Origin of the sequence: Segetibacter aerophilus, from assembly GCF_007991655.1 — a bacterium.
In the GTDB taxonomy this organism is placed as follows: domain Bacteria; phylum Bacteroidota; class Bacteroidia; order Chitinophagales; family Chitinophagaceae; genus Segetibacter; species Segetibacter aerophilus.
In genome coordinates this window covers 230,686-288,356 of the sequence record NZ_BJYT01000005.1, presented here as the reverse complement: position 1 = coordinate 288,356, position 57,671 = coordinate 230,686, and the positions used below count along the sequence as shown (strand labels likewise).

Annotated in this window: 39 protein-coding genes (2 of these 39 only partly in view); 30 read left to right on the top strand and 9 right to left on the bottom strand. The window is 40.3% G+C overall.

Annotated features, from left to right (window positions below; genetic code table 11):
* From SAE01_RS08575 to SAE01_RS08515, 14 genes are all read left to right on the top strand, one after another.
* Positions 1-11, top strand: the 3' end of a protein-coding gene (locus SAE01_RS08575) for an ABC transporter permease (protein WP_147203335.1). It extends 2,350 nt beyond the left edge of the window; 11 of the gene's 2,361 nt are visible here — the last part of the coding sequence; its start codon lies beyond the left edge, outside the window; it ends in the stop codon at positions 9-11.
* A 486-nt stretch (positions 12-497) separates the two neighbouring features.
* Complete coding sequence (locus tag SAE01_RS08570; RefSeq protein ID WP_147203334.1) at positions 498-2,915, top strand: ABC transporter permease; 2,418 nt, start codon at positions 498-500, stop codon at positions 2,913-2,915.
* A gap of 307 nt (positions 2,916-3,222) precedes the next feature.
* Positions 3,223-5,571 (top strand): ABC transporter permease, encoded by a 2,349-nt coding sequence (locus SAE01_RS08565; protein WP_170234116.1) that lies wholly within the window; start codon positions 3,223-3,225, stop codon positions 5,569-5,571.
* A 113-nt stretch (positions 5,572-5,684) separates the two neighbouring features.
* Positions 5,685-5,816 (top strand): hypothetical protein, encoded by a 132-nt coding sequence (locus tag SAE01_RS25075; protein WP_262713363.1) that lies wholly within the window; start codon positions 5,685-5,687, stop codon positions 5,814-5,816.
* 35 nt (positions 5,817-5,851) lie between these two features.
* Positions 5,852-8,302, top strand: a complete 2,451-nt coding sequence (locus SAE01_RS08560) for an ABC transporter permease (protein WP_147203332.1) — start codon at positions 5,852-5,854, stop codon at positions 8,300-8,302.
* Positions 8,303-8,527: 225 nt separating this feature from the next.
* On the top strand, positions 8,528-10,915 hold the full coding sequence (locus SAE01_RS08555; RefSeq protein ID WP_147203331.1) for an ABC transporter permease: 2,388 nt from the start codon (positions 8,528-8,530) through the stop codon (positions 10,913-10,915).
* A gap of 203 nt (positions 10,916-11,118) precedes the next feature.
* Entirely contained in the window at positions 11,119-13,536 is a 2,418-nt protein-coding gene (locus SAE01_RS08550; RefSeq protein WP_170234115.1) for an ABC transporter permease, read from the top strand.
* A gap of 505 nt (positions 13,537-14,041) precedes the next feature.
* Positions 14,042-16,462: an ABC transporter permease gene (locus SAE01_RS08545; protein WP_147203329.1), complete on the top strand. Its 2,421-nt coding sequence runs from the start codon at positions 14,042-14,044 to the stop codon at positions 16,460-16,462.
* A gap of 482 nt (positions 16,463-16,944) precedes the next feature.
* Positions 16,945-17,979, top strand: a complete 1,035-nt coding sequence (locus tag SAE01_RS08540; RefSeq protein ID WP_147203328.1) for a DUF4097 family beta strand repeat-containing protein — start codon at positions 16,945-16,947, stop codon at positions 17,977-17,979.
* 329 nt (positions 17,980-18,308) lie between these two features.
* A complete protein-coding gene (locus tag SAE01_RS08535; protein ID WP_147203327.1) occupies positions 18,309-20,759 on the top strand; it encodes an ABC transporter permease in 2,451 nt (816 codons plus the stop codon).
* 334 nt (positions 20,760-21,093) lie between these two features.
* Positions 21,094-23,478: an ABC transporter permease gene (locus SAE01_RS08530; RefSeq protein WP_147203326.1), complete on the top strand. Its 2,385-nt coding sequence runs from the start codon at positions 21,094-21,096 to the stop codon at positions 23,476-23,478.
* A 35-nt stretch (positions 23,479-23,513) separates the two neighbouring features.
* Entirely contained in the window at positions 23,514-23,711 is a 198-nt protein-coding gene (locus tag SAE01_RS08525) for a hypothetical protein (protein WP_147203325.1), read from the top strand.
* A gap of 89 nt (positions 23,712-23,800) precedes the next feature.
* On the top strand, positions 23,801-26,251 hold the full coding sequence (locus tag SAE01_RS08520; protein ID WP_147203324.1) for an ABC transporter permease: 2,451 nt from the start codon (positions 23,801-23,803) through the stop codon (positions 26,249-26,251).
* A gap of 383 nt (positions 26,252-26,634) precedes the next feature.
* A complete protein-coding gene (locus SAE01_RS08515) occupies positions 26,635-29,037 on the top strand; it encodes an ABC transporter permease (RefSeq protein ID WP_147203323.1) in 2,403 nt (800 codons plus the stop codon).
* 91 nt (positions 29,038-29,128) lie between these two features.
* Here the strand turns inward: SAE01_RS08515 and SAE01_RS08510 are convergent, their stop codons facing one another.
* Entirely contained in the window at positions 29,129-29,350 is a 222-nt protein-coding gene (locus tag SAE01_RS08510) for a DUF2795 domain-containing protein (RefSeq protein ID WP_018611350.1), read from the bottom strand.
* A 165-nt stretch (positions 29,351-29,515) separates the two neighbouring features.
* Between SAE01_RS08510 and SAE01_RS08505 the strand changes: the two genes are divergently transcribed.
* Positions 29,516-30,196: an ABC transporter ATP-binding protein gene (locus tag SAE01_RS08505; protein WP_147203322.1), complete on the top strand. Its 681-nt coding sequence runs from the start codon at positions 29,516-29,518 to the stop codon at positions 30,194-30,196.
* A 39-nt stretch (positions 30,197-30,235) separates the two neighbouring features.
* Here SAE01_RS08505 and SAE01_RS08500 read toward each other — a convergent pair whose 3' ends face one another.
* The 3 genes from SAE01_RS08500 to gatC form a co-directional block, all read right to left on the bottom strand.
* Positions 30,236-30,796: a cob(I)yrinic acid a,c-diamide adenosyltransferase gene (locus tag SAE01_RS08500; RefSeq protein WP_174834607.1), complete on the bottom strand. Its 561-nt coding sequence runs from the start codon at positions 30,794-30,796 to the stop codon at positions 30,236-30,238.
* A gap of 127 nt (positions 30,797-30,923) precedes the next feature.
* The gene (locus tag SAE01_RS08495; protein WP_147203321.1) at positions 30,924-31,640 is read right to left on the bottom strand and encodes an ABC transporter ATP-binding protein; all 717 of its coding nucleotides are present in this window, start codon (positions 31,638-31,640) and stop codon (positions 30,924-30,926) included.
* Positions 31,641-31,857: 217 nt separating this feature from the next.
* A complete protein-coding gene (gene gatC, locus SAE01_RS08490; protein ID WP_147203320.1) occupies positions 31,858-32,148 on the bottom strand; it encodes an Asp-tRNA(Asn)/Glu-tRNA(Gln) amidotransferase subunit GatC in 291 nt (96 codons plus the stop codon).
* Positions 32,149-32,347: 199 nt separating this feature from the next.
* Here gatC and SAE01_RS08485 point away from each other — a divergent pair, with 199 nt between their 5' ends.
* From SAE01_RS08485 to SAE01_RS08470, 4 genes are all read left to right on the top strand, one after another.
* The gene (locus SAE01_RS08485) at positions 32,348-33,742 is read left to right on the top strand and encodes a sigma-54-dependent transcriptional regulator (RefSeq protein ID WP_147203319.1); all 1,395 of its coding nucleotides are present in this window, start codon (positions 32,348-32,350) and stop codon (positions 33,740-33,742) included.
* 22 nt (positions 33,743-33,764) lie between these two features.
* Entirely contained in the window at positions 33,765-34,598 is an 834-nt protein-coding gene (locus SAE01_RS08480) for a response regulator (protein ID WP_147203318.1), read from the top strand.
* Between the two features lie 131 nt (positions 34,599-34,729).
* Positions 34,730-34,933: a hypothetical protein gene (locus SAE01_RS08475; RefSeq protein WP_147203317.1), complete on the top strand. Its 204-nt coding sequence runs from the start codon at positions 34,730-34,732 to the stop codon at positions 34,931-34,933.
* A gap of 120 nt (positions 34,934-35,053) precedes the next feature.
* The gene (locus SAE01_RS08470) at positions 35,054-35,740 is read left to right on the top strand and encodes an SRPBCC family protein (RefSeq protein WP_147203316.1); all 687 of its coding nucleotides are present in this window, start codon (positions 35,054-35,056) and stop codon (positions 35,738-35,740) included.
* 191 nt (positions 35,741-35,931) lie between these two features.
* On the opposite strand, the gene SAE01_RS08465 is transcribed toward SAE01_RS08470, so the two are convergent.
* Positions 35,932-37,056 carry a DNA adenine methylase gene (locus SAE01_RS08465; RefSeq protein WP_147203315.1) on the bottom strand — a complete coding sequence of 375 codons (1,125 nt, stop codon included), beginning with the start codon at positions 37,054-37,056 and terminating at the stop codon, positions 35,932-35,934.
* Positions 37,057-37,202: 146 nt separating this feature from the next.
* On the opposite strand from SAE01_RS08465, the gene SAE01_RS08460 reads away from it, so the two are divergent.
* The gene (locus SAE01_RS08460) at positions 37,203-39,206 is read left to right on the top strand and encodes a PAS domain-containing sensor histidine kinase (RefSeq protein ID WP_147203314.1); all 2,004 of its coding nucleotides are present in this window, start codon (positions 37,203-37,205) and stop codon (positions 39,204-39,206) included.
* On the opposite strand, the gene SAE01_RS08455 is transcribed toward SAE01_RS08460, so the two are convergent.
* From SAE01_RS08455 to SAE01_RS08440, 4 genes are all read right to left on the bottom strand, one after another.
* Positions 39,187-40,020, bottom strand: coding sequence for a CvfB family protein (locus tag SAE01_RS08455; protein WP_147203313.1), 834 nt, complete (start codon positions 40,018-40,020; stop codon positions 39,187-39,189). The two genes, SAE01_RS08460 and SAE01_RS08455, sit on opposite strands and share 20 nt — an antisense overlap.
* Positions 40,021-40,115: 95 nt before the next feature.
* Entirely contained in the window at positions 40,116-41,180 is a 1,065-nt protein-coding gene (gene namA, locus SAE01_RS08450) for an NADPH dehydrogenase NamA (protein ID WP_147203312.1), read from the bottom strand.
* A 164-nt stretch (positions 41,181-41,344) separates the two neighbouring features.
* Positions 41,345-42,601, bottom strand: a complete 1,257-nt coding sequence (gene dctA, locus SAE01_RS08445; RefSeq protein WP_147203311.1) for a C4-dicarboxylate transporter DctA — start codon at positions 42,599-42,601, stop codon at positions 41,345-41,347.
* 368 nt (positions 42,602-42,969) lie between these two features.
* Positions 42,970-44,523, bottom strand: a complete 1,554-nt coding sequence (locus tag SAE01_RS08440) for a hypothetical protein (RefSeq protein WP_147203390.1) — start codon at positions 44,521-44,523, stop codon at positions 42,970-42,972.
* A gap of 211 nt (positions 44,524-44,734) precedes the next feature.
* On the opposite strand from SAE01_RS08440, the gene SAE01_RS08435 reads away from it, so the two are divergent.
* The 10 genes from SAE01_RS08435 to treZ form a co-directional block, all read left to right on the top strand.
* Positions 44,735-45,907, top strand: coding sequence for a 2-isopropylmalate synthase (locus tag SAE01_RS08435; protein ID WP_147203310.1), 1,173 nt, complete (start codon positions 44,735-44,737; stop codon positions 45,905-45,907).
* A 120-nt stretch (positions 45,908-46,027) separates the two neighbouring features.
* A complete protein-coding gene (gene leuB, locus SAE01_RS08430) occupies positions 46,028-47,143 on the top strand; it encodes a 3-isopropylmalate dehydrogenase (protein WP_147203309.1) in 1,116 nt (371 codons plus the stop codon).
* Positions 47,144-47,220: 77 nt separating this feature from the next.
* Complete coding sequence (gene ilvD, locus SAE01_RS08425) at positions 47,221-48,903, top strand: dihydroxy-acid dehydratase (RefSeq protein WP_147203308.1); 1,683 nt, start codon at positions 47,221-47,223, stop codon at positions 48,901-48,903.
* An 85-nt stretch (positions 48,904-48,988) separates the two neighbouring features.
* Complete coding sequence (gene ilvB, locus SAE01_RS08420; protein WP_147203307.1) at positions 48,989-50,764, top strand: biosynthetic-type acetolactate synthase large subunit; 1,776 nt, start codon at positions 48,989-48,991, stop codon at positions 50,762-50,764.
* Positions 50,765-50,797: 33 nt separating this feature from the next.
* Positions 50,798-51,187, top strand: a complete 390-nt coding sequence (locus SAE01_RS08415; protein WP_147203306.1) for a four helix bundle protein — start codon at positions 50,798-50,800, stop codon at positions 51,185-51,187.
* Positions 51,188-51,232: 45 nt separating this feature from the next.
* Positions 51,233-51,820: an acetolactate synthase small subunit gene (ilvN, locus tag SAE01_RS08410; RefSeq protein WP_147203305.1), complete on the top strand. Its 588-nt coding sequence runs from the start codon at positions 51,233-51,235 to the stop codon at positions 51,818-51,820.
* A 46-nt stretch (positions 51,821-51,866) separates the two neighbouring features.
* The gene (locus SAE01_RS08405; RefSeq protein ID WP_147203304.1) at positions 51,867-52,232 is read left to right on the top strand and encodes a glyoxalase superfamily protein; all 366 of its coding nucleotides are present in this window, start codon (positions 51,867-51,869) and stop codon (positions 52,230-52,232) included.
* A 147-nt stretch (positions 52,233-52,379) separates the two neighbouring features.
* Positions 52,380-53,474 (top strand): ketol-acid reductoisomerase, encoded by a 1,095-nt coding sequence (ilvC, locus tag SAE01_RS08400; protein WP_147203303.1) that lies wholly within the window; start codon positions 52,380-52,382, stop codon positions 53,472-53,474.
* A gap of 402 nt (positions 53,475-53,876) precedes the next feature.
* Positions 53,877-56,006 carry a glycogen debranching protein GlgX gene (gene glgX / locus SAE01_RS08395; RefSeq protein ID WP_147203302.1) on the top strand — a complete coding sequence of 710 codons (2,130 nt, stop codon included), beginning with the start codon at positions 53,877-53,879 and terminating at the stop codon, positions 56,004-56,006.
* Between the two features lie 237 nt (positions 56,007-56,243).
* Positions 56,244-57,671 carry the 5' portion of a malto-oligosyltrehalose trehalohydrolase gene (gene treZ / locus SAE01_RS08390; RefSeq protein ID WP_147203301.1) on the top strand. Its footprint extends 411 nt past the window's final position, so only the first 1,428 of its 1,839 coding nucleotides appear in the window; it begins with the start codon at positions 56,244-56,246; its stop codon lies beyond the right edge, outside the window.

Genomic DNA, 57,671 nt, shown 5'->3' with positions numbered 1-57,671 from the left:
GAACGGAATAAGTCTGAACCTGGATTTGGAAGGATTTTATGGATTGTGAGGAAAGACGAGATTTTTATGAGCTCAAGTTATTTGTTGGATTAACGCTCGGTAACATCTTGCACTATTAAAGAATTTTATACACTTCTAAAAATTCTCGGAATGCACGCATTGCCACAACTCTTAGTGAAACTTGGAGTCTTTGAGTCTTCGTGGTTCAAATCCTTAATCCTTCTAAGACAATTTATTGCCGCCTCATATAAAATCGTACAACAACTGTCCGTTTTCGTACATCCTAAAATCTTAGTCGAAAACGCAACCCACTAGAAATGAAAAGGTTAGGCGAATGGCATGTTGGTTGGTCTTTTACTGTTAACAACATTTACTTAGGCTGCGCTGGCTGAATAAAGAGTGAAAAGTACTAGTGAGTGACACAACAAAAGCTGACTACAGAAACAGTGCTTGCTACCAAAAAACTACACCTAAACCTATAAGACATAATTCTTCTTATGCTAAAAAATTACCTGAAAACAGCCATCAGAAACTTGCTTCGCTACAAAGGTTTTACAGTAATAAATATTGCGAGCCTTGCCATCGGAATTACAGGTTGCCTTGTCATCGGCCTTTTTGTTTGGGATGAACTGCAGTACGACAAGTTTATTAAGGGCGGTGAAAATATTTACAGAGTTTATAATGTAGGTACAAGTAACGATGTTACCCGCAACCTGGCAAATACACCGCCAATGTATGCAACACATCTTAAGCAAAATTACCCGGAAGTAGAAGGCGCGATGCGAATTTTGATGACTGGATCAAGGATGCTCTTAGAAACGGGAGACAAGTCTAACTATGAAGAGAAAGGAATGGTGGCTGAAGAAAATTTCTTCAGTTTTTTTCCATTAAAGTTTTTAAAGGGAGATATCAATACTGCATTAAAAAATCCTACCGATGTTGTGATAACAGAAGACATAGCTCAACGGTATTTTGGTTCGGTTGATATTATTGATAAGCCACTTTATATTGATAAAGATACTTTCCAGGTGAAGGGCGTGGTTGCGCAATTACCAAAACAATTTCATTTAGATTTTAACTACTTGCTACCTCTTGCCGCCGCTCACTTGCCAAAAGATAGAATGGAAAGATGGAGCTGGCAGCAGTTCTATACTTATGTAAAAGTGAAGCCCGGAACACAAATACAACAATTGGATAGCAAGTTTAAAAAAGCTGTCAATGAGGTGCGTGCTTCAGTTAAGAATGATGACTTTTCTTTTATCCCTTATCTACAATCACTGAAAGACATACACCTGAAATCGTCTGATTTTGTTTATGACAATGCAATACGCGGAAATGAAACTTATGTAAAAGGCCTTACAATTATTGCATTATTTGTACTGGCAATAGCATGCTTCAACTTTATAAACCTGGCTACTGCAAGATCATTTAGACGGGCAAAAGAAATCGGCGTAAGAAAAGTAGTTGGCGCAGAACGCGGGCAACTGGTTTGGCAGTTTACGAGTGAGACAATTTTACTTTCTATTTTCTCCATTCTCATAGCCGTCATCGCTGCACTTTTCCTTGTGCCGGCTATCAATCAATTTACAGAAAAGAACATTAGTTTTAACCCAATTACAAATCCTCTGTTAGGCTTGCTGTTATTGGCAGCAGGCGTTGTAATAGGTGTTCTTGCTGGTATCTATCCAGCCCTTATACTTTCTGGTTTCGAACCTGTAAAAGTATTGAAGGGAATGAAGCCGACCGGTGATAGTTCTAATCATACAGGTTGGCTGAGGCAGGGTTTGGTAATCGTTCAATTTGCACTGTCAGCCCTATTGATCGTGTCGACAACTATAGTGTACAAACAGATAAAGTACCTGCACAATAAAAACCTCGGTTTTGACAAAGACCAGGTATTGGCGTTTCCTGTTAGAGGCGATTTTCAAAGCAAGCTCCAACCATTTTTAAATGAGTTGAAACAGTCGCCTAATATTCTTTCAGCCACTTCAGGCTATGGCTTGCCAGGCGAGCAATTTGCTGGGGATGGAGTAGTTGTGCCAAGCAAAAGTGATAAAGAGCTTTCCACAAGTTTGTTCATTGGTGACTTTGATTATGTAAAGACGCTCGGTTTAAAAATCATAGCTGGTAGAGACTTTTCAAAAGATATGGCAACAGATGCTGAAGAAGGTTTTATCGTAAATGAAACTGCTGTGAGAGAATTCGGTTTTGGTACTCCACAAAAAGCGCTTGGCCAAAGAATCGAGTGGAACAAATGGATACCAGACTCTTTACATCCGGTTAAGAGAGGAAGGGTTATTGGAGTTATAAAAGACTTTCACTACAAAAGCCTGCATGAAAAAGTAGCACCAGCCGTTCTGCAAATTTATTCACCGATCTTATCGAAAGTAGCGGTAAAGGTGCGGCAGGCAGATCTTCAAAACACCCTTGCACACATCGAAAAAGTATGGACCAAATTTGCAACAGGTTATCCCCTTGATTATAAATTCCTCGATGACAACTTCGGTGAAATGTATAAGGCTGAAGATAAGTTAAGCAGCCTGCTTTGGATCTTTACTGTTATGGCGATCGTTGTAGGTTGCATGGGTTTATTTGGCTTAGCCGCATTTAGTGCAGAACAGCGGACAAAAGAAATCGGTATAAGAAAAGTGTTAGGAGCAAGTGTAATCAGTATTGTAACGATGCTTTCAAAAAACTTCTTAAAACCAGTTCTCATTGCATCCCTCATCGCCTTCCCTATAGCCTGGTGGATGATGAACAAATGGCTCGAAGACTTTCCATACCGTGTAAATATAAGTTGGTGGATTTTTGGAATTGCAGCGATTGCAGCGTTGGTCATCGCATTGATTACGGTAAGTTTTCAAACGATAAAGGCTGCGGTAACTAATCCGGTGAAGAGTTTACGGGCGGAGTAAGCCCCGGCCCTAAAGGGAGAAGAGAGCTTTTCGAGCGAGTTTTTGAAACTATATTAAGCTTTTCTTGCTGCCGCCCGACGAGGAGCGATAGCAACGGAAGTCGGGGTTGCATTGAGTACTGAGGTAGCTATCTGAACTGGGATTGTGGCATTGTCGGGATTTGTGGGATAAGTAGAAATACACTATTGATGTGGTAGATATAATGTTTAAAAAATAACTAAAGCACCGCCTCTTCTCCTTTAGGAAAAGAGGAAGGGAGATGAGGCGTATTATGCTTAAAAACTATCTTAAAATAGCAATTCGAAACTTGGCGAAACACAAGTTGTTTTCGTTCATCAACATATTTGGACTTGCCTTAAGTATGTCTGTTTGTATGATGGTTTTAATCAATTTGAAAGATCAAATTAGTTATGACAAATTTCATCCAAATACTGATCGTACGTACAGAGTTATAACAGAACTTACAAACAAGGAAGGCTCATCCTACCGTTTTGCATCGTCGCCTTTACCACTGGCCAATTCACTAACCACTGATTACAACTTCATTGAGAAGACAGTAAGGCTTTATTCAGCAGGAGGTGATAAAGCTTCTACGGGAACCAAAGAATTATCCATTAATGGAGCATTTACAGAACCAACATTTTTTGATGTTTTTGGATTTACGTTAAAAGAAGGCAATGAGAAAACCGCACTATCAGCACCAAATTCTGTTGTATTAAGCAAAACAACAGCAGAGAAGTTTTTTGGCAATGCAAATCCGGTTGGACAAACAATAAAATTGGCCAAACTAGGAGACTTCCAGGTGACAGGTGTACTCGAGATTCCAACAGGAAAATCGCATATTGATTTTGAAGCTTACATGTCACTTAGTTCTGTGCCTGCTCTTGAGAAGTCAGGTAAATTGACACCAGCAATCGATAAATGGGATGCACAAATTCATGCATACACATACTTGCAACTTAAAGATGGCGCCAATAAAAAACAATTGGACAAAGCGTTATCACAGGTAACGGCAGGGCTCATTAAAACAACAAAATTACAGGGCAAAGAAAACATAGCATTCGAAGCGCAGCGTTTTAATAAGATTATTCTTGGTGAAGAATTGATGAATGCTTTTGGAAATGTTGGATCGATGGAAAAAACACTAGGTCCACTTTTAATCGGCTTCATTATATTGCTCTCGGCATGCTTCAATTACACCAACCTCTCTATCGCCCGCTCACTGAACCGGGGCAAAGAAGTTGGTATCCGCAAAGTGGCTGGCGCCTTTCGTTACCAGGTATTTTACCAGTTCATTCTCGAATCAGTTTTAATAGCATTTCTATCGCTGGGCTTAGCATGGATTATTCTGCACCTGCTGCAACAATATGCGCCGTTTATGGGTGAGATGGCACCAAGCGGTCTTGCTTTAAATAACGGGATTTACGGTTGGTTTGTAGTGTTCGCAATATTTACAGGATTGCTTGCAGGCTCATTACCGGCCTGGGTCCTCTCCTCTTTCAAACCTGTTGAGGTGCTTAAAAACCTATCCAACATAAAGTTATTTGGGGGCAACGGTTTTAGAAAAGGATTGATCGTCGTACAGTTTACACTAGCGCTAGTAACTACCATTTTTACATCTATCTCATCGCAGCAATTTAGTTTCATTGCAAACGCCGATCCTGGATATAACCGTGATAATTTGTTGGTCGTACCGACAGATGGAGCAGATCCGAAAATACTTTCTGCAGAGATCGAAAGAGTAAGCGGGGTGCAAAATGTAACAGCCACGTCAGCAACGTTTGGAAGAAATTCATCGGGGCACATTCCCGTCAAATTGCAACCAGGCGCACAGGCAATCGAAGCAAATTATTATGACGTAGATAGAAACTTTACAGAGGTGATGGATTTAAAAATTGTGGCAGGTGAGAACCTACCTGAAAATACTTCGACAAATGAAAAATACGTGTTACTAAATGAAACAGCTACCCGGACGCTTAATTTTAAAACACCGGCAGATGCCGTAGGAAAAATGATTTGGTTAACTGATACTACCCAGGTGCAAGTTGCCGGAGTATTGAAGGATTTTCATTTTCAAACATTAGCCGTTCAACTGACTCCATTGGTCGTCCGTAACCGTCCAAATAATTTCAACTTTTTACTCGTTAAGACAAATGATGCCAATTCAACAATAGTATCCAGGATAGAGCAAGTATGGAAAAAAAACGCTTTACAACCATTTGAAAGCAGTTGGCTAAAAGAAGAGCAGATTGAAAGACAAGGCGCAAAAGATACTGTCTCCACACTTGGCTTTCTTGCTTTTATGACCATTACTATTGCTTGCCTTGGTTTATTAGGAATGGTGATTTACAATACCGAAACGAGACGCAAAGAAATAGGTATCCGCAAAGTGATGGGCGCATCAGTATCAACGATTATTTCATTGTTATCTAAAAGCTTTTTAAAGCTTGTGATTATTGCTGGTTTGATAGCTATGCCGATTGCTTATGTACTTGGCTTTATATTCACGCACATTTTTGCCAATCGAATTGATATCGGATTGGGTAGTCTAATCTTTAGTTTCCTAGGGTTGTTAGCACTGGTATTGATAACCATTAGTTCGCAAATATTTAAGGTGGCTACAGCAAATCCTGTTGAGAGTTTGAGGACGGAATAACGCCAATTTGAAAATGGGAAAATTTGAAAATTTGAAAATGAAAAACTGGAGTTTTATTAAATATCTGACTTCCTCTACTAGGTATAAGCTGAATTGGTAGAGACTATGTTTGGATGTATTCTGAAGTACCGCTCCTTCTCCGCGAGGAGAAGGAGAAGGTGGATGAGGCGTTGAATGAAGAACAAACCGTACAAGTGAGTGACACAACGATGTCGAAAAAAGAACAAATGCCGGTAACAAAATGAATCACATACATAGATGAACCTCCAAAACATAACTCATGTTCAATAACTACTTCACTATTGCTGTAAGAAATTTTCTTCGCAATAAAACATTCTCTGTCATTAATGTGCTGGGGCTATCTATTGGCATTAGTGCTGCGCTCGTAATGTTCCTGATTGTGTATTATGAGTTCAGCTTTGATAAGTTCGTGCCTGATAGAGATAGAGTTTATCGTGTGGTATTGGATGCGAAGTTTTCTGGTACCGAAGGGCATAGCGCCGGGCTTCCTGCGCCGCTGGGAAGTGCGATTGAAAATGAAGTGACGGGCGTTGAGAAAACGGTTCCGGTTTTTCAATTCCAGGGAGACGGGACTGCAAAGGTAGAAGTGGCCACGGCTACGCCGGGAAAGCCAGTCATCTATAAAAAGCAACCTAATGTTGTTTTTACAAACCCACAATATTTTTCATTGCTTGGTTATAGCTGGATCGTGGGTTCGCCACAAGCAGGCATGCAGGATCCATTTTCTGTCGTACTTACTGAAAGCCGTGCGAAACAATATTTTCCCGGCATTCCGGTGACCGATGTTATTGGAAAACAAATTACTTACAACGGAGTCACTACAACTGTTGCGGGTGTAGTGAAAGATCTAAATAAAACTACTGCTTTCACTGCCGATCAATTTATTTCGCTTGCAACGATCGCAAAAACCAACCTGCAGGATAACTTCATGATGACGGTTTGGGACGACTGGATGGCCTATTCGCAACTCTATATAAAATTGTCAGAGGGCACTAATCCCCAGGCAACGGAAGCACAGTTAAAAGTGCTTTTAAACAAATACAATAAAAAGGCTAATAAAGATGCAAACAACACTATGTCGTTTCACCTGCAACCTTTAGACGATATTCATTTTAATGGATTGTACCAAAGCGTTGGTGGACGGGTAGCAAACAAGTTAACATTGTATGGATTGCTGGCAATAGCGGCCTTTTTGTTATTGCTGGGTTGCATCAATTTCATTAATCTTACAACAGCCCAGGCAACCAAAAGAGCAAAGGAAATCGGGATCCGCAAAACGATGGGTAGCTCGAGAAAACAATTGGTACTGCAGTTCTTAAGCGAGACCCTTTTCATTACCGTTATTGCAACTGTGATCTCTGTTGCTTTAATTCCTTTGCTGCTAAAAATGTTCACAGACTTTATTCCCCCGGGCTTACACTTCGACTTATTCAATCAACCGAAACTCATCCTATTTTTACTGATTCTAACCATTGCTGTTAGCTTTCTTTCAGGTTTATATCCTGCATTAATTTTATCAGGCTATAAACCTGTCTCAGTTTTAAAGGGACAGGCTTTTAACGACTCAGGACAAACAAGAAATGCATGGGTACGAAAGACGCTAACTGTATCTCAATTTGTAATCGCCCAGTTCTTCATCATCGCCACATTAATGGTTAGCAAGCAGATCAATTACAGTATGAACGCAGACCTCGGATTTAAGAAAGATGCGATACTTACATTTGAAACACCACGGGATACGGTAAAAACACACGGCCAAAAATTACTTCATGAAATACAATCAATTCCTGAAGTTGAAATAGCAGCATCAGGCTTTCTATCGCCTGCAGATTTAGGTGTCGCATTTACCAATATTAGCTACCCGGAGAAAAAGGATATTGTTGCAAATGTGCAGATCAGGTGGGGCGATCCAAACTACCTGAATGTCTATGGGATAAAATTACTTGCAGGGCGAAATGTTAAACCGAGCGACTCAAACAAAGAGCTGATCATTAATGAGACTTACGCTAAGATTCTTGGATTTAAGAAACCGGAAGAAGCACTTAATAAATATTTAAACTTAAATAGCAAGGACCTGCCAATCGTAGGGATAATGCAGGACTTTCATGACCAGTCTTTCCGTGCATCTATTGGCCCTATTGCGTTTGCTGGTAACAACGGTACCATCTATCATGTCAGGCTAAAACCAAATAATGCAAATGGGCATGTTTGGCAGTCGGCCATTGCAAAAATGGAAAAGGCGTACAAACAAATGTACCCTGAAGAAGATTTCAAGTATTCGTTTTTTGATGAAACCATCTCAAAAATGTATCAAAGCGAACAGAATACTGCGAGGCTATTAAAGTGGGCTTCAGGCCTTGCCATTTTCATTAGCTGCCTCGGCTTGTTAGGTTTAGTTATTTACATTACCAACACCCGCACCAAAGAGATTGGCATCCGCAAAATTTTAGGTGCATCTGTTGCAACCATCGTTTCAATTCTATCACGAGATTTCATGCGGCTGGTCATACTTGCCTTTCTAATAGCGGCTCCTATCGCATGGTGGGCATCATACAAATGGTTGCAGGACTTCGTGTATAGAACACCAATGAGCTGGTGGGTATTTGCATTGAGTGGATTAGTGATGATTGTGTTGGCGGTAATTACGCTTGGTATTCAAACTATCAAAGCTGCAGTGGCTAATCCGGTGAAGAGTTTGAGGACTGAATGAGAACAAATTTAAAAATGTGATGATTTGAAAATTTGAAAATGCAAGAAGCAGATTCACTATGTAAGATTTTTATGAGCCCGGCTAAGAATAAGTATTAGACATCGTTGCGTCGCACTCTTGTACTGACATTACAATATTGAGCAAAAATGATCAGCAGTATAAGGGATAACAAGGCAACAACAAGAAGTATAGTTCTATAAAACAATGATTAAATAACTCGATGATATGCTAAGAAATTATTTCAAGATCGCATTGCGTAATTTTTACAAAAACAAGCTCTATTCTTTTGTAAATATCACCGGTTTGTCCATCGGAATATGTAGTTGCATCTTAATTGGTGTTTATATCATGCATGAAATAAGTTTCGATCGTTTTCATGCTAACGCTGATCGCATCGTCCGTGTAACGATGGATTATAATAACGGCAATGCTGTCAATAAAGTGGCCACCACCGGCACCAAAGTTGGACCTGAATTTAACAGGAGTTTGCCGGAAGTAGAAGGCTACAGCAGAACGTTGAAATATACAAGAGTTATTGGCTATGGCGATAAAGTGTTTGAAGAGAAAAACTTTCTCTATGCCGATTCAGCTTTCTTTTCAATGTTCTCATTTAAATCAGTTGCGGGTGATCCTTCAACTGCATTAAATGCACCTGACAAAATCGTACTAACACAATCAGCAGCTAAAAAGTATTTTGGCAAAGCAGATCCACTAGGCAAAATTTTAAAAGTGGGAACCAAAGATTTTATGGTTACTGCAATAGCCATGGATGCACCAGATAACTCTCAAATTAAGTTTGATTTTGTTGGTTCATTTACTTCATTAGGTGCTTCGAAAGAAGAAAAATGGTGGGAAGCAAACTATATCACCTACTTATTATTAAACCCAAAAGCTAACATTGATGCAGTTCAAAAAAGAGTAACTGCTTTCATGCAAAAAGTAAGTACTGAAGAGCTTAAGATGAAAGGAAGTGAATACCTCACTTATCATTTAGAGCCGCTTACTAAAGTCCATTTGTACTCTTCCTTGGACGGCCTAGAACCTAACAACAATATTGTTTACATCTATGTCCTCGCTGTTGTTGCAATTCTTATTTTACTGATCGCTTGTGTTAATTACACCAACTTAAGCACTGCGCAATCAGCTTCACGAAGCGCTGAAATTGGAATGCGAAAAGTACTGGGTGCGCAAAAGAAACAGGTGTTTAAACAGTTCATCGGTGAAGGTATTTTCTTTACGCTGGTATCGGTCATTGTAGCATTAGCATTATCATACTTACTGCTGCCGTTATTTAATGACCTGGCAGGTAAAGAATTAACGACCGGTATTATCTTTCAACCAGTAACCATATTATCGCTACTGGCATTAGCGATGATAGTTGCCTTTACTGCCGGTTCGTACCCGGCCCTGATACTTTCTAACGTAAAACTGATAAAAGTATTAAAGTCTGGATTTTCGTTTTCACAAAGTGGCAATGGAATACGTAAATCGCTGATCGTTTTTCAGTTTGTTATATCCATCTTCCTGATTACATCAACCATTGTAATTCTTAAGCAATTATCATTTATTGCAAATAAAGATTTGGGCTATAACAAAGAACAAATTGTTGTGTTGCCGGTAGACAACGAAATGTTACAGCATTATGACGATTTGAAAAAGGCGTTTAAAAATGATCAAAACGTTATAAGTATAGGCGGCGCTTATGAAAAGCCAACGAACATTGGATGGGGCGATGGTTTACAAAAAAGCCAGAACGATCAGAGTATTACCGTCAATGCATTTCCTGTTGATGAAGGTTATGCAAGAACATTGGGCGTTAAAATAATTGCAGGCAGCGATTACACACAGGCTGATGTACAACAATTCGACACTTCAAATAATGGAAGCAATTTGAAGTATACTTATATGCTGAATGAATCTGCAGTAAAGTCATTGGGATGGAAACCCGAAGAAGCCATTGGCAAAACAGTTTTCAAAGGCCGGGAAGGAATCGTAAAAGCGGTTGTAAAAGACTTTCATTTTCGTTCTTTTCACGAACCCATCAACCCATTGGTCATTTTTTTAGACAAGCGAATGTTGCACGTAATGTTTGTAAAAATAAACGGGAAAAATGTTGCATCAACAATTGATCAATTGAAAAATACCTGGAAAAACAGGGTAACCCATCGTCCTTTCGAATATCATTTTTTAGATGAAGATTACAATGCGTTGTACCAGTCAGAACAAAAAACGGCTGGAGTATTTACCACCTTTTCATCCATTGCAATATTATTGGCATGTCTTGGTTTGTTCGCACTAAGTGCATTTGAATTAGTGAAACGTTCCAAAGAAATCGGCATCCGAAAAGTACTGGGCGCAACAATGCCAGACCTTGTTAGATTGTTAACGATGGATTTTGTAAAGCTGATAGTACTTGCCTGCCTCATCGCATTCCCGGTATCATGGTACGTCTCAAGCAAGTGGTTGGAAGACTTCACATACCGGATCGACATACAGTGGTGGATGTTTATTGTTGCAGGAGTGGTTGCTATTGTGATTGCGTTACTAACGATTAGTCTGCAGGCGATAAAAGCAGCGTTATCTAATCCGGTGAAGAGTTTGAGGACAGAGTAAAGCCTCATCCTCAGTCCTTCTCCTGAAGGAGAAGGAGGCCAGGCAGGAGAAGTTTGATGGGACAGCGATACCAACAAATGAACTAATATCTGTGCTTTCCAGCAGAGCGAAGAATAAAAGATGATGTGGAAGATTAAGCGTTTAAAAATATTCTAAAGTACCGCTCCTTCTCCTTGAGGAGAAGGAGAAGGAGGATGAGGCTTATGCTCAAAAACTATCTACATATTGCCTTAAGAAACATTCAAAGGAAACCGCTTTTTGCAGCGATCAATACTGTTGGTTTGGCTATTGGAATCACTTCTTTTGTTTTCATTGCTTTGTTTGTGTTGGATGAATTGAGCTACGACAGGCATTTTAAAAATTCGAAGCAAATTTATCGACTTACTTACGCTGCAAAGGACAATGAGCCATGGTTGAAAGATGTGCCTGCTGTTGCTCCGGGTATCGCTGCAAGACTTCCCGAAATGGAGCATTATACCAGGTTGTTTCAATCTTCGGGATTGGTAAAGACCGGCAAGGAAAGCTTTAATGAATCAAAAATCTTCTTTGCCGACACTTCTTTTTTTAGAGTTTTTGATCTCACTTTTATTGCTGGCAATGCTGCTTCAATTAGTAATGAGCCTAATGGTACTATCATTACGAATTCCACAGCAAAAAAATACTTCGGAACAGAAAATCCTGTCGGCAAGCCATTGCAGCTTGCAGGAAACGATGGCCTGGAAAATTTTGATTTGAAAGTGGTAGCTGTTATAAAAGATCTTCCAACTAATACACACTTTCATTTTGATTTTCTAATTCCTTATCGGTCGGCACTTGCAAGTAGAAGTAATGTTGGGGTTTATACGTATTTCAAAATTTCTGCAAATGCTACTGCTTCTGCCATTAAAGACAAGCTAAACCGAATGAAACAACAATACTTCCAGGAATGGAGATTGGATGCAAAAACTATTCTAAGCTTACAGCCTGTTACTTCCATCCATCTTCACTCTGCTTTTTTTGAAGAATTGGAAGCAAATAGTAACGTTTCCACTATTTATATTTTTTCGATCACAGCTTTCCTGATCTTGTTTATTGCATGCATTAACTACATTAATATTTCATTGGCACAAAGCACTAAAAGATCAAAAGAAATAGGTTTAAGGAAAATATTAGGCGCAGATAAAAAGCAAGTCATCTTTCAATTTATTACGGAATCGTTTGTCCACCTGCTGATCTCAATCATTATTTCGGCGTTTTTACTACAGGCGTTATTGCCCCTTTTTAATCAAATAACCGAAAAGTCATTAACCCTTGACAACAATCGTTCGTTGCTGTTACTGTTTCCTGCAATAACTGCTTTGGGATTAATGTCTGCTCTTTATCCTGCCCTTGTTTTATCGAGATTCAATCCCGTACTTGCTTTAAAAAATACAATACCTGCCGCCACTTTAAAGACTTCCACTTTACGGCAAGGGTTGCTGGTTTTCCAATTTGCCGTTGCAGTTGTTTTGATCATTTGTACTACTATTGTCTTTCTTCAACTTTCTTTTATACGCAATAAAAACCTTGGTTTTGCAAAAGAGCAGGTGGTGGTTTTATCGCTAAGAAACCCGGAAACGCAGTTGAAGTATAGAGTGTTGAAACAGGAGCTGTTGAAGAACTCGAATATTCTAAAAGTTGCTGCGTCACATACTGTTCCCGGTGAAGAAATGGGCGGTGGAATTTATAGGATGTCTACAGCCGAAGCTAAAAATAACGAGCCGACTGAGTTAGAAAGTAACACATTGTTTGTCGATGAAGATTACCTCGATCTAATGAACATCAGCATCGTTGCCGGAAAAAAATTCAATAAAGAAAATAGCGCTTCAGAAGCAAATAATACTGTTCTGGTCAATGAGGCTGCTGCAAAAACTTATGGTTGGAAATTTGCCGAGGCAACTGGTAAGACAATAGAATATTTTGTTGACCGTAGCAGAGGCTTTCAACCGGCACTAGTTGCTGGAGTGGTTTCTAATTTCCATTACCAATCTCTGCGCTCCCCTATAGAGCCGTTAATTATTCGGCTGGCAAAAGATGCAGATAGCGCAGGCGGCTACATTTCAACCATGACCAGCCTGTCAATAAAAATCAAAGGCTCGGACGTTCGCCAGGCAGTTACCGACATTAAAAAAGCCTGGGATAAAACAAACAAAGATTATCCGTTTGAATATACCTTTTTGGATGAACGATTAACCAAGTTGTACAGCTCCGATGAAAAGCTGGGACAAGTGTTTAGCAAGTTTTCGTTCATTGTTTTATTTATTACATGTATCGGTCTATTCGGCATTTCAATTCTTACCATAGAGCTAAGAACAAAAGAAATTGGTATAAGGAAAGTATTAGGTGCATCGGTTCGCAATATTGTAAACATGCTCTCTAATGACTTCTTAAAACTTGTTATAATAGCCATCATTATTGCATTTCCTATAGCAGGGTGGGCGATGAATAAGTGGCTGCAAGACTTTGCCTTCCGCATAAACATCAGTTGGTGGATCTTCTTAGTTGCGGGATTAGCAGTTGTCGTAATTGCATTGCTTACAGTGAGTGTGCAGGCAATAAAAGCGGCAATTGCAAATCCGGTGAAGAGCTTGAGGACGGAGTAGTAAGCTCATCCTCGGTCCTTCTCCTTAAGGAGAAGGAGGCCGGGCAGTAGTTATTACATGAGCTATGGTACTAACAAATGAGCGTTCTTGAATCACTCAGCTTACAAATATTGAAAGATGATATGGAAGATAAATTGCTCCGAAGTATTCCAAAGCACGGCTCCTTCGCCTAAACGAGAAAGAGGCCGGGTAATAGATATCGGAGCTAGGGTACTAACAAATGAGGATTGGTAGATCAACTAGCTCACAAAATATTCAAAGATGATGTGGAAGATAAAATGCTTAAAAGTATTCCACGGTACCGCTCCTTCTCCAAGAGGAGAAGGAGAAGGAGGATGAGGTCTTGTTGGGCTTCAGAAAAACGTACAAGTGAGTGACACAACGATGATGATAAAAGAACCGAAAGCTCACTTAGAAAGTATTTAAAACCTACGGTGGGAATAGTATGAACGGTAACCCAAACACCTTTTTTAAAAATTAATTTTGAAAGAATAATTATAACAAAATGATTAAGAATTATTTTAAGATCGCACTTCGAAATTTAAGTAAGCATAAAGGCGATACTGCGATCAATTTAGTTGGATTAATCGTAGCGTTCTCGACCTCGTTATTATTATTTCTTGGCGTCTACTATGAATTTTCTTTTGATAAATTTCATAAGAATGGCGACGATATCTATCACTTATACTTCACTACCCACACTAAAAACCAGGTTGAAAAAAGTGGTTCAATGCCTGTTCCGTTGCTTCCTTCTCTGAAAGCAGCGTACCCTGAAGTAAAATATGGAACGAGGTATGTTAACGGAGCAGGGATTGTGGATTACAACAACAAGAAGATAAATGAAAACGTTCGGTATTCGGACCCCGACTTTTTAGAAATGTTTTCTTTTCCTCTTGTAAAAGGTAATGCAAAAAATGCGTTGGGAGAGTTGAACAATGTAGTCGTGAGAGAAACCGCGGCGAAAGCAATTTTTGGCAAAGAAGAACCGATGAACAAGGTTGTTCAACTTCACATAAACGATGAGTGGAAGCCCTTTGTTGTTTCCGGAATTATCGCTGATATGCCCGACAACTCAAGTATAAATTTTGACATGCTTATTCGCTTTGAGAATAATGGAAATTATGCTGGTGCAATTGATCAGTGGGATAACACAAATCATGACGTGTATATACAACTAGCTGAAGGATCGAACCGCGCACAATTTGAGAAAAAAGCCATTTCGTTTCTAAATCTTCACTTCAAAGAAAACATTGAGAAGTTGAAGAGAGATGGCGCTGCGCCTGCACCAGATGGTTCTTTTATTCACCTTAACCTGCAACCGCTTTCAAAGATACATACCGACAATTCTATTAATCGCGAGGGTGGCAGCATTAGCAGTGGCTATCTATATATGCTTTTAATTATTGGGTTGTTGATCGTTGCAATCGCCTGTATTAATTTTATCAACCTTAGTATCGGTCGCAGCTTTACGCGCAGCAAAGAGATAGGCCTGCGAAAAACATTAGGCGCCCAACGCTGGCAATTGACAGCACAGTTTTGGACAGAAGCCTTCTTCATTTGTCTTGCAGCTTTTATTGTAAGCCTCGTGTTGTGTTATCTACTACTGCCACAGTACAAGCAACTTTTTGCCATGCACATTGACAGAAAAGTATTGCTTTCCCCGAATTCATGGTTCGTGATGTTGGGCATATTCCTATTGATCACGCTACTGGCTGGCGGTTATCCCGCATGGTTGATGTCACGGTTTAATATCGTCCAGATCTTAAAAGGAAAGGTCTCTGTAGGTCAATCAAACAAGTTAAGAAACAGCCTGATTGTAGTTCAATTCTCAATAGCCATTCTCTTGATGGTGGCAACAATGATCTCCTGGCAACAGATCAATTACCTGCGGGAAAGGCCGTTGGGTTATAACCGCAGCCAGGTAATCAGTGTACCGGTTGAAGGCGAAATGAACCCAACAAAAGTGCTTGAGATTATGAAGGCTAGTCTGCAAAATAACAGTAATGTAGAGAGCATCTCCGGTATTTATAACAACCTTGGACGTGGTACCGATGGCGCATCAAGAACCTCGAGTATTGGCTTCGATTATAAAAACCGTGAAGTAAAAAGCAGTTGGATGGGTATTACCTATGACTTTACGAAAACACTAGGGCTTCAAATGGTGGCAGGTCGAGACTTTTCTAAAGACTTTCTAACCGATAGCTCCGGGGTAATAATTAATGAACAAATGGCTCAGCAACTTGGCGAAAAGGAAGTGATTGGGGCCTTACTAAACGTGGACGATAGTGCCCCACCAATGAAGGTGCTTGGTGTTGTAAAAGACTTCAACTTTCAGTCGTTGCATCAGCCTATCAAGCCGCTTACATTAATTCTTAGTAAAGATTTTCCCATTCATTATATCCTAATTAAAGTTAAGTCGACCAATCTACCCGCAAGTATGGAGCTTGTTAAAAACGCTTATAAAAATGTTCTTCCAAACACAGACTTCAAAGGTTCTTTCCTAGATGAAAATATAGAACGCCAATACAAACGTGAGCAAAAGCTGGGGCGAATTTTTGTTGCCGGCGCCATCATCGCCATTACACTTTCATGTATGGGTTTACTTGCTATCGTTATCCTTGTAGTAACACAACGAACAAAAGAAATAGGAGTCCGTAAGGTATTAGGCGCCTCTGTGAGCAGCATTATTGGCATGCTATCGTATGACTTCTTAAAGCTCGTATTCATCTCTGCAGTCATTGCTTTCCCACTTGCATGGTATGCAATGAAAAGCTGGTTAACAGGTTTTGCATACCACATAGAAATAAGCTGGTGGATATTTTTACTGACTGGCGCTGCGACTGTATTGATAGCATTGCTGACCGTTAGTATACAGGCATTAAAAGCAGCGATAGCAAATCCTGTTAAAAGCTTAAGAAGTGAGTGAATATTTTGAAGATGAGGCAATTTGAAAATTTGAAAACGTAGGCTTAGAAATGAGCCAGGAAGAATTTTTTTTGGAGCCATACTAGGAACAACTATTAAACATTCTTGCGTCGCACTCTTGTACTGAAGCTTTTTATTGTGGCTTTCTTTAACTGGTATTTTTAAAAAAGCATTGTTGGAGCACCTTTAAACCACATAGGCATATAGAACAGATAGGAAGGGCCCACATAGATAGAGAGGATATTGCAAAGATTGGAATAACCGACACCAGTTCTTGCATAAGGGACATCAGCCGGTTGGGTGCCAAGCAAAGCGAAGGCATTCAGAAACATGCGTAGCAGTTTCTGAAACACGCGGGCGCAGTCCCGTTGCAAGAACGAAGCCCAGCGGCTTGAGCTATAGCTTAACAACTATAAGCCTTTTGTAAACAATAATCTTATAATAACAAAGCATTAATCACTTTTAAACAAACACAAATCGATAATGAAAAAGCTCCTCTTCTCTCTACTCATCTCTTCTGCCTGTGCAACCCTCTATGCACAGGACAAAAACGAAACGCCATACATGACAAAGTCTTTGTCTGGCGACGCCATTAAAAACGTCGAAGTAAAAACTTCCGGCGGAAGCATCTCTGTTACCGGCGCAAATCCTTCGGAAAGTCGCATTGAAGTCTACATTCACGGCAACAACGGAAAGAACGATCTTTCTAAAGAGGAAATCCAACAAAGACTAAATGAAAATTATGACCTGGACGTTTCGGTAAGCAACAATAAAGTGACTGCGATTGCAAAGCCAAAAAAGAACAATATGGATTGGAAAAGAGGTTTGAGTATTTCGTTTAAGGTATTTACACCCCAAAACATTGTTTCAAATTTAGCTACAAGTGGTGGTAGCATTAGTTTAAAAAACCTTTCCGGCAACCAGGACTTTTCGACAAGTGGAGGCAGCCTTCATGTGGAAAGTTTAAGTGGTAAAGTAAGGGGCAGGACTTCCGGCGGAAGCATACATGTAGCTAACTCAAAAGACGATATCAACTTGGCAACAAGCGGTGGAAGTATTCATGCTGAAAATTGTGATGGCAATCTAAATTTAGCTACTTCGGGCGGATCACTTAACCTAACTGATTTAAAAGGTAACATCGAAGCCAACACCAGTGGTGGAAGCATCAATGGCAGCAATATAAAAGGTGAACTCATTACACATACTTCAGGCGGAAGCATTCGTTTAAGTGACCTTGCCTGCAGCCTTGAGACTGGTACAAGCGGTGGTAACATTAATGTTTCAATTAAAGAATTAGGCAAGTATGTTCGTATCAGTAACTCAGCTGGTAGTGTAGATATTCAATTGCCAAACAAGGGAATAAACCTGAAACTAACGGGTCAAAAAGTAACGACTGCAGCTTTGAGCAATTTTAATGGAAGAATGGAAAAAGACGAAATAGATGGCACTTTAAATGGTGGCGGAATTCCGGTTACCGTTAGAGCTGGAAGCGGTAAAGTAAATCTATCAATGCGTTAATCCCCAATAATACAAGGTCACGAAGAACACGAAGGAGACACTTAGGCCACAACGGTTTTTAATAAAAATCGAAAAAGCTTTGGAATTTCCTCTTCGTGTTCTTCGTGCAAACCTTGGTGTTCTTTGTGTCCCTAAATTGGCTCATAATCCCCTAAGTCCACACGCTTTAGATCCCTGTTTCAAAAGCGAACAAAAGTGTATCAAAAACGTACAATTAAGTATGCTTATTTGGCACCTAAAAACATGACTTTCAAATACTTCTACTTTTGGCCACGTTATTGGAAAACGTAAAAGCGAATGCTTTTTACACATCCGTAAATACCAAAACAATGTTTAAGAATTATTTGGTCACCACTTATCGAAACCTTTTTCGAAATAAGATAAATACCATCATCAATATAACAGGCCTTACTGTTAGCATCGCCTGTTGCGTCTTCATTTATGTCTTTGTAAGACATGAAAAAACGTTCGATAGTTTTCACGCAAATGCGGACCGGATTTACCGCATTGTATCTGATGATAAAAACACCCAAGGAGCTTCATACCAGGGTTACGTTAGTTTCCCTGTTGCAAAAGCACTCCGAAACGACTTCCCAAATCTTGAAACAGTTACACAGGTGTATGTAAACAACACCGCAGTTGTTAGCATCAACGACGCTTCAACCACACGTAAAGTTTTCGAAGAAAAGGAAATGACTTTTGCAGATGAATACTTTCTAAAAACCTTTGACTACCCTGTTTTGGCAGGACAAAAAACTGGCCTACTCGCATCACCTGACGAAGTTGTTTTAACAAGGGAACTTGCAGACAGATTTTTTGGAAAAGAGTTTAAGAACAGCTTCGATAAGTTGATTGGTAAAACACTTACCATCAACAAAAGCAACTACAAAATCTCAGCTATACTTGAGAATATCCCCCGCAACACAAATGTAACTTTTAAGATGTTGCTTCCGTTTAAAGATTTTGCAAGAAACAATACGAAACTGGTAGAAAACTGGAAGGACAATTATTCTGAGTCTTACACCTTTGTAACTGTTCCCACCAATTATCGCACACGGCAATTTGAAGCTGACCTGGTCAATTTTAAAAACAAATATTTAGATAGAGAATCAGCACAAAGAACCACATTTCATGCACAGCCATTGAGCAAGGTTCATACAGAAGAAAAATACGGGGGTACCTATTATGCAACCCCGTCTATACTCATCATTGCCTTTGTTTGTATGGGCATTATCGTTTTGCTTACCGCATGCATCAATTTTATCAATCTTGCCACTGCACAGTCCTTTAAACGTGCAAAGGAAGTTGGCATTCGCAAGGTGTTGGGAAGCAATAAATGGCAGTTAATGCTGCAGTTTATGGGGGAAACTTTTATCCTCATTCTTATTGCCTCGGTTGCAGGCCTATTGCTTGCCGACCAATTTCTTTCGGCATTTAATAATTATTTGTCTTTTATTGTCGATCTCGGTCTGCACATAGATAGTACGATTATCATTTTTCTTGCAGGATTAAGCATCCTGGTAACTTTTCTTGCCGGTTATTATCCTGCAAGATCGATGACCAACTTCGCTCCTATAAAAGCCCTCAAACACACGATCACCGGCAGAAATACTGGTTTGTCCAGTAGATTTTCTCTAAGGAAAATACTGGTTGTTACCCAGTTTACCGTTTCGCAAGTGCTCGTTTTCGGAACCATTATTGTCGCTACGCAGATGAAGCATTTCTACACCCAGGATCTTGGATTTAAAAAAGAGGGAATACTAACTGTTGAGATCCCGGAAAACAATCCGCAAAAAAGAGATCTGTTTCGTAACCATTTATTAAGCCAGGCACAGGTAGGAGATGTGTCATTTAACTCTGGCCCACCTACCTCAGCCAGTAATAGCTACAGCGAGTTTCGTCGTAAAGATGCTCCTCAGACAGAGAAAGTGGGTGTCGAAAGAAAGTTTGTCGATCATCATTATATACCTACCTACAACATTAAACTTATTGCAGGCAGAAACCTGGAAGAGGCAGATAAGGTCGCAATAGGTGATACTTCAAAGAAGTACAATGTGGTGGTTAATAAGAAAGCGGTAAATGTTCTGGGTTATGCTAACGCTGCCCAGGCTTTAAATCAAACGATTATTGTAAATGAGAAAGATGAAGCAACAATTGTAGGTGTAACCGATAACTTCTACAATGTTTCATTACAAAAAGAAATAGATCCTTGCCTCTTGTTTTATGGAACTAACTGGGTTCCTATGGCTGCTATTAAAACCAATACTGGTTCTATTTCAACGCTGCTTCCCTTTGTTAAACAAAAATGGGAAGAGTTGTATCCGGACCAGGTGTTTAAATCATTGAGTCTTACCGACTATTTTAAGTACAAAGCATTTTATGTTTTAGAAGACATCATGTACCAGGGCTTTAAAATCTTTGCATTGCTTTCTATTATTATCGGCTGCCTTGGTCTGTATGGCTTGGTTTCATTTCTTGCTATACAAAGGCAAAAAGAAATTGGCATTCGCAAAGTATTGGGCGCATCAGTGCAGGGAATAGTTTACATGTTTTCAAAAGAGTTTGTCATACTTGTAATAATAGCCTTTCTACTTGCAGCGCCACTTGGTTACATGGCAATGAGTGCATGGCTTCAAACCTTTGCAAATCGTATCAGTATATCACCTTTTTATTTTGTCATTGCATTTTTATTGTCATTAATCGTCGCTTGTTGTACCGTTGGCTTTAAAGCAATTGCCGCAGCGCTGGCTAATCCAGTTAAGAGTTTGAGGACTGAATAAATAATTTGAAAATGTGGCAATTTGAAAATGTGAAAATGAGGTGCGAAGAGACCGAATAGGACGTGGGTCAGCAGCTTCATGTGTAGCTAAAGAACAGAAAATAATAAGTAAGAAAAAAATAGTTGCCCTGACAACAGTTCTTGCATAAGGGACATCAGTCGGTTGGGTGCCAAGCGAAGGCGAAGGCATTCAGAAACATGCGAAGCAGTTTCTGAAACAAGCGGGTGGAGTCCCGTTGCAAGAACGAAGCCCAGCGGCTTGAGCTGTTGACTTGCGTTTAAACCTTTAAAGAAAAAAGGCTGCGATAGTCGTATTATAAACAAAAAGAACTTTTATGTTTCGTCAACATCTAAAGATCAGCATTCGAAACTTATGGAAGAATAAAAGCTTCAGTGCCATTAATATTATTGGGTTGTCCCTGGGACTTGCAAGTGTAATGACACTAGGCCTAATGGTACATCAATACCTGACCACCGACGATATCCAGGTAAACAAAGACCGGATGTACTATCTCAAAACGTTTTCACCCGATGGCAACAGTTACGCCCAAACTACATTCCCATTATTATACGAAATACAAAAGTCAGCACCCGAAGTTGAAGCGGCAACGCACACCCAGACATGGAACTGGCCATGGTTAAAGAATAACAATAAAGAAGCACAGGAAAAAACCATGTATGTTGATACAGGTTTTTTCAGGGTATTTTCTTTTAAGCTTAAAGAAGGTAATCCCACTACGGCTTTGAAAGAAAAATTCAACGTAGTTCTCTCGCAGAAGACAGCGGACCAACTGTTTGCCAAGGGTTCTGCTTTAGGTAAAACAATCATTGCAGACGATAGCATACCACTTACAGTGACCGGGGTACTAGCCGAAATACCTACCAATTCCACCATTAAAACTGATGTGCTCTTAAACATTGATTTACTGAAAGACAATAAAAATTTCGCAGAAAACGCCAACTGGTATAACACCTTTGCTCAAAATTACCTTTTACTGAAAGATGGAGCTAAGCCTTCAGTTCTGGACGCTAAAATAGCCGGGATTGTAAAACAGTTTTATGCTGAAGACACGAAGAAAAATACAATAAAGTCCGTTCCTTTCTCGAAGATGAGAGAAGAAGCAGGTGCTAATGTAAAAGTGATTATAACTGGGGCTATTGCTGTTATTGTCTTCATCTTGCTAATCATTGTCGTAAACCTGCTTAATCTAAATGCCGCTACGATGTATAACAGAACTAAAGAAGTCGCGGTCAGGCGAATGATTGGTTCAGGTAATCGGAGTATAATTGTTCAGTTCTGCATGGAAAATGCACTGATTATTTTTATATCGCTTCTTGCAGGTTTCTTTCTTTTTACCGACGTTTTACTTCCAGAGGTAAATGCAATCACAGGATCACGGTTCGGAGAAATCTGGTTTAAGTTAGATCATGATTATCCGGTAATTCTTGCTTTCCTTGTTGTTTCGATTATCATTGTTCTCGTCGCTGGTAGCTATCCCGCTTTCCACTTAACTTCTGTAAAAGTAACCGACGCTGTAAAAGGCAATATCATCAGCCAGGGCACAAACAAAAGTTTTATAAGGGACTTCTTTATTACTATCCAGTTTGCATTGGCTATTGTGTTGATTTGTGCTGCTATTGTTCTCAATACACAAATCCGGTACATGAAAACCACCTCTCTTGGATTCAATAAAGACAATGTTATTGTTGCCAAACTTGACCTTGCTTTTAAAAACGAAAAACAGTCGCAAAGCCAGTTTGACGCACTGCTACATTCACTCCAAGCAAACCCTTATGTAAAATCTGTCTCTACATCACCTGCCGTACCTACAGCCTACTGGGGGAACTATAACGGCTATACGGATTTGCTAACGGAAAAAAAGATTCGTCTAAAACATGCGGGCTCAGATGCTGGTTATACATCTGCGTACCAAATACCAATCATTGCCGGCCGAAATTTCAATGATGCATTATCAGCTACCGAACAGAATAGCGTATTGATCAATGAGTCTGCGGCAAAAGCCTTTGGTTGGACAAACCCTATTGGCAAACAAATCAGGGGAAATGGCGGCGATAATGTATATACAGTCATTGGTGTAATGGCTGACTTTCATTACGAGGACTTACAACAACCTATCGAACCATTACTGCATTGGTACGGCGGAAAACAAGGGTTAAAAGACAATTCTTATTTAAGTATAAAGGTTGACAGCAGGCACAGTAAAGAAGTAGCTGCGCAACTTGAAACTGCTTTAAAAAGCATTCCTGCCCGCCGTGAACCAACGGTGCGTTTTATGAGTGAAATGATCAATGAGCAATATGCGTTGTTGATGGGCATTTTAAAGATCACGAACTATGTTGCAGTGTTAACAATAGGCATTGCCTGCATGGGAATATTTGGTTTGGTTGCACTTTTTGCACACAAACGGGTTAAAGAAGTCGGCATCCGAAAGGTACTAGGTGCATCGGTGTTTAACATTACTTCACTGCTATCAAAAGATTTCATCCGCCTTGTGTTTGTCGCCTTTGTTATTGCAACCCCAGCTGCTTGGTGGCTCATGAGTAAATGGTTGCAAAACTTCGCTTACCGCATTACCATTCAATGGTGGATGTTCGGAGCTGCAGGATTACTTGCAATCATAATTGCACTGCTAACGGTGGGCTTTCAGGCAATCAAAGCAGCAATTGCAAACCCGGTAGAAAGTTTGAGGAGTGAGTGAGCAATTTGAAAATGGCGCAATTCGAAAATTTGAAAATGAGAGCGAAGGATTTTTTGAGCCACAAAGACACGAAGAACACAAAGGAGCACAAAGAAAAGAAGCAAATCGATCCGCTGATGAAGGACGAAAAAGATGAAAAAGAAAATGTGGTAGATCTATTGTTTAAAATTATTCTAAAGTACCACTCCTTCTCCTTCAGGAGAAGGAGAAGGAGGATGAGGTTGTCCCGCTGAACTTGAATCAACCAGTACAAGTGAGTGACACAACGATGATGCTATGAAAACAAAATGTCGGTAACCTAAAGAAATAAAAACATAACCGTATGTTTCAAAACTATATCAAAGTCGCCTGGAGAAATTTAATGAAGAACAAAGTTTTTTCTTTCATTAATATTTTCGGATTATCTGTTGGTCTTACCTGCTGTTTGCTGATTACCATTTACCTAATCTATGAATTGAGTTACGATAAGCATCATAAAAACATCAACCAGTTATATGAGGTGGGAACGGTGTTTGTGAAGAGCGACAAAGATGAAAGAACGTTGAACACCCCCGCTCCAATGGCGCAGGCAATGAAACAGGAGTTTCCTGAGATTGCTGAAACGGCAAGAATGATGATGCTGTTTGCCGACGACAAAACGTTGCTGCAATACAAACAGGACAATACCGAAGCCAGGTCTTTTTATGAAACAAAGGGTTACATGGCCGACCCGACCCTATTTAAATTATTTACCTACAACTTTATTGAAGGCGATGCTGCAACCGCATTAACAGAGCCAAAAGCAATTGTGCTAAATGAAGAAATTGCAAAAAAATTCTTCGGCGACAAACCTGCATTAAACAAAATAATACATGTAAACAGCAACACCAACGGCGAGTTTGACTACAAAGTAACCGGTGTGTACAAGCCTTCAAAAAAGCCATCGCATTTGGATGCAAAGTTTTTCATTTCCATAAAAGGCGGCGGTATGGAACAGTTTATAACACGTCAAACTGATATGGCGTCGAACAATATGTTCGCCACTTATTTTTTGCTAAAACCAGGAACAGACGCAAAAAAGCTCGAAGCTAAGTTTCCTGCTTTTGTTGATAAATACATTGGCAAAGACCTGAAGGCGATGGGATTTTATAAGAAACAATTTCTAATTCCTGTTAAAGATATTCACCTGCATTCTGGTTTAACCAATACTGCTTCAGGTTCGGGTAGTATGACTTATCTATACATTCTTGGATCGATTGCAGTATTTACTTTAATGATTGCCTGCATCAACTTCATGAACCTTTCTACAGCCCGTTCTTCCAAACGCTCGGCTGAAGTTGGTGTGCGCAAAGTATTAGGCGCAGAAAGAAAATCGCTCATCAAACAATTTCTTGGCGAGTCATTGCTGATGAGCCTGATTGCCTTTGTTCTGGCCCTTGTTGTTGCAAGACTTTTAGTGCCGGCTTTCTCAAACATCTCAGGCAAAAATCTATCACTTGGCTTTGCTGACAACTGGCTTATTCTTGCAGGGTTCCTGGTATTAGCATTTATAACAGGACTTTTTGCAGGTATTTATCCGGCCTTTTATTTATCATCTTTTCAGCCGGTTAAAGTTCTAAAAGGCAGGTTTAGCAACACATTATCAGCAGTTGCTTTAAGAAAAGGACTCGTAGTATTTCAGTTTATAATTTCTGTGGTGCTTATCATCGCTTCGGTCGTTATCGGCAACCAAATGAAATACATGAGGTCAAGAGACCTTGGGTTTGCAAAAGACCAGGAAATCATAATTCCACTCAGAAGCACAATTGCAAAAAACATTTATACTTCACTTAAAAATGATATCAGGAATAATCGACAGGTGCAGCAGGCCGGCGGAACACTATACTATCCAGGCATCATGAACCCAAGCGATTTTGGTTTATACAAAGAAGGCAAAACAGTAAGCGACGCCAGGATTGTACATACCAATGCAGTAGACGAAACTTTTCTTCAAACACTGGATATAAGACCTGTTGCAGGAAGATTATTTTCTGCCGATTTTCCTGCCGATACCAGCAACAGCCTGATCGTAAACCAGGAAGCTGTAAAACAGCTAGGATTCTCATCTCCACAACAAGCCGTTGGCAGCAAGGTGTTTTTCGATTTTCGTGGCAGAAGTTTCAACTTTTCGATTGTAGGAGTGGTAAAAGATTTCCATTTCCAGGATCTGCATGTTCCGATTGCTCCTTATGCCTTCCAGTTGAACAATACGCCGTTGTACAATTATCTTGTTGTGCATGCAAAAGCTGCAGATATTTCTACGCTGCTAAAGACCATTGAAACGACCTGGCATAAACTTAATCCAAATGAGCCTTTTGAATACAGTTTTCTCGATGAAGATTTCCAAAAGAATTATGATGCAGAAAACCGCTTAGCTGCTATTGTCAGCTATTTTACCATCATTGCAATTCTCATTTCCTGCCTCGGTTTGTTTGGGCTTGCCACGTTTAGTGCCGAACAACGTACCAAAGAGATTGGCGTAAGAAAAGTGTTGGGTGCAACCGTGTTGAATATTGTAGGATTGTTGTCGAAAGATTTCTTACAGCTTGTTGCTATTTCCGTTCTCATTGCTTCACCCATTGCCTGGTTTGCGATGAATAAATGGTTGCAAGACTTTGCCTATCGTGATAACATCGGCTGGGAAGTCTTTGTAACTACAACCATATTAGCGTTTTTAATAGCAATCATAACGATAAGTTTCCAGGCAATAAGGGCAGCTTTATCGAACCCGGTTAGAAGTTTAAGAACGGAATAGCCTCCGCCCTAAAGGGAGAAGAGCTTTTGGAGCAAGCTTTTAAAAAAGGATGAAACTCCTGTTGCGTCGCACTCTTGTACTGAAAATCTTTGCTCACCTTTTTTGAACCACAAAGACACAAAGAACACAAAGGAGCACAAAGACAAGAAGCAAATCGTAAGCGCGATGAAAGATGAAAAAGAAGGTGTGGTAGATATAAAGTCTAAGAATGTTCTACGGTACCGCTCCTTCTCCTTCAGGAGAAGGAGAAGGAGAAGGAGGATGAGGCTGTCCCGCCCCCAATTGAATCAACTAGTACAAGTGAGTGAAACAACGATGATGCTATGAAAAACGATTGTTTGCTAATCAAATAAGAAAAAACTTAACAGCTTAAAGCAGTTCATATGTTCCAAAACTATTTTAAAACAGCTATCAGAAATCTTATAAGAAACAAGAGTTACACTACGATTAATGTGCTTGGATTAGGTGTAGGCATTGCCGTCTGCCTGATGATCTTCCTGGTCATACAGTTTGAAACGAGTTTCGATAATTTCCATACGAAGAAAGACCGCATCTATAGAGTGCTTACAGAATTTAAAGATCCCTCTGGCATTAGTCATAGTTCCGGCGTTCCGTTTCCCTTGCCGAAAACTTTAAGAAGCGACTTTCCGCAACTGGAAAAAGTGACCGCTATTTCAAGCGACAATAATTCGTTGTTTGCAATCGTCGACAACGGACAATCAGTCAAAAAGTTTAAGGAAGAGCAGGGCGTCTTTTATACAGAGCCAGAATTTTTTGAGATTTTCGATTTCCCCTGGTTGTATGGAGAAGCAAAATCGTTAAGCGAACCCAACAACATTGCACTTACAAAAGAAACAGCAGAAAAATATTTTGGCTCATGGAAAAATGCAATTGGTAAGACGATTAAAAAAGACAACCGGTACCTATTGAAAGTTGTTGGCATCATTGATAATGCACCTGCCAATTCAGACTTCCAATTAAAAACCGTGATCTCATACAAAACGTTTTCTAACAGTAACTCTACCGATTGGGTTTCTGTAAGTAGTAATCATGGGTGTTATGTTTTAATGCCGGATAACATAACCCCTGCAAGCTTCAATAAATTTTTTCCTGGTTTTGTTAAGAAGTACCGACCGGCAGAAAGAGTTGCTGTAACAGGTCAACTATTGCAGTCAATTAAAGAAGTGCATTACGATGCAGATGCAGGTAATTTTATTGGAAGAACGATATCAAAAGAGCTCATCAATACACTAAAGCTGATCGCATTATTCATTTTGCTAATTGCCTGCGTAAACTTCATAAACCTTTCAACAGCGCAATCAGTTAACCGGGCAAAAGAGGTGAGCATCCGCAAAGTAATGGGAAGCAACCGCAAACAACTGGGACTGCAATTTCTAAGTGAAACAACATTTATCACTTTAGGCGCCGTCATCGTCGCAGTGTTGATTGTCGTTCTTGCGCTACCGTACGTTAAGTCTTTGTTAGTTCTACCCCTATCTTTTAATATTGTACAAAATCCTTCCATACTTATTTTCCTGTTAGTCACTACGGTTGCAGTGACTATTCTGGCCGGTTTTTATCCATCCATTGTTTTATCCGGATTTAATCCTGTTACAGCATTAAAAAGTAAGTTGATTGCCAAAAGCACGAAAGGGATTTCTCTGAGAAGGTCTTTGGTAGTAACGCAATTCATCATTGCGCAAGGATTGATAATTGGTACTCTGATCATCGTAAAGCAGATGAACTACTTCCAAAATGCTTCCATGGGTTTTGATAAAGAAGCGATGTTAACGGTGCCTATTCCAACGGATAGCGTAGGCAGAAGCAAAATAGACTATCTAAAAATTGCTTTAATGAAAAACCCTGAAATACGAAATGTAAGCTTCAGCTTTACGCCTCCAACTAACCAGGGTAACTGGTTCTCGGATTTTAAATTTGATCATTCTCTAAAAAACAGTGATTTTGGTGCAAACCTTAAATGGGCAGATGCTGATTACATCAACACTTATAAGCTCGAATTGGTGGCGGGTAGAAATTATACTAGGGGCGATACTACAAATGAAATAATTGTAAATGAAGAGCTGTTAAAAAGACTGGGTATAACCAATCCTCAGGAAGCGATTAATAAAGAAATTGACATGTGGGATGGGCAGGTAAAAGCACCCATCGTCGGTGTTGTAAAAGACTTCCACTCTCAATCACTGCAGTCGGCAATAGACCCTATCATGATGGGAAATTACAAACGTACCTACCGAACCATTAATATTAAGGCGCAACAAAAAAACATTCATGAAACCATTGCTTTCATTGAAAACTTATGGACAACTACCTATCCTGATTATGTTTTTGAATACAAATTTTTAGACGAAAGTATTGCGAACTTTTACCAGAAGGAGAAACAGCTCTCTCAACTCTATAAGATCTTTGCTGCGATAGCTATCTTCTTAAGTTGCCTTGGACTGTATGGGCTAGCCTCATTTATGGCTGTACAAAGATTGAAAGAAGTAGGCATCAGAAAAGTACTTGGAGCAACAGTTCAAAATGTCATCTACCTGTTCTCAAAAGAATTTATCGTTCTAATAACTATAGCGTTTGTAATAGCAACTCCGATAGCATGGTACCTGATGCACCAATGGTTGCAGGACTTTGTATACCGCATAGACATTAGTTGGTGGATCTTTATTATTGCAGGTGCTGCATCATTAATCATCGCATTGATCACTGTTAGTTTCCAGGCAATAAAGGCTGCCATTTCTAATCCTATAAAGAATTTAAGAACGGAGTAGTACTCGTTGCAAACACAGCCGTAAAGCCAACAAAAAAGCCATCTTTCAGATGGCCTTTTTGTTATAATATGTCTTTTTTGAAAGAGCTGTCTTAATATTCATCTTCATTAAACATGAAGTCATCCTGGCTGGGGTAGTCTGGCCAAATGTCTTCAATGCTCTCGTACACTTCCCCTTCATCATCTAACTCCTGCAAGTTTTCAACCACTTCAATAGGTGCACCTGAACGAATTGAATAATCAATAAGCTCATCTTTTGTCGCAGGCCATGGTGCTTCTTCCAGGTAACTGGCTAATTCAAGTGTCCAAAACATCTTTAATGTGTTTTAAATTTTTGCAAATGTAGGGGTATATCTGATATAACCAAATCAACCTTCTGCAAAGGCATGTTATATTAAAATTTGGGTTGAAAGTGCAGCTCTAGCATTGTAACATGTAGGTTTGTATATAATTGATAATCTTTCATATACGAATGTTGCATGCTGGTAGCAAAAAATATTTTTAAGAAGTACGGAACATTAGAGGTTTTAAAAGGGGTCGATCTTACCATAGTTAAAGGAGAAATAGTAAGCATTGTTGGCTCATCCGGCGCAGGCAAAAGTACACTGCTGCACATACTGGGTACTTTGGACAGCGCTGACAAGGGAGAGATTTATCTTGAAGACCAGCGGGTGGATACTCTAAGAGGTAAACCCCTTGCGAGGTTTCGCAACGAGCACATTGGTTTTGTATTCCAGTTTCACCACCTGCTACCTGAATTTAATGCGCTTGAGAATGTTTGTATCCCTGCCTGGATTGCAGGTAAAAGGAAAAAAGAAGTAACCGAACGAGCGGTTCAGCTTTTAGAAACACTACACTTAAAAGGCCGGTTAGAAAACAAGCCACAACAACTTAGTGGCGGAGAGCAACAGCGTGTGGCAATCGCAAGAGCGCTTATAAACAATCCTCAGATCATTTTTGCTGATGAGCCTACGGGCAACCTTGATAGCAAAAATGCCAAAGAGCTACACGAGTTATTTATACAGCTCCGAACTCAGTTCAACCAGACTTTTTTGATAGTTACGCATAACGAAGAACTGGCAGCAGTCAGTGATCGAACCATTCATATGAAGGATGGAAAAATAATTGATGCGGTAGGCGAAGAAGCAACGATTATTTGATCTGTTATTTTCGCAGCAACAATGACCCAATCACCCTTTTTACATTCGAGCTTTCCAGGCAATTTCTTCAATATGTAGAATATGGCCGATATACCTGGCCAGAACGAAAAGAAAATCACTAAGGCGGTTGAGATATTTAATAACCAACGGATCAATAAAACTTCCCGCTTCCATTATTTGTACGCATAGTCGCTCTGCTCTTCGACAAACACATCGGGCAATATGTGCAGTTGAAACAGCCACATGACCGCCGGGAATAATAAAGTTTTTCATCACAGGCAAGACCTCGTTCATCTTATCCATTTCTTCCTCCAGCAACAAGACATCCTCTTCTTTTAAATCGGGGATTTTCATCAGCGGCTCTTTTTCGGGGTCGCACGCGAGAGAAGATCCTATGGTAAACAACCTGTCCTGTATCTCTTTTAATAACGATTTCAATTGGCTGTCTTCGAGGTAATCATTTACAAGACCTATAAACGAGTTGAGCTCATCGACCGTGCCGTAACTGTCTATACGGATATTGCTTTTTGGCACTTTAGTTCCTCCTATAAGTGAGGTTTTACCCCTATCGCCTGTCTTAGTATAAATCTTAATAGCCATTATTTTTTGTTTTGATGACGCTGCCGCAAATAGTCTTAGTGGCTAGCCAACATTAGATGATAATGCAGCAATTGTTGCGTCGCACACTTGTACTGTTTATTGTAATTAGAAAGGGAAAAAACTAGGGCTACAGAGGTACGGCTTCGCTTGCAAGATGAGTGCTTTTTGTAGTGTCGCTTTCAATAACACCGTCTCTCAGCCTTACTATCCGCTTAGCATACTTCGCAATGTCTTCTTCGTGTGTAACCAAAATGACAGTATTACCTGCCTGTTGTATTTTGTCAAAAATATCCATCACTTCAACAGACGTCTTACTATCAAGGTTACCTGTTGGCTCATCGGCAAGTATGATCGCAGGGTTGTTTATTAAAGCACGTGCAATGGCCACCCGTTGAATTTGTCCGCCGCTCATTTCGTTTGGCTTATGATGACTTCTTTCAGCCAAACCGACTTTAGCCAACACCTCCATTGCCCTCTCTATTCTTTCTTTTTTCGGAATGCCTGCATAAACCAGTGGCAATGCTACATTCTCCGCTGCATTTAAACGTGGTAAGAGGTTAAATTGTTGAAACACAAATCCGATATCTTTATTTCTCACTTCAGCCAGGTCATTATCAGGCATTTTACTCACATCCTTCGAGTTTAAGATATACGAGCCTGCAGTTGGACTATCAAGACATCCTAAGATATTCATCAAAGTACTTTTTCCGGAACCGGACGGTCCCATCAATGCTACATATTCATTCTTGAAGATATCAAGGTTAATACCTTTTAAAACCGGAATAGCCTGGTTGCCCATGAAGTAACTTTTCCTGATATTATCCAGATGTATAATCAAACTCATAGGTAAGAAATGGTATTGTGATATTATGCCTAAGTCCTCAATCAATTTTTGTCTCTCAACAATCTACTTCAGGCGGCTCTTAGTTTAATTAAATACTTGCTCAATTTTAAAATAAGGTAAAAGTGTGCGACGCAACAATGTTACATAGGGATCTAATAGCCAGGGCACATAAAACTTCCTAATCTCCTTTGTCCTCAACTACTTCCTCGCTGTACCGTTACTTCCTGATCACCTTTGGAACTTTAAAAAATTTGTCATCACGTAGAGGTGCGTTCAGCAATCCCTCCTCCCTTGTAATAGAACCCTTCACCTCGTCCTCTCTTAATACATTCACCTCATCGCTCATAAATAACAGCGGCTCTACACCTGTGGTATCCAGCTCATTCAATTTCTCAATGAACGAGATCATTTTTTGAAGATCGGTTTTTATTCCTTCTTTTTCTTCAGGCTTAAAAGTCAGTCGCGCCAATGTCGACAGCTGATCTACTAATTCATCATTCACTTGCATAAACCAACAATTATAAAACAAAAATAGCCATTACAGTCAAGTTTAGTCACAATATGGGAAAGTACAGTGCCAGAGGTTTAGATCTTTTCATGACAAGAATTCAGTTTCCGTTAAAAACACATACTCTCAGAATGACTATTTTTCCCATAATGGCAAATGATAAACAATACCTTAAAAATATTTTCGTTTTAAGGAATATATGAAAAACCAAAAGACCTTTAAGGTTTTTATCGTAGAGGATGATCTATGGTATAGCTCCATGCTGGAGTATTACCTGTCACTTAATCCAGACTATGTCATCCAAAAATTCGATACAGCCAAATCCTTCTTATCCAGACTGCACGAGAAACCGGATGTCGTAACGCTTGACTATTCTTTACCCGACATGAACGGGGATAAGCTTTTGAAGCAGATTAAAGATACAAGCCCCGATACGAAAGTTATTATTATCAGTGGGCAGGAAAATGTAAAGGTCGCACTCGACCTTCTTAAGAAAGGCGCTAACGACTACATTGTAAAAGATGAGGATGCAAAGGACAAACTTTGGAATACTATTATTAACCTTCGCGAAAATATAGAGCTAAAGCAGGAAATAGAAACGCTTAAAGAAGAGGTAACAAGAAAATACGATTTTAGCAATGCCATTATAGGTAGCAGCCCGGTTATTCAGCGGGTTTTTAGCATGATGGAAAAGGCGGCCCGAACGAACATTACAGTTTCGGTTACGGGCGAAACAGGAACAGGTAAAGAACTGGTGGCAAAATCCATACACTATAATTCTCCCCGTAAAAATCTTGCATTCGTAGCGGTAAACCTTGCAGCTATCCCCCGGGATTTGTTGGAAAGCGAATTATTCGGCCACGAAAAAGGTGCCTTTACCGGAGCCATAGCTCGCCGTATTGGCAAGTTTGAAGAAGCCTCAAAGGGCACATTGTTTTTGGATGAGATTGGAGAAATGGACATAAACATGCAAGCCAAATTATTAAGGGCATTGCAGGAAAAAGAAATTGTAAGAGTAGGTAGTAATGAAGTAGTTAAAATAGATGTCCGCATCATTGTGGCTACGCATAGAAACCTGCTTGAAATGGTTAAAAACGGAACATTTAGAGAAGATTTATACTATCGTATTTTAGGCCTTCCCATTCACCTTCCTCCTTTAAGGGAAAGAGAAAATGACGTGTTGATTATTGCAAAGCACTTCATGGACAACTTCTGCAAAGAGAATACTCTACCCAGAAAGAACTTGTCAACCGACGCAAAGAAAAAGTTGATGGGTCATGCGTTCCCGGGCAATGTGCGTGAACTTAAATCGGTGATTGATCTTGCCTGCGTAATGGCTGAGGAAAAAGAAATCGAGGCAGAGCATCTAAACGTGGTATCGCAAAATATGATCAGCGATTTTATGTTGAAAGAAATAACGCTTAAAGAGTTTACCATTAAATTTATTCAGTTTTATCTCGATAAGTATAACTATGATGTTTTAAAAGTCGCACGAAAATTAGACGTAGGTAAATCAACTATCTATCGCATGATTCAAAACAAAGAAGTTTTTGTAAATAAGAAATATTCATTTGAAGCAAGCTTCATGAATTAATTAAAAGAACACGGACACAATAATGACAAAAACTTATTCAACAATTGACCATCAACATATCATATCTCTTGGAAAGCTAAAGGTTTTGCTCGCCGAAGACAATGAAGTGAACCAGCTGCTTGCGAAAGGCATTTTGAGATATTGGGGAATGGAAACTAAAGTGGCGGCTACGGGCAACGAGGTGATAGAATTTTTAGCTTATGAGGATTTCGATTTGGTTCTGATGGATATACAAATGCCGGAAAAAAGCGGAATAGAAGCTGCAACTGAAATACGAAACTTAACGGATCTCAAAAAGAAAAATATTCCGATCATCGCACTTACGGCCAACGCTTTAAAAGGTGAAGAAAAAAAATACGTGGCCGCAGGTATGGATGATTTTCTAACCAAACCTTTTAAAGAAGGTGATCTATACGAAGTGATTGAACGAGTGCTGCGTAAAGAAGGTTCATTTGGAAGAAAGGTGCTCTATCAAAAGCACGAAAATGAAGTGGTAACAGAGAATAGGCCTACAGGAAATTTATACGATCTAAAACAACTGGAAGAGATAGCCGCAGGCAACACAGATTTTCTTGCTGCCCTTGCTAAGATTTACCTCGATACCATACCGGCAACTAGTACAGAAATGGTGGAGGCAACCAAAGCAGGCGAGTGGGATAAGGCTTCTAAACTGGCTCACAAACTAAAATCTACTATTGATAGCCTGAATATGCATCTTATCATTAAGGACATACGTGCTATAGAAGTAGATGCAAAAAATAGGGTAAATACAGAAACCATTAAAAGGCTTGCCTTAAACGTTGATACTGTCATTAAAAAAGTAGCCTGTCAACTAAAGGCCGATTTCTCGCTATAACTATACGCTTACTATAATTGAAAAAATTTTGTTGAACGGCCGCACTTTGCGGTCGTTTTCATTTTAACCCTTTCGCTAACATTTCTTGGAATGATTTTTTTCTCTATTCCTAAATCTAAATCATTCGTTTTATGAAACTTATACAGAAAGGAGCGTTGGCTTTATTAGTCGCAGCATGCTTCACGATTTACAGCTGTGGCGGACCCAATGATGACAAAGGTGGTATGGATGAGAAAAATAGCAGTGGTGAGGGCGCCATCGACAGCACACGCCTGACAAATTTCGACAGCACCTCTATGATGACGCCAGGCGACGACTCAAATAAATTGAAATAAGTGGATGTTCAAAAATATCTACAGTTTCAACGAACAAAGCAGGAGATTGTAATTTAGCCAATATCAACTCCCCTTATCAAACAAGTCATTTTTTTGATCACCAAAATTAAAATTCTCAACATGAATACAAATTCTGAGACAGGTGCAAAGCTGTCGGTTAACGTCGGTAAGATCGAGCGGATAGCGTCCATCATTGGCGGCTCGCTGTTGATTTACCAGTCAATTACAAGTGACAAGAAAAAGCTTCAGCTGCCGGCTGCTTTAGGTGGCCTCTATCTTCTTGCCCGGGGAGCCACCGGTCACGATAGTTTCTATAGCCTTGCCGGCAAACGTAAACTTCCCGACACGGTGAAAAATATAAATATCATTACAAAGGTTACGGTCAATCGGCCAAGGATGGAAGTGTATAATTTTTGGAGGAAGCTAAGCAACCTTCCCCTGTTTATGCAACATCTTGAGCAGGTAGAAGTATTGGATGACAAGCGTTCGCACTGGAAAGCAAAAGTACCCGGACACCTGGGTACAATTGAGTGGGACGCCGAGATCGTAAAAGAAATAGAAGGCGAACTACTTGGTTGGAATTCTCTCCCCGGAGCGACTATTCACAATGCAGGAAAAGTTGAGTTTAGAGATATAAACGGCTACGGAACAGAATTGCATGTAGTCATCACCTATCGCGCTCCTTTCGGAGATGTAGGTGAAGGCCTTGCATCGCTGTTAAACCCTGTGGTAAAAAAGATGATTATCAAAGACGTTAAAGGTTTTAAACGGTACATCGAGGCAGGAGATATTGCTACAATAGAATAGAAGTAAGAAACAAAAGACAAGATGAAATAAAACATGGACAACTCTTAAAAGTTGTCCAGTTTTGTTTAAAGTAAGGTTGTGGGTAGCAGGCAAAGAATATCTATGAACTTTCGTTGCGTCGCACTCTTGTACTGTTTATTCGTTAATCAACGACAGCATCACTTCTTGTGTCCATCCCGAAATGGATATCGCTAATAATTTACAATTATCAAATGCTTTGTCTCCCGGTTATTTCGACCTCTGACGTTATAAGTATACTTTTTATCAAACTCAATAAACCTACACTCAGGTGAATTATACAGCGAGCGGATAAAATCTGTTTCCTTTATGACCAGCATCCATTTAGCAGCAGTTTTTAATAATGTATCTCTTAACCTTTGCTGATCGGATTTGCTAAAAACATTCTGATCATACTCAGAAAATTCCGAATCGTATGGCGGATCAAGAAAAATAAAATCATTTATGGAAGGTCCTGTTACATGTAGGAAATCTTCGAAGTCGAGGTTATAAAAAGACGCATTAGCAAACAAGCTTTTCACCTCATCAGAAAATATGTTTTCTACCTTTTGCCTGAAGTTTTTTTTGTTATACGCAATGCCGCCATAAGGAATATTAAAATTTCCTTTTCGGCTATACCTAAACATTGACGCGTAGCAAAACTCTCTTACAAAGTACCAGTTCGCTGCTGCTTTTGCTTCGCTCAATTGCAATGATCCTGCAAAGTTCAGATTGGTTAAATGTCTTAGGAATAAGTAAAGGCCGCTTTTAATTGCGGTTTCAATATGAGCTGCTAGTTCAAGTTCATCAAAATCCTTTTCACGTTGAGAGGCAATCTTTTTTAGCCTTTTGCCCTTATCCTGCACGGAGTGAATTAGCATAGCCAGGAACTTGTCACGATCAACAATGAAAGACTCGTCTAACAACGTCTTTTCCTTTTTGTATCGCTTCATTATATGATTAGGAACAGACTCATAAAAAGAGCTTTGATCAATTTCACCCTGAATAAAGCTTTTATATAAAGGCAGGATTGAAGAAATTAAGCTAGCGGCTATATGGCCAGTGGCCTCCCACAAGTCCGCATATTTCATCAACTCTATTCTTAGAGAAGAAGAGTCATGCAGCCGGTAGAAGTTGATCAGGTCGGCACTCTTATCATTTATAAAAGCTTTTGTTGCAGGTTGCAGGGCAAAAAAAGTTCCTCCTCCTCCAAAAAAAGGCTCGTAATATCGTTCAAACCTTGGCAGGTAAGCGGAGAACATAGAAAACTCATTATACTTCCCACCTGTCCACTTTATTATTGGCCTGATTTTTTTCAATGTCTAGCGCGAGAACTACATCGCAAGGTTTTATATTTCTGTTTTTTAAAAACTTTCGCAATATAAGTTACGCCCGTTCGAACTTTTTCATCTAATTATGCCGTAACTACTAAAAGGCTGTCACCAAGCCAACCATTAACAGGAGAATGCTGCCAAACGAAACACCCGACGAATACAAAAGCCTCTATCTGAAGGATTATGCAAGTTTTGTGTTTCAGAATAAGCTTGAAGACTTCGTTTCTGCTTATTTAATAAACATCCATACAAACAAGGTTCCCCTGCTGCAATTCTTTTCGCACCTGTCTGATGAGCAATTGATGGCGGCTGCGAGAGAAGGCATTGTCAGGCTACTGAAGGGCATTGAAAATGGCAATGCAATTGATGATGTTAAAGAAAATTTGAGGCAGTGGAAGCTAAACCTCATTCCTAATATTCCAAGGGACGCTATTTCGCTAAAGGATATTACCCTCATCTACTCTGCGCAAAAACTTTCTTTTCAATCTTTCCTTCCATATTATACTACTGAAGTTGCAGTAGCTACACAGGTTTTTAGTGAAATTGATTTGTTTTACAAACAGGTGCAAGAAATGGCGCTGGGAATACTCGACATAATAACAAAAGAAGAGTATAAAAAAAGACTTGAAAGTGATGAGAAATACCGAAACCTTTTCGACAATGCCAGCGACCTAATTCATATTGCTGATACGAGCGGCCGCATTTTATATGTAAATAATGCGTGGTTATCTACGTTGGGTTACAAGCCGATTGAACTTGAAGGAAAGCATATTTTCGGTTTCATAAAACCAGAGGAGGCTGAGCACTACAAGGCTATCAGGCAAAAAGCAATTGAAGAAAAACAACCCTCAATTTCTACAAGAATAAATTTTATAAAAGCGGACGGCCAAGAGATTACTGTGGAGGGATCTATCAACTACAAGTATAAAGATGGAGAATTGGATTACTCTACAGCCCTACTCCATGACATTACCACTAACCTTACCCACGAAAAGCAAATACAGTTCTACTTACACAGGCTAGCGGACCAGGAAAAAAACCTGCGCGACATTATAGAAAATGCACCTGATGGAGTAATCGTAATTGACAAAGACAATACGATCATTTTGTGGAACCCAAAGTCAGAAGAAATTTTTGGGTGGCATAAAGAGGAAGCAATAGGTAAAAAAATTACGGAGATTATTGTTCCTCCAGCATTGCGCGCAGCACATACCGGCGGTGTCAGCCGGTTTATGTTAACGAAGCAGGCAAAAATTTTAAATCAAACAGTTGAAGTTCCAGCATTGCATAAAAACGGAGATCAATTTTATATCTCTTTGACTGTCTCCCATTCAACTCAGAACGGAAAAGATCTTTTCATTGCTTTTTTACGTGATATAAGTAAACAAAAGAAAAATGAGTTAGAGCTTGAAAACAAACGGAATCAGCTTGAGAAATCAAACAAAGAATTAGAGCAGTACGCCTGGTTAACTTCTCACGACCTTAAAGAACCGCTAAGAAAGATTTTAACCTTTAGTGATGCATTATTAAAAAAAGATGATAACGGTTTAACTGAGCATGCCTTCAGCTACATTCAAAAAATCAACTCTTCCGCGGGAAGAATGAAAAGTTTGATAGAAGCTGTATTAGCCTACTCAAACGTTTCTACGGACAGCGACCTTTTCGTAGAAACTGATCTTAATGCTATTTTAAAAGGAGTGCTCGACGACCTGGAAATAATAATTGAGACTAAAAATGCAATCATTAAAGCGGATGCTTTACCGGTGGTCGAAGCTATTCCGATCCAGATGACACAATTGTTTCAGAACCTGATCAGCAATAGTATTAAATACACAAAGTCAGAAAAGCGCCCGGAGATAAGAATCTGTTGCAAGCCAAAGCTGGAAGGTTTTGAGATAATGATAAACGACAATGGCATTGGTTTCGAAAAAGCCTATTACGACAAGATCTTCCAGGTCTTTCAACGTTTGCATAACAGGTCGTATGAAGGAACGGGTATTGGCCTTGCGCTTTGCAAAAAAATAGCAGAAACACATCAAGGCACCATTCATGCTGAAAGCGAGGTAGGCATAGGGTCAACCTTTATCATTTACCTTCCCGAGAAACATGCACCCGTTAACTCTCCAGCAATTTAATCCCGGTTTTTGCCAAGGTAATTTTCTGTTGCTTAAAGAGACTCCCAACCGCCATTTTGAATGATTTTTTGCTCATTCCAAAAAAGTCATAAATCTCTTCCGGCTTCGATTTATCATGATAAGGCAGGTAGCCGTTATTCTCGTTGAGAAGTCGCAGTATTTTTCCCGCCTCATCCTCTACCCGCTCATATCCCTGCTTGCCAACAACAACGTCAATTTTATTTTCCGGCCTGATAGTCTTTATAAAACCTTTCATTTTGTCGCCTCCTCCAATGTTTTGGTAGATCTCGTTAAAGTGCAACACACCGGTATGGATGTTATTAATGATAACGAGGTAGCCGATATCAGTACGACGGTAAACAATCAGATCAACAGAGTCATTCTCTTTAACGGTAAGGTGTTCGTTGCTTAAAAAAGGTTCGATTTTTTCAGTTGCGGCAACCCTTCCGGTTTGTTCGTCGATGTAGATTTTTACAAGGTATTCTGCACCTTGTCGCATTCCACTTAGTTGTTTACTCTTGGGCACAAAGATGTCTTTCATCAATCCCCAATCCAGGAACGCGCCCTGGTTTGTAACAGTTACAGCTTTCAGCTTTACAATATCTCCCACTACACCTTTTGGCTCTTGCGTGGTTGCAATCAACCTTCCTTCAGAGTCGTGGTATACAAAAACTTTTATCTCGTCTCCAACTGCGAGCCCTTCAGGTACGAACCTTTTAGGCAGCAAAATTCCTTCTGCGCCATCATCAAGGTAAAAACCAAACTCAACTTCCCGCAACACTTTTAGCACGTTATACTCACCAACTTTTATCATACATTATTTTTCTATAGTAAAGTTATATGCATTTAAAACATGCCAGGGTTATAAACAGGCATGCAAAAATCTGTTGTCTCAACTGCTTACTGCTGTTACAATTTTGCCCTCTGGTACTGAACCGGCCATTCAACGTCGACCCCCAACGAATGTGCAGCGTGTAAAGGAAAATATGGATCGCGCAGAAATTGGCGCGCTATTATTACCACATCAGCTTTACCCGATGCTACAATTTCCTCCGCCTGTTCAGGAGTGGTTATGATGCCCACCGCGCCTGTCAGAATACCTGTTTCCTTTTTGATAGCTTCGGCAAAATGTACCTGGTACCCTGGTCCGACTGTTATTTTTGCGTGAGGTATATTTCCGCCTGACGAACAATCAATCAGGTCTACACCTTTCGTTTGCAAAATTCTGGTTAGTTGAATTGATTCTTCTAAAGTCCATCCGCCATCAGTCCAGTCTGAAGCTGATATCCTCATAAAGAATGGCAAATCTTTTGGCCACACTTCGTTGATAGCGTCTACTACCTCAAGCACTATCCTTATCCTGTTTTCAAAAGAGCCTCCGTAATTGTCTTCACGCTGATTGCTTAGGGGAGAAAGAAACTCGTGCAAAAGGTAACCATGAGCCGCGTGCACTTCAACCACTTTAAAGCCGGCTTGCAAAGCACGTTTTGCCGAGTCTCTAAAATCAGCTACAACCTTCTCTATTCCGCTCTTATCCAAAGTTGTAGCCGGCCTTTCGCCTTCTCTAAAAGGTATGGGCGATGGCGCTACAGTGTTCCAACCACCTTCTTCTAACCATAACATTTTGCCACCTTTCCATGGACTGCTATGGCTCGCTTTTCTGCCAGCATGAGCGAGTTGTATCCCCGCTATGCTTCCTTGTGATTTAATAAAGGTTACTATTCTTTTCAGCCCCTCTATATGTTCGTCTTTCCAAATCCCGAGATCGTCCGGTGTTATTCTTCCCTCCGGAGAAACTGCCGTTGCTTCGGTGATAATCAAACCTGCGCCTCCCACCGCCCGGCTTCCTAAATGAACAAGATGCCAGTCATTAGAAAAGCCGTCCACACTTGAATACTCACACATTGGTGATACCACTATCCTGTTCTTCAATTCCACACTTTTTATTTGTAACGGTTCGAATAGTTTAGCCATACTTTGATTGTTTTTAAGGAAACTTCTCCAATTCTTTGAAAAAGTTGTTTACCAATATTTGTACCTCAATGAGAAAAGCTACTAAAGTAACGCAGCCGACGCGTGAATTTAATTGAAGACTTGAGCGTAAGTCGGAAGGAATAGATATAGAAGGCAAAATTTAATTACGCAACTTCTACTATGCGAGCACGATTTTCTACAACAGCTTTATATTGTACCATGTCCACTGCCTTTTCACTTCGGGCAATTACCACCGTTGCTACGGTGTTACCTATCATGTTCGTTAGGGCTCTGGCTTCGCTCATAAACCTGTCGACTCCAATCAATAGAGCAAGGCCTTCGACCGGAACAACTTTTAGCGCCGTTAATGTTGAGGCAAGCACCAAGAATCCACTGCCCGTAATACCTGCTGCACCTTTGCTGGTGATCAATAGAATTCCGATAACAGATAACTCCTGGCCAAGAGATAAAGGAACGTTGTAGACCTGGGCCAGAAAAATTACGCTCAGGCTTAAATAGATACTCGTTCCGTCCAAGTTGAAACTATATCCTGCGGGAACGATTAATCCGACTACGCTTCTTTCACATCCTGCTTTTTCTAGTTTGGCCATGATGTTGGGCAATACCGATTCACTGCTACTCGACCCTAAAACTATGAGTAACTCTGCTTTGATATAGCCCAACAATTTCCAAAGGCTGAAGCCGTAGTATCGGGCTATGAGATTGAGGATAACGAAAATAAACAGGAGGCTCGTTATGTAAAATGTAAGCATGAGCTTACCCAGCAAAGCAAGACTTGTAAAACCAAATTTACCAATCGTGTAAGCCATTCCTCCAAAGGCGCCGAGAGGACTTATCTTCATTACCATCTTAAGTACATTAAAGAGTACCTTATTTATTTTCTCAAAAGTTGCGGTTACGCTTTCACCATATCGGCCTAGTTGTTTTAGACCAATACTAAACAGCACCCCAAAAAACAATATTTGAATAATGTCGCCTTTAGCAAATGCATCAACGATGTTAGAAGGAACAATATGCAGGATGAAATCTGCCCAGTCAAAACCTTTTGGATCTGTTTTAAAAGCTGTAGCACCTGCCGCTGCACTTTGATTTACACCAACACCGGGTTTTATGATGTTGGCCACTACAAGACCAATAATTATCGCAAGCGTTGTTACTATTTCGAAATACAAAAGACCTTTACCTCCTACCCTTCCAACCTTTTTTAAATCTCCTGCGCCAGCGATGCCCAAAACAATCGTAAAGAAAATAACAGGAGCGATCACCATTCTGATCATATTGATAAACATCTCGCTGATGAGTTTTGCTACAGGTGCAAAAGCCGGAAACAACCAGCCAACTATAACACCCGCAACAATGCCAATGATTACTTGTACATAAAGAACTTTGAAATATTTCATCTAATAATTTTTCAGCTGGTTTAGCAAGTACGGGTATTATAAAAGTTAAATCGATATTCTAATTTGAAAACTGCACAATCTTCTTACGTCACATGAAGCCGCTACATATAAGAAAGAACTGTTCCAATAGGTTTTTATCAAAAGTCTGGATTATCCATATCAAGGTTTGAACCCTTTAGCGACCTTTTCTTTAAATGGACTAAACACACAAATTCAGGGTATTATAGCTTTCAATGTAATAAGCAGACAAAGGCAGAATTCCGATAAACCGTACAAGTGTGCGACGCAACAACGATGATAAGAGTACCTAGGCTTGGCTCACAAATACTTTTAAGGTTTTTAAAAGCTTTTCTGCAAAAGCCATAATCTTACTGGCTGCCTTGGAACGTTTTATTACTTTTCTCTTTGATGATATCCTGCAACGGCTTTTGATACACTTTACTTTCCAACCACGAAATGATGTCGAGGTAGGCAAACGCACGCGTCTCAAAACGATTGTTTTCTATACTTTTTAACTTGGTCAGCAATTTCTCAAACTCGGGCCGCAGCTTGCGATAGCTCAGGTGAAATGAATTTCTAAGGAACCGAAAAATCTCCTCTTCAACAATACTAAGGTTTTCCATTTTTGCCATGAAACGGTAGACCGACTTGATGAGGTACTCTAGAATATCGAAATTGCCGATTTCATAATGCGCTATCAAATGCAACAGGCGAGCATAACATTGCAGATCTGTTCGCAGGTCAACCTTCCAGTTAATGATCTTATTTAAGTAAGTGATGGTATTATCGTAGTCGCCGCTACCAAAGTACAGTGAACTGATCTTGTAGTAAAAGACAAGTATGCGGTGACGGTCGAGATATAACCAATACTCTTTTATCTTCTGCTCGATGTTGGGAACGAGTTGCAGGCCCTCCGTAAAAGTGCCTTCCATAAAATGCTTGTTGAGCTTGGCAATATGGATGTACACAAAAGACTGCACCCGGTTATTATCGTTTCCGGTTACGAGATCTGTCTCTGAAAATTGCTCAAACTTCTCCAGGTACTCATTAAATTTTTTACCATTTTTTAAATCGAAATTGGCACTAATCAGGTTGTGCATTCCTTTGATATAGTGCGCTGTTTCTATAGCAATCATGTATGGCTCCTTCTCAAAAAGGTCGACCCATTTTTGTGTATAACGGTAATACATCAGGAAATCCTGCAAAATGAAACCGAACCAACTATAGCTTTGAAAGAAGTAAAGTTTTTCGTAGAAGCCTGTAGCCTGCTCGCCTTCAAAAGGCAATGACTCTTCGAAGTATTGCTTGATAGCCTGAGCATCTTGCTCGTTGCGCGCATGGCCATGCTTTATGTACCAGCTATAAAGCTTTAATGCAAGGTTTGATAGTTGTGTTATTCTACCCAATCGGCGCGTAGATTGTTCAGCTTCGGATGCCAGTACTTCTGCCCTGTCTTCCATGCTCCGGGTAATATGAAGCACCTCAATATTTTTCTCGAGAAACAAAGCCTGCATCATAAAAGTTACCTGGTTGTACTCTTTTGCAGTCTCTTTTAGCTTTTCAAGCATTTTCAAACTCTGCATGTAAAGCCCCTTATTGTACAGCAGGTTAGCATAATCCAGTTGCTCGTGCAGTTGAATCTGAATGTTGTCTGTTGTTTTTAGTACTCTTAAGCTCGCCAACAATTGCTTGTATAAATGTGCCTTGATATTAGACAACTGTTGCTTTTTTACAGAAGGGTTTTTCTTCAGTAGCAACTCTTCATCATATTCAGTCATTTTATCGAGCGCATCAAACACCTGTATGATCTTCAGATCCTCAGTGGCAGTGTTTCTAGTTACGTATAATTTAAAATTGCGCTTTTCAGACTTCTCCATTGTATGTATCAATTGAAAGAGCGCATCTGTCGACCTGTTGGGCATCGTAGTATTTTTATTATGAAAGGCAAGACCAGCAAGGGTTTTAGCCGACGCGTGGCCAATTTCATTAGTGTAAAAAAGAATGAACAATAATTTGAACTGCCATTCAATCGTCGCTAATTTAGCCTATATGGTAGTTTTAGCTGTAATCTAGCTAGTTATAGAGCTGTTACAAATATAAACTGCCTGCTTTCATCTTTATAAAAATTCATTTATGCAAGGCAATCAGGTGTTCATTTTTGATACAACTCTGCGCGATGGCGAGCAGGTGCCGGGTTGTAAACTTAACACACTTGAAAAAGTAGATCTGGCAAAAAGACTGGAAGATTTAGGAGTAGATATTATTGAAGCAGGCTTCCCCATCTCAAGTCCCGGCGACTTTGAGTCTGTAAACCTGATATCTAAAACTATAAAAAATGCAACGGTCTGCGGATTAACAAGGGCTGTACAAAAAGACATCGAAGTTGCAGGTGAAGCGCTGAAGTATGCTAAACGTCCAAGAATACATACAGGTATTGGCACCTCTGATTATCACATAAAAGGCAAGTTCAATTCTAATCGCGAAGACATTTTACAAAGAGCCATTCAATGCGTAAAATGGGCAAGAAACTTTACTGATGATGTTGAGTTTTATGCAGAAGATGCAGGCCGTACAGAAGACGAATACCTGGCAAGAGTTATAGAGGCCGTTATAAAAGCAGGTGCAACCACTGTGAATATTCCTGATACTACAGGGTATTGCCTTCCTTGGCAGTATGGTGCAAAAATCGCCTACCTAAAAAATAACGTCTCTAACATAGAAAAAGCAGTTATTTCATGCCATTGCCATAACGATCTTGGGGTGGCAACCGCAAACGCTATTTCAGGTGTCATCAATGGTGCAAGACAAATAGAATGTACCATAAACGGACTTGGCGAAAGAGCGGGGAATACCTCTCTTGAAGAAGTTGTGATGATCATAAAACAGCACAAACAATTAGGCTTTTTTACAAATATCAAGACAAAACAATTAAACCCTCTGAGCCGTCTTGTTGCTGATACGATGCGTGTGCCGGTTCAACCAAATAAAGCCATTGTCGGTGCAAATGCTTTTTCACATTCGTCCGGCATTCACCAAGATGGATTTTTAAAAGACTCTTCTACTTACGAAACAATCAACCCTGATGAGGTTGGTGCAGATGGAAGCAAGATCGTATTAACCGCTCGTAGCGGAAGAAGTGCTTTAGCTCATCGCTTTCAAAAAATTGGTTTTGATTTTAACCGGAACGATATAGATGTGTTGTATGAAAGCTTTTTGCAGCTTGCCGATAAAAAGAAGGAAGTAGAAGAAGCAGACTTACGCAACCTCGCCGAACAATATCAGCCGGCAATGTCAGGTGCATTATAAATTTTTAGGGAACTAACAGATTGCTGCTATTAAACATCGTTCCGTCGCATTACGTTCGACTGTATTATTACTATTGAACTTTCTGACGGGCAATTGCAAAAAGAAGAAAAGAGGATAGATATGCAAAAGAAGATAGCGGTAATATTAGGAGACGGAATAGGACCCGAAGTAACGCAACAATCGATTAAAGTTTTGGATGCAGTTGCCCGACAATTCAAACATCAGTTCTTTTACGAACACTGCCTAATGGGTGCGAGTGCAATTGATAAGACAGGAGATGCCTTACCTGGTGAAACGCTACAAATCTGTCATAGAAGTGATGCTGTTTTACTCGGTGCCATTGGTCATCCCCGGTACGATAATGACCCTTCGGCGAAAGTTAGACCGGAGGATGGCTTACTTAAATTAAGAAAAGAATTAGGACTTTTTGCCAATATAAGGCCTATAACTACTTACGCTCCCTTGCAGCATTTATCGCCCCTGAAGAGTAGCAGGATTGAGGGTGTTGATTTTGTGATTTTCCGGGAACTAACGGGCGGAATATACTTCGGCAACAAACAATTGAACGAAGACAAAACTGAGGCCTCTGACGATTGCATATACCATCGGGATGAAATAGTAAGGATAGCACACCTTGCTTTTGCTTATGCCCAACAAAGAAGAAAAGTGCTTACGTTGGTCGACAAAGCCAACGTGCTGGAAACATCAAGACTTTGGAGAAAAGTTGTGCAGGAAATGTCTACACAATATCCGGATGTGACAGTTAATTATCTTTTTGTCGATAATGCTGCAATGCAAATAATTATCAATCCAAAACAATTTGATGTTATTCTAACAGAAAATATGTTTGGCGATATTTTGAGCGATGAAGCTAGCGTTATCACCGGTTCGATCGGTTTATTACCTTCTGCATCTGTCGGAAATAAACTTGCCTTATTTGAACCGATTCATGGAAGTTATCCTCAGGCTGCAGGTAAAAATATTGCCAATCCCAACGGCTCTATTTTATCTGCAGCTATGATGCTGGATTATTTTGGCCTCGCGGAAGAAGCCGAATTAATTAGAGAAGCAGTTCATTGGAACCTTGCAAATGGCTTCTTAACAAAAGATATTGATTCAATTAATAATTATTCAACCGCAACGATTGGAGACCTTGTTTCTGATTATGTCGAAAACAGAATCCCCTCCAGAATGAATAAGGAAAACATGGTAATAAGCAAATCGACGATAATATAATATACAATGCTGCTTGTTACCCCTTACTAGTTCCAGGTTGACTGGTAATGGGTAACACAACCAAAACATACTACAGAATGGAATTAAACAAGTACAGTAAGACCATCACTCAAGACGTAACACAACCTGCCGCCCAGGCAATGTTGTATGCAATAGGATTTAAAGAAGAAGATTTCGACAAGGCGCAGGTCGGTATTGTAAGTATGGGTTGGGATGGCAATCCTTGTAATATGCACCTAAACGACCTTGCTACGGTCGTAAGAGAAAATATTAATAACACGAAAGATTTGTTGGGTTTACGTTTTTATACCATCGGGGTAAGTGATGGTATCAGTATGGGTACAGATGGTATGCGTTATAGCCTTGTAAGCCGCGACTTAATAGCAGATAGTATCGAAACTAATGCGGGTGCTCAATATTATGATGCGATCATTGCTATACCTGGCTGTGATAAAAATATGCCCGGTTCTATCATTGCAATGGGCAGGTTGAACCGCCCTTCTATCATGTTATATGGTGGAACAATAGCGCCAGGACATTACAAAGGTGAAGACCTGAATATTGTAAGTGCGTTTGAAGCATTGGGACAAAAAATTGCCGGCAACCTTAGCGAAGCAGATTTTAAAGGCATCATCAAGAGTGCTTGTCCGGGAGCGGGAGCTTGCGGTGGTATGTATACGGCAAACACAATGGCAAGTGCTATTGAAGCTTTGGGAATGAGTTTGCCGAATTCTTCATCCAATCCTGCATTAAGTGCTGAAAAACAGCAAGAGTGTCAAGCGGTTGGTGCAGCAATAAAAATATTGCTCGAAAAAGATATAAAGCCACGGGATATCATGACGCGTGAAGCATTTGAAAATGCAATTACAGTCGTGATGGTATTAGGCGGTAGTACAAATGCAGTATTGCATTTAATTGCGATGGCTAAGAGTGTAGATGTTCCATTGACACAAGATGATTTTCAAACAATCAGCGATAAAATACCGGTACTGGCAGATTTTAAACCGAGCGGTAAATACTTGATGGAAGACCTCCATCAACACGGCGGCGTGCCTGCCGTTATGAAATACTTATTAAGTAAGGGTTTGCTTCATGGAGATTGTTTAACTGTCACCGGAAAAACAGTTGCAGAAAACCTCGCTGATGCACCGGATCTTGACTTTGAACAACAGAAAATAATAATGCCTCTTGAAACGCCTTTGAAAGCGACAGGGCATTTGCAAGTACTGTATGGCAACCTTGCCGAAGGTGGTAGTGTTGCAAAAATAAGCGGTAAAGAAGGTGAGCGTTTCGAAGGACCGGCAAGAGTCTTCGACGGAGAAAAACATTTGATCGAAGGACTTTCAAGTGGTAAAGTAAAACACGGTGACGTAGTTGTTATCAGAAACATAGGACCAAAAGGAGCTCCCGGAATGCCGGAAATGTTGAAACCTACAGGTGCTATTATCGGTGCCGGTTTAGGCAAAAGCGTTGCACTTATAACTGACGGAAGATTTAGTGGCGGTACGCATGGTTTTGTAGTAGGTCACATCACCCCTGAAGCGCATGAAGGTGGTCTGATTGCATTTGTAAAAGATAATGACATCATAGAAATTGATGCAATAAACAATACCCTCAACCTAAAAGTAGACGAAGCGACCATTGCAGAAAGAAAAGCCAACTGGCAACAACCCGCATTGAAAGCTACCAAAGGAATATTGTTTAAATATGCAAGGCACGTTACCAGTGCTGCAAATGGATGCGTAACGGACGAAGCTTAAAGGTGAGTATAACCAGAAATAAAAGATTTATTTGAACATAGATTATTTAAGGCCTTTATCAATGAGAGGCATAAAATAAAAGCGCATGAATTTAGTGAATTCGATTCTAGACATAGAAGAACAAATACTGATCAAACCAGATGCAACTCCAAAAGCTCCGGCTAAGGAGCCAGGAAAGTTAAGTGGTTCACAAGCCGTTCTTGAAGCATTTATCGCCGAAGGTGTCGATACAATTTTCGGTTATCCAGGCGGAGCTATCATGCCTATTTATGATGCCTTATACGATTACCACGATAAATTAAAACACATTCTTGTTCGTCATGAACAAGGTGGTATTCATGCTGCGCAAGGGTTTGCTCGCGCTTCCGGACGAGTAGGAGTCGTTTTTGCGACAAGTGGCCCTGGTGCCACCAACCTGGTTACAGGTTTGGCAGATGCGATGATAGACAGTACTCCCCTTGTTTGTATTACCGGCCAGGTGTATGCGCACCTGTTAGGTACCGATGCTTTCCAGGAAGTGGATGTAATAAACATAACAACACCTATCACAAAATGGAACTACCAGGTTACTGATGCCTCAGAGATTCCAACTGTTCTGGCAAAAGCATTTCACATTGCTAAAACTGGTCGTCCCGGGCCCGTGTTGATAGACATTACCAAGAATGCGCAGCTGGATAAGTTTGCATATTCTGGATACAAACGTTGTGACCACATACGCAGCTACAGGCCAAAACCGGTTGTAAGAAAAGAGTTTATCGAAGAAGCTGCGCAACTTATAAACGAAGCCCAGAGACCATTTGTTCTTTGGGGTCAAGGCGTCATCCTGGGTAAAGCTGAAAAAGAGTTCAAAGCTTTTATTGAAAAAAGCGGCATTCCTGCTGCATGGACAATTCTTGGCGCGAGTGCTATCCCGACTGACCATCCCTTGAATGTAGGAATGCTAGGCATGCATGGCAACTACGGACCAAATGTGCTTACCAACGATTGTGATGTCTTGATCGCTATCGGTATGCGCTTCGATGATCGCGTCACTGGTCGCCTTGATAAATATGCAAAACAGGCTAAAGTAGTTCACCTTGATATTGATCCTTCCGAGATTGATAAGAATGTAAAGTCGACGGTGGGTGTTTGGGGCGATTGCAAAGAAACTTTACCGATCCTTACTCAACTGGTAGAAGCAAGACAACACCCGGAGTGGCTTCAAAGATTCAACGAGCATAAACAAATCGAAGAAGATACAGTAATACGCAAAGAACTAAACCCCGAAGGTGAAAAGCTTACCATGGGAGAAGTGATTAATGTTATTAATGAGTTGACTGGTGGTAATGCCATAATGGTGACTGATGTTGGTCAACACCAAATGGTGACATGTCGTTATGCAAAATTCAACCAGTCTAAAAGCAACATTACTTCTGGCGGCGCAGGTACAATGGGATTTGGATTGCCAGCTGCTATAGGTGCAAAATTTGGCGCACCCGAACGCACTGTAATTGCTATTATTGGTGACGGCGGTATCCAAATGACTATCCAGGAACTAGGAACGATTATGCAAACCGAGGTGGATGTAAAAATTGTAATTCTTAACAATGAATTCCTTGGAATGGTAAGACAATGGCAACAACTGTTTCATGACAAACGCTATTCATTTGTTGACATCACGAGCCCCGATTATATAATGGTTGCTAAAGGCTATGGCGTCGAAGGCCAAAAGGTGTCGGCTCGGGCAGATTTACAAAATGCTATTAAAACCATGCTCGACCATGACGGCTCATACTTACTTGAAGTAATGGTAGGCAAAGAAGACAACGTATTTCCAATGGTACCACAGGGATGCAGTGTGAGTGAGATAAGGTTGTCGTAGCAAAAGTTAAAAGGCAAAAATTAAAATTAAAAAATGGACGAAGAAGATGTCGTACTGCCTTTAATGCAAGAAGACTCTGTAGTCTATAATATTAAACATCGGGCCTATTACTTTGCGAAAGAAGTCGTTCTATTTGTGGGTAAACAGAAGTATGATAGAATATACTTTTCGCTGTTTGATCAGCTAGTAAGAAGTGTTACATCAATTGGAGCAAATCTGGTCGAAGGCATGGCAGGTTCTTCAAAAAATGATTTTTTAAAATTCAACATCATCGCCCTAAAATCTGCAAACGAAAGCAAATATTGGTTATGCCTTATTAGAGATACGATGGAGATAAATAAAAGTGTATTAGAGAAATTCATCAAAGAAGCCGACGAAGTTTCGAAGATTATAGCCTCTATTGTTATTAATACGAAAAAATAGCGGAAGCCTTTTTTACTTTTAAATTTTTACTTTTTACTTAAACAGATGAAACAGGAATATACCATAACCGTTTACACAGAAAACCAGGTTGGTTTACTGGTTCGTATTGCTATTATTTTCTCCAGGAGGAAAATTAATATCGAAAGCATTAATAGCTCGCCTTCAGAATTTGAAAGCATATCGCGCTTTACTTTAGTGATACAGGAAACAGAAGATGTTATAAAGAAAGTAGCCCGCCAGATAGAAAAGCAGGTTGAAGTATTAAAGGTCTACTACAATACAAACGATGAAATCGTATGGCAGGAGCTGGCTCTATACAAAGTGAGCACGGACGAGATTGCTGAAAAAGTACAGGTAGAACGGCTGCTCCGTCAATATGGAGCAAGGGCTGTTGCTATAAGAAAAGATTACACCATATTTGAAACGACAGGCCATCGTGAAGAAACTCAAAGGCTGATAGACTTTCTTAGTCCTTATGGCTTGATTGAATTTGTAAGAAGTGCAAGGGTTGCAATCATAAAAGCCAGCAGTGGCTTCCATGACAAACTGAAAGAATTTGAAGCCGCAGAACCAGGAGAAGAGGCGGTTGAAAATGAATATCTCGGCAAGCGCGAAGAGCTCTTTACTATGTAACGACCCATCTGGAGACAGAAAGGATTAGACAGAAAACCAAGCTTTAATGACTGTTGAGAAAACAATACCAATTTTAAGAATATTCGATTTTAGAAAAGCAGTTGAGTTTTACATAGATTGGTTAGGTTTTGAAATTATTTGGGAACATAGGTTTGAAGAAAATTTCCCTATTTATCTGGAAATAGCAAAAGGTGGTTTGACTTTGCATTTAAGCGAACATCATGGGGATGCAACACCGGGAGCAAAAGTATTTGTCTGGTGTAAAGATTTAAAAGCCTACCATCAACAACTGATCGAAAAAAATTACAAGTATAACAAGCCCGGGTTAGAAGAAACCTTTTATGGATCATGGGTAGTCGAAGTGATTGACCCATTCCATAACAAAATATCTTTTAACGAGAAGAAGGAATAAGGCATCGAGGGTGAGGTTGGGATGATGAAGAAAAAACAAAAAGTACAAGTGAGTGACACAACAAAAGATGAAGAAAGGTTAACTGTTAGCTCAAAAAAGAAATAAAACACAAAACTTTAAACTCAGAATTTTAAACTAAATAAAACGATGGCAAAATTAAATTTTGGCGGTGTTGAAGAAAACGTAGTAACACGCGACGAATTTCCTTTGGCAAAAGCGCAGGAAGTATTGAAAGATGAAGTGGTAGCAGTAATCGGCTACGGCGTTCAAGGTCCTGGACAAGCTTTAAACCAAAAAGAAAACGGGGTTAACGTAATTGTTGGTCAACGCAAAAACTCAAAGTCATGGGACAAAGCAGTCAGCGATGGTTTTGTACCGGGCGAAACGTTGTTTGACATTGAAGAAGCATTGCAACGTGGAACGATCATCTGTTACCTTTTGAGCGATGCCGCACAAATTCAATTATGGCCAACAGTTAAAAAACATCTTACGCCTGGTAAAGCCCTTTATTTTTCTCACGGCTTTGGCATTACTTATAACGAACAAACCGGTATCGTTCCTCCGAAAGATGTAGACGTTTTTCTGGTTGCTCCGAAGGGCTCAGGAACGTCTCTTCGCAGAATGTTTTTACAGGGACGTGGGTTGAATAGCAGCTATGCAATTTTTCAGGATGCAACAGGTCGTGCATACGAAAGAGTGGTTGCGCTGGGAATCGCTATTGGTAGTGGGTACCTTTTTGAGACAGATTTTAGAAAAGAGGTATTTTCTGATCTTACAGGTGAGCGCGGCACTTTGATGGGCGCTATCCAGGGAATTTTTGCAGCACAATACCAGGTATTGAGATCAAAAGGTCACTCTCCTTCTGAGTCATTCAATGAAACAGTTGAAGAGTTGACACAATCGTTGATGCCGCTGGTTGCTGAAAACGGTATGGATTGGATGTACGCTAACTGTTCAACAACTGCTCAGCGTGGTGCATTAGACTGGTGGAAAAAATTTCGTGATGCAACCTTACCAGTATTTACAGATTTATACGAAAGCGTTGCAGCAGGTAAAGAAGCTGCCAAATCAATTGAAAGCAATAGCAAACCCGACTATCGCGAAAAGCTGGAAGTAGAATTGGCTGAATTACGCGATAGTGAAATGTGGCGTGCCGGTAAAACTGTAAGAAGTTTGAGACCCGAAAACCAGGAACCTGCCGCCGAAGAAAACCAGGAAGCATTTGTAGAAGCCGTGATTTAAAGACGGTTTCGAGATTATAAAAGATCACGATTTAGTAAGTAAAAAGGATTAAAGCTGATCCTGTACTTATCAAATCGTGATCTTTCTTTTTTAGGTAATTCTTGATCTTTGTATCGCATCATCCCACCAATAAAGGGGTTGGATAAATAAGTTTCACCTTTTGCTAATGAGGAACTCTAACTAGATAGGAGTAAAAAAGAGAATCTCTCCTATTTCTGCTGGCAAGGATATTGAACTGTAATGCGAAACGCTATAGGATTGTTTGTTATGTAGAACCAAAAACCTCAAATCTCTCCTTTAACGTTAATCATATAAATAAAACCCTGGTAGTTTGGTTTTCTCTTTGCAACACTGCTAAGGGGTTGGGAAAATTTCTCACCAAACTTATTAAAAAACAAATTAATGGATATAAAATCTTATCCCGGTCACCCCTACCCATTAGGAGCAACGTGGGATGGAAAAGGAGTAAATTTTGCACTGTACGCTGACAACGCAACTGGTGTAGAGTTGTGCTTATTTAATAAAAGAGACGACAAGAAAGAGGTTGCAAAGATTGAGCTTACAGAAAGAACGCACCAGATTTGGCACATCTATTTGCCCAACGCCCATCCCGGTCAATTGTATGGTTATAGAGTACATGGCCCTTACGACCCCTCAAACGGTCACAGGTATAATGCAAACAAACTTTTAATTGATCCTTACGCTAAAGCGATTGCAGGTACGATTGCATGGCACGACTCGCTCTTTGGTTATGTGCTGGGTCATCCCGACGCTGACCTTAGTTTCAGTAAAACAGATAGCGCACCCTATGTACCTAAATCAGTTGTAGTAGACTCAAACTACGATTGGGAGGGCGACAAACCTCCAAAGATTTCCTATCATAAAACGATTATTTACGAAACGCACGTAAAAGGTTTTACAAAGCTTCATCCCGACATTCCGGAAGAAATAAAAGGAACCTACGCTGCCCTCGGTCATCCGGTTTGCATTAAATATTTGAAGGATCTCGGCATAACAGCAATCGAACTAATGCCTGTTCATCATTTCGTACTTGACCGGCATTTGGCAGAAAGAGGTTTGGGCAATTATTGGGGCTATAACTCTATCGGCTTTTTTGCCCCTGATGTTCGTTACTCAGGAAGCGGGCCTGAAGGTGGGCAGGTTGCAGAGTTTAAGACCATGGTAAAAGAACTGCACAAGGCAGGAATTGAAGTTATTCTTGACGTGGTTTACAATCATACCGGTGAAGGAAACCATATGGGCCCAACCATTTCCTTTCGGGGTATTGACAACGCCTCCTACTATAGGCTAACAGAAAATAAACGTTTCTGTATGGACTATACCGGAACAGGAAATACCCTCAACGTAATGATGCCGAATGTACTTCGGTTAATTATGGACAGCTTGAGATATTGGATTCTCGAAATGCACGTTGACGGTTTTAGATTTGATCTTGCGTCGACCCTTGCTCGCGAACTACATGAAGTAGACCGCTTAGGATCGTTCTTCGACATCATCCACCAAGACCCGGTTATCTCGCAAGTGAAACTGATTGCAGAACCCTGGGATATTGGTGAAGGCGGTTACATGGTTGGCAAGTTCCCTCCGGGATGGGCCGAGTGGAACGGTAAATACCGGGACTGCCTGAGAGATTATTGGCGCGGTGCTGATAGTATGCTAGGTGAATTTGCCCAGCGTTTTACAGGAAGCCCCGATTTGTACCAGAACGATTATCGCAAACCTACAGCGAGCATCAACTTCATTACTGCCCATGACGGCTTCACGCTGCATGACCTTGTTTCTTACAATGAGAAACACAACATGGCTAATGGAGAAGACAACAATGATGGTGAGAGCCACAACCGTTCCTGGAACTGTGGTGTGGAAGGTCCTACAGAAAATGCTGCTATTATTGAATTGAGGCTTCAACAAAAAAGAAACTTTCTTGCGTCGCTGTTCTTGTCGCAAGGCGTTCCTATGATCGTTGCTGGCGACGAGTTAGGTAGAACTCAGCGAGGAAACAATAATGCTTATTGCCAGGACAACGAAATCTCGTGGATTGATTGGGAAAATGCCGATAAAGAGCTACTGGAGTTTTCTCGTAAGATTATTCATTTCCGCAGAAATCACCCGGTTTTTCGTCGTCGCAGATGGTTCCAGGGTGAGCCGGTGCACAAGCAGGGAGACGTGGAAGACATTGAATGGTTCTTGCCTGAAGGCACCAAGATGACCCAGGAAAATTGGTTGCACGACTACGCAAAGTCGCTGGGGGTTTATCTAAACGGGCATGGTATAAGAACTGTTGGACCTAAAGGCGAGCAAATAATTGACGATAGTTTTTATGTCATTTTCAACGCCTATCACGACAGGCTCGATTATACTCTTCCACCCCGGAAATACGGAAAACAATGGACGAAAATAATAGACACTAGTAAAAGTATGATAACGACAGAGGAAGGCGCTTTCGAGGCTGGTGAAGTAATTGTAGTCGAAGGGCGCTCAGTGGTCGTTTTAAAACAACAGGGCAAATAGTAGTTTAAAGGTTTTTGATAGGGATTTTATAAGGAGCCAAAATGGTCGTGCTACTACCAGGCATCCTTGCGTCGCACTCTTCAACAATACTTTCTCTCCTGAACAGGAAAGTATGATGTAGAGAGACGATAATTTGAAAAGATACAGTCGAAGTGAGTGACACAACCGAGGCTAATCGTGAACTGCAGCCGAGACACAAAAACATAAAAACGAAAACAGTATAGAAGCTTTAAATCCATGATTCAAACAGACATTAATAGAAGATCATTAGGAGTAAATTTTAATGAAAGAGGTGAGGCAGAGGTCGCAATATGGGCGCCTCTGCAGGAAAATGTTGAAATCATTTTACAAGACAAACAAACGATTAAGCTTACAAAGGATGATTTCGGATATTGGAAAACGTGCACAAAAGAGATCAAAGTAGGAGATCTATATAAAGTTTCGTTGGGAGACGACAAGGTTTTTCCAGACCCTGCTTCTGTTAGTCAGCCTGAGGGAGTACACGGTTTTTCAAAAGCGGTAGACGTTCAGCAGTTCAAATGGAACGACAGCAATTGGAATAATTTGCCACTGGAAGATTACGTGCTGTATGAATTGCATACAGGAACTTTTACGACTGAAGGCACGTTTGCAGCTTTAGAAGGAAAGCTTTCATATTTGAAAGAACTAGGCATAAATGCCATAGAGATCATGCCTGTCTCTCAGTTTCCCGGCGGGAGGAATTGGGGCTATGACGGCGTTTTTCCTTATGCCGTTCAGAATACTTACGGCGGTCCCGAGGGGTTGAAACACCTGGTGCAGGCTTGCCACGATATCGGAATAGCCGTCATCCTCGATGTGGTTTACAATCATATGGGACCCGAAGGAAACTACCTCGGTGCTTTCGGTCCTTACTTTACAGACAAATACAATACTCCCTGGGGTAATGCTATAAACTTCGATGATGAGTGGTGTGATGGTGTAAGAAAATACTTTGTCGAAAATGTGTTGATGTGGTTTCGTGATTTTCACATTGACGCTCTACGAATGGATGCGGTGCACGCGATCAAAGATTTTAGTGCTACACATATTCTACGGGAGATAAAGCAACACGTCAATAAACTGATGGCCGCCACAGGTCGTACTCACTACCTAATTGTAGAGCTCGATCTAAATGATAATCGTTTCATCAATCCCCTAGACCAGCAAGGCTTCGGAATGGACGGACAGTGGGTTGATGAGTTCCATCACGCGTTAAGAGTTACGGCAGGTGAAGAAAGAAGCGGCTATTATAGTGACTTCAATGGCTTGGTTCATTTGGCTAAGTCTTATAAAGATGCTTATGTTTTTGACGGCCAATATTCACCCCATCGTAAAAAAACATTTGGTATAAAAGCCGATAATAACCCAGGCAAACAGTTCGTCGTTTTTTCTCAAAACCACGACCAGGTTGGAAACCGAATGCTCGGGGAACGAACAAGCACATTGGTAAGTTTTGAAATGCAAAAACTGATGGCAGCGGCTGTACTTGTCAGTCCCTACCTGCCAATGTTGTTCATGGGCGAAGAGTATAGCGAGCCGCACCCTTTCCTATATTTTGTAAGTCATACCGATCCTGAATTAGCAGATGCGGTTAGGAAAGGAAGGAAAGCAGAATTTGCTGCGTTTCATTCTCAAGGCGAAGCA

Bases quoted from the DNA above. Each gene is read 5' to 3' on its own strand.
- SAE01_RS08455 (WP_147203313.1), bottom strand. From the start codon at position 40,020: ATGATAAAAGTTGGTGAGTATAACGTGCTAAAAGTGTTGCGGGAAGTT.
- SAE01_RS08440 (WP_147203390.1), bottom strand. From the start codon at position 44,523: ATGCCCAACAGGTCGACAGATGCGCTCTTTCAATTGATACATACAATG.
- SAE01_RS08480 (WP_147203318.1), top strand. From the start codon at position 33,765: ATGACAAAAACTTATTCAACAATTGACCATCAACATATCATATCTCTT.
- SAE01_RS08550 (WP_170234115.1), top strand. From the start codon at position 11,119: ATGCTCAAAAACTATCTACATATTGCCTTAAGAAACATTCAAAGGAAA.
- SAE01_RS08460 (WP_147203314.1), top strand. From the start codon at position 37,203: ATGCTGCCAAACGAAACACCCGACGAATACAAAAGCCTCTATCTGAAG.
- SAE01_RS08545 (WP_147203329.1), top strand. From the start codon at position 14,042: ATGATTAAGAATTATTTTAAGATCGCACTTCGAAATTTAAGTAAGCAT.
- SAE01_RS08495 (WP_147203321.1), bottom strand. From the start codon at position 31,640: ATGAGTTTGATTATACATCTGGATAATATCAGGAAAAGTTACTTCATG.
- SAE01_RS08525 (WP_147203325.1), top strand. From the start codon at position 23,514: ATGAGAGCGAAGGATTTTTTGAGCCACAAAGACACGAAGAACACAAAG.
- glgX (WP_147203302.1), top strand. From the start codon at position 53,877: ATGGATATAAAATCTTATCCCGGTCACCCCTACCCATTAGGAGCAACG.
- ilvN (WP_147203305.1), top strand. From the start codon at position 51,233: ATGAAACAGGAATATACCATAACCGTTTACACAGAAAACCAGGTTGGT.
- ilvC (WP_147203303.1), top strand. From the start codon at position 52,380: ATGGCAAAATTAAATTTTGGCGGTGTTGAAGAAAACGTAGTAACACGC.
- SAE01_RS08415 (WP_147203306.1), top strand. From the start codon at position 50,798: ATGGACGAAGAAGATGTCGTACTGCCTTTAATGCAAGAAGACTCTGTA.
- SAE01_RS08530 (WP_147203326.1), top strand. From the start codon at position 21,094: ATGTTTCGTCAACATCTAAAGATCAGCATTCGAAACTTATGGAAGAAT.
- SAE01_RS08535 (WP_147203327.1), top strand. From the start codon at position 18,309: ATGTTTAAGAATTATTTGGTCACCACTTATCGAAACCTTTTTCGAAAT.
- SAE01_RS08470 (WP_147203316.1), top strand. From the start codon at position 35,054: ATGAATACAAATTCTGAGACAGGTGCAAAGCTGTCGGTTAACGTCGGT.
- namA (WP_147203312.1), bottom strand. From the start codon at position 41,180: ATGGCTAAACTATTCGAACCGTTACAAATAAAAAGTGTGGAATTGAAG.
- SAE01_RS08540 (WP_147203328.1), top strand. From the start codon at position 16,945: ATGAAAAAGCTCCTCTTCTCTCTACTCATCTCTTCTGCCTGTGCAACC.
- SAE01_RS08515 (WP_147203323.1), top strand. From the start codon at position 26,635: ATGTTCCAAAACTATTTTAAAACAGCTATCAGAAATCTTATAAGAAAC.
- SAE01_RS08555 (WP_147203331.1), top strand. From the start codon at position 8,528: ATGCTAAGAAATTATTTCAAGATCGCATTGCGTAATTTTTACAAAAAC.
- SAE01_RS08500 (WP_174834607.1), bottom strand. From the start codon at position 30,796: ATGGCTATTAAGATTTATACTAAGACAGGCGATAGGGGTAAAACCTCA.
- SAE01_RS08505 (WP_147203322.1), top strand. From the start codon at position 29,516: ATGCTGGTAGCAAAAAATATTTTTAAGAAGTACGGAACATTAGAGGTT.
- dctA (WP_147203311.1), bottom strand. From the start codon at position 42,601: ATGAAATATTTCAAAGTTCTTTATGTACAAGTAATCATTGGCATTGTT.
- SAE01_RS08485 (WP_147203319.1), top strand. From the start codon at position 32,348: ATGAAAAACCAAAAGACCTTTAAGGTTTTTATCGTAGAGGATGATCTA.
- SAE01_RS08510 (WP_018611350.1), bottom strand. From the start codon at position 29,350: ATGTTTTGGACACTTGAATTAGCCAGTTACCTGGAAGAAGCACCATGG.
- leuB (WP_147203309.1), top strand. From the start codon at position 46,028: ATGCAAAAGAAGATAGCGGTAATATTAGGAGACGGAATAGGACCCGAA.
- SAE01_RS25075 (WP_262713363.1), top strand. From the start codon at position 5,685: ATGTATTCTGAAGTACCGCTCCTTCTCCGCGAGGAGAAGGAGAAGGTG.
- gatC (WP_147203320.1), bottom strand. From the start codon at position 32,148: ATGCAAGTGAATGATGAATTAGTAGATCAGCTGTCGACATTGGCGCGA.
- SAE01_RS08570 (WP_147203334.1), top strand. From the start codon at position 498: ATGCTAAAAAATTACCTGAAAACAGCCATCAGAAACTTGCTTCGCTAC.
- ilvB (WP_147203307.1), top strand. From the start codon at position 48,989: ATGAATTTAGTGAATTCGATTCTAGACATAGAAGAACAAATACTGATC.
- SAE01_RS08560 (WP_147203332.1), top strand. From the start codon at position 5,852: ATGTTCAATAACTACTTCACTATTGCTGTAAGAAATTTTCTTCGCAAT.
- SAE01_RS08475 (WP_147203317.1), top strand. From the start codon at position 34,730: ATGAAACTTATACAGAAAGGAGCGTTGGCTTTATTAGTCGCAGCATGC.
- SAE01_RS08520 (WP_147203324.1), top strand. From the start codon at position 23,801: ATGTTTCAAAACTATATCAAAGTCGCCTGGAGAAATTTAATGAAGAAC.
- SAE01_RS08435 (WP_147203310.1), top strand. From the start codon at position 44,735: ATGCAAGGCAATCAGGTGTTCATTTTTGATACAACTCTGCGCGATGGC.
- SAE01_RS08405 (WP_147203304.1), top strand. From the start codon at position 51,867: ATGACTGTTGAGAAAACAATACCAATTTTAAGAATATTCGATTTTAGA.
- ilvD (WP_147203308.1), top strand. From the start codon at position 47,221: ATGGAATTAAACAAGTACAGTAAGACCATCACTCAAGACGTAACACAA.